Raw genomic sequence first — 55,420 nt, forward strand, 5'->3', positions numbered from 1 at the left:
CTCCGAGAGGCGGATGAGGCGGGAGCGTGCATGGACAGACCTTTCTGTTCGTGCGGAAATCTGACGTCTGATGTCTGATTTCAAGTCACTCTAGCGAGGCGTCATCCGCTGGACAAGAGCCGATTCCGGCTGAGCTGGAGACGGTCGCCCGACCGCGGACACGCACGGTGTCCCGTCGACGAAGCGTCGCCGACGGCACACCGCCCGTCCTCCGCTCAGCCTGCGGCGCGCACCACCTCGAGGTTCCGCGTGACCGTGCGCAGCGCATCGGCGGCGGTGATGTCGTCGGGACGCCGGGCCGTCTTCAACCCCAACCACTCGACGTCACCGGCAGCGGCGAGCGCGGCCGCCACATGCGCGTCATCGAGGAGCGAACCGGACTCGGGGTGGGTCGAGGCGATCGGCAGATGCGCGTCTGCCCACGGGGGACCGTAGGGGCTCTGCGCGGCGGCGGCGCCCGAGAATGTCAGACCGACGAGGAGCCCGGAAGCCGCGGCCTCGGCGATCTGCGCGGTCACGGCATCCGCATCGCGCAGCTCGATCGCGGAGCGGCCCCAGTTGAGCCACAGCCCGATCGGCACTCCCGCCGCGCGGATCGCGGCGATCTCATCGTCGAGCGTGAGGAATCCCTTCTCGGGGGCCCGGCCGGGATGGAAGGCGTCACAGTGCTCCACGACCAGGTGCGCACCCGACCAGTCGAGCGCGGCGATCTCGCGGAGGGATCTCACGAGCGGCTCCACGGCTCCGGTCGCGCGGGGTGCCGTGTGCAGCGTCACCACGGCGACGGATGCGGCGCTCTCGCGCTCGATGCGGGCGACGTCGACGGCGACGCGGCGCAGGTCGGCGACGGCCGCCGTCCGACCCTCTTCATCGGTCGACGCGAGGCCGTACCGAGGGTCGGCGCCCACGCGCCCCATGACGAATGGGATGGCGGTCACCGCGAGCGGCACGGCCGGAACGTTCGCGAGGAACCAGGCCTCATCGTGCGGATGGAGCCCGCCCATCCACGGCACTTCGAGTCCGGCGACCCCGGGGAGCGCACACAGCGCGGGCAGCAGTTCCCCTTCCAGCTCGGGGAACCAGCGCGTGTGCGCCGGGGAGGCGGGATAGGCGCTGACGAGGATTGGAGCGGTCATGAGCGGGCTCCCGCGACTGCTCCAGCGAACCACGTCGTGATCGTCGACGGGTGCGTGATGGCGGTGCCGACGCACACCGCGAACGCACCGGCGCGGATCGCAGCCGCGGCCTGCGCCGGAGTGTGGATGCGCCCCTCCGCGACGATCGGGCGCCGGCAGTCCGCGGTGATCAGCTCGATGAGCTCCCGGTCGGGGCTGGGAGTCTTCGGGCGCTCGCCTGTGTACCCCGACAGCGTGGTGCCGAGGATGTCGGCACCGGCGGCCTCGGCGGCGATGGCATCGTCGAGCGAGCCGCAGTCGGCCATGATCAGCGCATCGGTGTGCGCACGAAGACCCTCGATCGTCTCCGCGAGCGTCAGCCCATCCGGCCGTGGGCGCCGCGTCCCGTCGAGCGCGACGATGTCCGCCCCCGCATCGGCCACGGCCTTCGCGTGACCGAGGGTCGGAGTGATGAACACCTCGGCGTCACCGTCCTTCCACAGCCCCACGACCGGCACGGGGAGGTCGGCCGTCGCGCGGATGTCGTCGATCCCCTGCACGCGGACGCCCGCCGCTCCTCCGACCAGGGCGGCCGCGGCGACCTGCGCCATCGTGCGCGGGTCGCGCATGGCCTCACCCGGGTAGGCCTGGCACGAGACGATCAGACCGCCCCTCAGCCGCTCGAGAGTGTCGGTGAATCTCATGGCTTCCTCCAAGCTGATGCCGCTGCTCCGCGCAGCGGGGCGTCGTCGCCGAGCGTGCCCGGCAGGATGGGTGTGCTCTGGAGCGCGTCGATCGCCTCGGCGCGGAAGGCCGCACGCATCGGAAGCCACCAGCCGTCGCCGATGTTCGGAACGCCGCCGGTGATCACGATGCGCTCGGGATCGAGCAGCGTCGCCGCGCCGGCGAGGGCCCGCCCCACGGCGGCGGCCGACTCGTCGAGGGCGCGTCGGGCGATGGGGTCTCCGGCGACCGCCGTCGCCGCGACCCCCCGCGCATCGACGATGCCGGAGTCTCCCCCGAGAGACAGGAAGTGCCGGTGCAGCCCGATGCCGGACCCGATGGCCTCGAGGTGGCCGAAGCGCCCGCACGGGCAGCGCAGGTGCGCGGCCCCCGGCACCGGCAGATGGGCGATCTCACCCGCGACATGATGTGCCCCACGCACCGCCCTGCCGTCGAGGATGACCCCGGCGCCCACCCCGGTACCGACCGCGACGACGAGTGCACTCGCCGAGCCGTACGCAGCGCCGTGCCGGTATTCCCCCGCCGCGTGCGCGTCGACGTCGTTCTGCACCTCCACGAGGGCATCCGGGATCAGGTGCGCGCCGAGACCCGTGCGCACGAGCGCGGCCAACGGCGTGCCGGGCCAGTCGGCGAAGGTGTCGGTGGCGGAGACGATCGTGCCGCTTCGAGCGTTGACGACTCCCGCCGTGCCGATGCCGACGCCCGACAGACGCTGCCCGGTATCGGCGAGCAGGCGCTCGGCGAGCGCGACGACGGTGGCCACGACGGCCGACGGGCCCTCCGCCGCGGGAGTCGCCGACACCTCGGTGCGCAGCAGCGTGTCGTCGCGGTCGGCGAGCGCTGCGGCCGTCTTGGTGCCGCCGATGTCGACGGCGAGGACGACCTCACGCATCAGGCCACGGCGACCGGGAGCAGGTGCAGCTCGTCGAGGATGTCACGGATCCCGGCGACCGCGTCGGCATCGAGCGCCTGCACGGTGTTCGCCATCGTGGCATGGTCGATGATGCCGCGCGCGTGCATCGCCGCCTTGAATGCTCCGACTCCGGTCGCATCGCCCGACAGCCCCTTCGGCTGGAACACGATGTCGAACAGGCGGTTGATCCGCTCCTGCTCGGCCCGAGCCGTCACCCAGTCCCCGCTCTTCGCGGCGTCCCAGAGGCGGACGTATCCCGCGGCCTCCACGTTCGCGAGCCCGGGCACCACACCGTCGGCACCGGCGAGCGCCATGGCGTCGACGACGACCTCGTGGCCGGTGAGAAGCTGCAGCGGACGACCCGCCGCATCATTGGCCGCGATCAGGCGGCGGAACGAGACGTCGTCGCCCGACGAGTCCTTCACGCCGTGGATGACGCCCTCGGCGCCGAGTTGCACGAGCAGGTCGATGCCGAGCTTGGAGTGCACGCGAACCGGCACGTCGTAGGCCCACAGCGGCGCCTCGATGGCCGCCGCGATCGTGCGGAAGTGGTCGGCGACCTCGGCGGCGGAGTTCAGGGTGTAGAGCGGAGCCGTCGTGACGATCGCCTGCGCGCCGGCATCGACCAGACGGCGGGCGGTCTCGATGATGCGTGGCGCCGTGAGCTCGATCGCACCGGCGATGACCGGCACCCGACCGGCGTTCGCGCTGACGATCGTGCGGAGCAGCTCGACACGCTGGTCGTCGGTGAAGTACGCGGTCTCGCCGGTGGAGCCGAGGGCGAACAGCCCCGACACGCCCTCGGCGACCAGACGGTCGACCAGGCGGGAAAGCGAGGGGTGATCGATCGACCCGTCCTCCAGCAGCGGGGTGGCGACGGGCGGGACGACGCCCGCGAAGACGGGGGCGGAGGCGGAGGAGGCAGCAGACATGTGTGTTCCGGTCGTTTCAGTGGTGGGGTTCGAGCAGCGAGGGCGCAGCGCCCAGCAGCGTTCTGGTGTAGTCGTCGGAGGGCGCCTCGAACACGCGGGCCGCATCGCCGAATTCGACGACTCGTCCCTTGTTCATCACGGCGATCTCGTCGGAGAGGTAGCGGACGGTCTGGATGTCGTGGGAGATGAAGACCATGCCGAGCCCGAGCTGATCCTTCAGGTCGGTCAGCAGGTTGAGGATCTGCGCGCGCACCGACACGTCGAGCGCCGAGGTGGGCTCGTCGGCGACGATCACCTGCGGGTCGAGCACGAGTGCCCTGGCGATCGCCACGCGCTGGCGCTGACCACCCGAGAGCTGGCTGGGCAGGGCGTCGAGGGCCGATGCCGGCAGTCCGACGAGACCGATCAGGTCGCGCACCTTGCGACTCCGGGTCGACGGGTTGCCGAGGCGGTGCACCTGCAGCGGGTCGAGCAGCGCGTCGCGCACCGTCATCCGCGCGTTCAGGGCGGTCGCCGGATCTTGGAACACGACGGAGAGGATGCGGCCGAGCCGCTTGCGTACGGCGGGCGTGAACGATCGCACCGGCTCGCCCCCGAACACGACCTGCCCACTGGTGGGCTTCTCGAGGCCGATGAGCACTTTGGCCGATGTCGACTTGCCCGAGCCGGACTCGCCGACGATGCCGAGCGTCTGCCCACGCTTCACGGTGAGCGAGACGCCTGCGAGCGCATCGACGTACTCGGGCCGGAAGAGAGAGGAGGCACGCGTCTTGTAGCGGACGCGCACGTCCTTCAGCTCGATGACGGGTTCGCTCATCGTCCTGCTCCGATCGCCTCGACGGGCGCATCGTCGGGATGCGCGGAGTAGTAGTGCTCGGTGCCTTCGATGTGTCGCCGCACCGGGGGAACACCCGCGTACCGCACGGGGTCGCTGGAGCGCGGTGCGAAGCGGTCGCCTGCCGGGAAGTCCCGTGGCGACGGCACGACTCCCGAGACCTGATGCAGCCGATCGGATCCGGCCTCGATCGAGAGCACGGCCCCGAGGAGTCCCTGCGTGTACTCGTGCACGGGCTGGGTGAGCACCTCTCGGGTCGTGCCCTGCTCCACCACCTGCCCCGCGTACATCACCGTGATGCGGTGGGTGAGCTCGGCGACCAGCGCGAGATCGTGGGAGACGAACAGAAGCGCGAAACCGAGCTCCTTCTGAAGACGCATGAGCAGCTCCACGACCTGCGCCTGCACCGTGACGTCGAGTGCCGTGGTCGGCTCGTCGGCGATCACCAGTCGAGGGTCGCGAGTCAGAGCCATCGCGATGAGCACGCGCTGCCGCTGCCCACCCGAGAGCTCGTGCGGATACGAGGCGAGCGTGCGATCGGGGTCGAGTCCCACCAGCTCCAGCAGCTCTCTGGCCGAGCGTGTGCCGCCGCGCGAGGTGAGCTGCTTCATCTGGGAGCGGATGAGCATCGCCGGGTTGAGGGAGCTCAACGCATCCTGGTAGACCATCGCGATGTCGTGGCCGCGCAGCGCATTGCGCTCCTTCGGGGGCATCTGCAGCAGGTCGTCTCCGTCGAAGAGGATGCGCCCGCGGATGTCGGCCTTCGGGTCGAGCAGGCCCATGATCGCGAGCGAGGTGATCGACTTGCCGCAGCCCGACTCCCCCACCAGTGACATGGTCTCGCCGGGACGCACCGTGAAGCTGACGTGATCGACCACGTCGACATCACCGTGCCGCGGGAACGAGATGCACAGGTCCTGCACGTCGAGCAGCGGCTTCTCGTCGCCCGTGTACACGAGACGGTCGCTCCGAGAGAGCTCGCGCGCACGCAGCTCGGCGAGCCGCTCGGCGAGGGGGACGGCTTCGGCGCGCGGCACCAGGGTGTCGGGCACCCCGCTCGGCACCGAGAGGTTCACCGCCGTGTCGACGGTGGGGATCGCATGGGTGTCGTCCGGGATCGCGGCGACCTCGAGCTCGTGCGTGGACTCCTCGGTGTTGGCGGCGTCGGCGGTGATCTTGCGCGCTCGCGGCGACACCATCGCGTCGGTCATCCCCTCGGAGAGGATGTTGAGGCATAGCACGGTGAGCATGATGAGGATGCCGGGGAAGAAGGTCGCCCACCACGCACCGCTCATGAGCAGGTTGCGGCCGGCGGCGATGACGTTGCCCCAGGACGGCTCGGGGTCGGGGACCCCGGCCTGCAGGAACGAGAGCGAGGCCTCGAACACGATCGCGTCGGCGACGAGCACGGTCGCGAACACCAGCACGGGGGCCATCGCGTTGCGCGCCACATGCCGGACGATGATGCGCGGGGTTCCCGCACCCATCACGCGCACGGCGGAGACGTAGTCCTCCCCGTACTGGTCGAGGATGTTGGCGCGGACGATTCGGGTGAGCTGCGGCACGTAGAGGAACGCGATCGTGAGTACGAGCACGGGGAGCGACTTGCCGAACACCGCCACGAAGACGGCGGCGAGCGCGATGCCGGGGAACGACATCACGACGTCCATGATGCGCATGAGCGTCTCGGAGATCCACTTCGGGGCGGTGGCCGCGATGGTCCCGAGCACGCAGGCCGCCAACAGGGCGACGAGCGTCGCGCCGATGCCGATCACCAGCGAATAGCGGGCGCCGTAGACGAGGCGCGAGAAGATGTCGCGGCCCTGACGGTCGGTGCCGAACCAGTGCTCCGCGCTCGGCGGCTGCACCGGCGTTCCGGAGGCCAGCGGGTCGAACGGGGCGATGAGCGGCGCGAAGATCGCGGCCAGGCCGATGATCGCCAGCACGCCGATGCAGATGATCGATCCGAGAGAGAGCGGACCCCAGCGGAGGCCGGGGACGGAGAGCCGTTCCGTGAGTTTGCGTCGCATGTCACACCGCCCGGATTCGAGGATTGATGAGCACGTACAGGAGGTCGACGATGATGTTGATCACGACGAAGGCGAGCGCCACGGCGAGCGTCACGCCCTGCACGAGGTTGGGTTCGTTGTTGGTGACGCCGTTGAGGATGAGCGTTCCCATGCCGGGGATGGCGAAGATGATCTCGATCACGACCGCGCCGCCGAGCAGGTAGCCGATGCGGAGTCCGAGCACGGTGACCGGGGTGATCAGGGCGTTGCGCAGAACGTTGCGGCCCACGACGATCACCCGTGGAATGCCGGCGCCGAGAGCGGTGCGCACATAGTCGCGGTCGAGTTCCTCGACCATCGAGGTGCGCACGACGCGGGACAGCTGACCGATCACCGGCACGGCGAGCGCGATGGCGGGGAGGGTCATGCGGGCGAGCCACCCGGAGGGATCGGTCCAGAAGTCGGGGAGCGGCCCCGAGGCGGGGAGCAGGTTCAGCCCGAGGGTGAAGACCTGGATGAGCAGGATGGCGAGCCAGAACGACGGTGTGGAGAGCGCGGCGACGCCGAAGATGCGGATCACCTGGTCGGGCCAGCGGTCGCGGTACACCGCGGCGAGGACGCCGATCACGAAGGCCACGATCACGGCGAGGATGAGTCCGAGGAAGGTGAGCGCCAGGGTGACGGGGAAGGCGCGGGCGACCTCGTCGATCACCGGGAGGCTGCGCGCGGAGTAGGTGCCGAGATCACCCTGCACCAGTCCGAAGAGGAAGTTCACATAGCGGACGAACAGCGGAAGGTTGAGACCGTGGTCCTCGCGGTAGGCCTCGAGGGCCTCGGGTGACGCCGTCTCGCCGAGCGCGGTGCGCGCCGGGTCTACGGGAGAGAACGACATCACGAAGAACACGAGGAACGTGATGCCGAGGATCATCAGCGGCAGCTGCAACAGTCGCCGGCCGATGAGGCGGAGCGTGTGGGACACGTGCCGCTCCTTCCGGGTGGGAGGGGGCGGGGGTGCACTCTTCGGGTGAGTGCACCCCCGTCGGGGTTCGGTCGGGTGCTACTTCGCAGCCACGCCGACGTCGAGGAACGACAGTCCGGTGGTGGGAACGGGCTGGAAGCCCACCAGCTCCTGACCGCTCCACGCGGTCGGCAGCTTGCGGTGGAACAGCGGGTAGAGCACGGCCTGGTCGGAGAGGAGGTCGAACGCCTCATCCCAGGTCTTCTGCTGCTCCTCGCCCTCCTGCTGGACGGCGGTGTCGAGGAGCGTGCGCAGCTCGGCATACTCGGGGGAGTCGGCCCAGTTCGTGCGCGTCTGGGTCCAGACGTTCTCGCCGTACCACCAGTTCATGAGCAGGTCGGGGTCGACGCCGAAGACCGAGGGGTCCCCGGGGGCGACGGCGACCGTGTAGTCACCGGAGTCGACCTTCTCGTACATCGAGGCGGACTGCCCGATATCGAGCGTGGTGTCGATGCCGATCGCGTCGAGCGACTCCTTGATCAGCGGAGCGACCTCCTTGACCCATCCGGTGTCGGTGGTGAGCAGCGTGATCGACAGGTCGGAGACGCCGGCGTCCGCGAGCAGCTCCTTCGCCTTCTCGGGGTCGTAGGTGTAGACCGTGGATGCCTCGTGGTAGTTCGGGTACGTCTCGGGCAGGAACGACGTCGCCGGCGTGGCGTTGCCGAGCATGCCGGTGCCGATGATCTTGTCCATGTCGAGGGCGTAGTGCAGGGCCTGGCGCACACGGACGTCGTCGAACGGCGCCGCCTTGGTGTTGAACATCATGAACAGCAGACCGAACGACTGCACGCTCTCGACATCGGCAGCGGAGGCGAGGGTGTCGACGTCGATGTACGGCACGTCCTCGATCGCCTGCACGGTGCCGGTCGACATCGCGGTGACACGGGCAGATGCGTCGGCGAGGAGGTTCCAGTTCATGCCGGCGGCGAGCGCCGGGCGCGGTCCGTTGTAGTCGTCGTAGCGCTCGAAGACGAGCTTGTCCTCGGGGACCGCCGAGACCAGAGAGTACGGGCCGGAGCCGACCGGGTTGGCGGCGAAGCCCTCGGGGTCGGCCTCGACGACCGTCTTCGGCACGATCTTGACGACGCCGAGGCGGTCGTTGATCAGCGAGAACGGGTAGTCCGTGGTGATCCGCACCGTGTCGTCGTCGACGGCGGTGACCGTGTCGATGAAGTCGACGAACGACAGGAAGAGCGAGTTGTTGTTCGGGTCGAGCACCCGGTCGTAGCTGAAGACGACGTCGTCTGCCGTGACCGGGTCGCCGTTCTGGAAGGTCGCGCCGTCGCGGAGGTCGAGCTCGTAGGTCGTGTCGTCGATCTTCGTCGGCAGGTCGGCCGCGAGCGCGGGGGCCGCCTTCTGGGTGACGGGATCGAGGTCGACCAGTCCCTCGAAGATGTGCCAGTTCGCCGAGACCGTGACGGCGCCGGACGCGACCATCGGGTCGAAGCTGCCGTTCAGCGTGTACGAGATGCCCGCCTCGATGATGCCGTCGGGGTCGATCTCGCTCGCGGCCGCGCTCTCGTCGGGGGTGCTGGTGCTGCCCGCGCCGCAGCCGGCGAGGGCGATGGACGCGGCGACTGTGCCGGCGACCGCCATCGCGAATCGACCCGCGCGGCGGCGGGTGATGTGTCGGTTCATGTGTGCTCCAGGGTGGTGGGGGGACATCTTGAGGACATCTGATGTCTGATGTACTCTAAACACAGGTTCGATCAGATCACAAGAGTGAGATGATCGGAACGTTTCTGCCAGGCACGAGAGGGAGCCCCATGAAGTCCACCACGAGTAGGGCGTCACGCATGCGGCGCTCGACCACGGCGGATCAGATCAAGCAGCTCATCCTGACCCGCGGACTCACGCCGGGCGACCCGCTGCCGACCGAGACCGAGCTCTGTGACGAGCTCGACGTCTCGCGATCCTCCGTGCGCGAGGCGATCCGAACCCTCTCGACCCTCGACATCGTCGATGTGCGACACGGCCATGGCACGTACGTGGGGCCGATGTCGCTGGATCCGATGGTCGAAGCCCTCGTGTTCCGCGGTGTGCTGTCTCCCGAGGGATCCCTGCAGGCGCTGCGCGAAGTCGTGGAGGTGCGCCTGGCACTGGATCTGTCGATGGCCGAGCGCGTGGTCGAAGCCGCCCAGGAGGATCCCGACCCCGAGCTCGATGCCCTCGTGGCCGACATGGTCGACAAGGCCGAGCGCGGCGAGCACTTCCTCGAGGAGGACCGGGCGTTTCACACACGCCTCTTCGGCGCGATCGGCAACCGCCTGGTCGGCCAGCTGGTCGGCGCCTTCTGGGATGTGCACACGGCTGTGCTGCCCCAGCTGGGAATCCCGCAGCCCGATGACATCCACAAGACGGCGAAGGCGCACGGCGACATGCTCGAGGCGGCGCGCTCCGGCGATGTCGAGCGCTACCGGCGAGCTGTTGTCGAGCACTACAAGCCGCTGCAGCGCGTGCTCGCGAGCGCGGCGGAGGATTCACGAGGCTGAGCCCTGCTGCCGGGAGGAGCCCCTCCGACTCGATAGAGTTACCTCCGCACCGCACACCTTTCGAGGGGAACCGCCCATGTCCGTTGGACTGCTCGCCGTCGTCGACGACATCCTGAGCGCCGCGATGAAGGCCTCGGCCAAGGCGGCGGGTGTCGTGATCGACGACGCCGCGGTCACCCCGCAGTATGTGCAGGGCATCACGCCCGCACGCGAGCTGCCCGTCGTCGGCAAGATCGCGCTCGGTTCGCTGGCGAACAAGTTCCTGATCATCATCCCGGCGGCGCTCCTGCTCACCGCATTCGCGCCGTGGGTGCTGCCGTATCTGCTGATCCTCGGCGGGGCGTACCTCTGCTTCGAGGGAGCGGAGAAGGTGCTGGAGTGGTTCGGCGTGCAGCACGGCCATGCCGATGAGGGTGCGCGTGACGAGAAGAAGCTCGTCCTGGGTGCCGTGCGCACCGACCTGATCCTCTCGACCGAGATCATGCTCATCTCGCTGGCGAGCCTCGAGAAGGGTCTCGACATCTGGGCGACGCTGGCGATCCTCGCCGTGATCGCCCTCCTGATGACGGGCGTCGTCTACGGCGCTGTCGCGCTGCTCGTGAAGATCGACGACATCGGCCTGAAGATGGCGAAGAATTCGGTGCAGCGCGTGCGTCACACCGGCACCAGGATCGTGCGCTCGATGCCCGCGGTGTTCCGCTTCATCAGCATCCTCGGCACCGTAGCGATGCTCTGGGTCGGAGGTCACCTCGTGCTCGTGAATCTGGGCGAGGTCGGCTGGCACTTCCCGGTCGACGTGCTGCACGGCGTGGAGCACGCGCTCCACAACCTCGGCCCGGTCGTCGTCTGGGTGGTGGACACCATCATCTCCGCGATCGCCGGTCTCATTCTGGGGCTGCTCATCGTCGGGATCGTGCTCGGCATCGCACGGCTGTTCGGCAAGACCCCCAGCTTCCACGAGGGCGAGGAATCCCCCGCCGACGTCCACGTCTGAGCCCGGGCCCCAGCCCGAGCCCCAGCCCGAGCCGTCGCTATCCGCCGCGCGGGGGATGCGGCCCGTCGTCCGCTCCGGTTTGATCGGAGCATGAGCACCGATCACGCCACGCAGTTGCGTCGGACCCGGCGCTTGATCTCCGCCATCGCCATCGTGGGGATCGGTACGGCCGCGGTCTGGTTCGTCTTCGCCGCCATCGGCGAGTCCGGTGGCCAGCTCACTGCTGCCAGCGCCACTGCCGCGGGGCTGGGCGCGGCCTGGTCAGCAGGGTTCGCCGCCATCACCTCCCGACTGAAATCCATCGAGACCGCCTCGACCTCGTCGGGTTGAGTCCACCGGCGAGCGCGACGAAGGTGTCTGCCCGAGGAGACGGCGCACTCACGCCGCGATGTCGTACCGGGCTCTGCCGCCGAGCCTCGGCCTGCGTTCGGGGTCGACGTTCGCCGGCGGGATGAGCCACACCCGTGCCGCGAACCCGCGCCCTTCGATCCTGATTTCCCAGTCGTTGTCGTGGATGCGGTGATGACAGCTCTCGCAGAGCAGCACGCCGTTGTCGAGGTCGGTCGGTCCGGCATCCCGCTGCCACCAGCGCAGGTGATGCGCCCTGGTCAGCTGCGGGGGCAACCCGCACATCACGCAACCGCCGTCGCGTTCCACGAGCGCGAGTCTCTGGGCGCGGGTGAACAGCCGCTTCTCGCGCCCCCAGTCGAGGATCTCGCCTCCGCCGCCGAGCACGACGGGGATGATGCCCCCACCGGCCGCCATCCGACGACACGCGGTGATGCTGACCGGCTCATCGAGGCCGTCGACCGTCGCGAATCCGGTGCCGGCGGTCAGGTCGTCGAGCCCCACCCGCACGACGACGGTCGCCCCGGGCACCGGCAGCCCACCGTTGTCGCATCCGCTCGCGTGCGCGCAGATCTCGGCGAGGGCATCAGCCTGGATCATCGCGACCGTGCGTCGGTCGGCATCGAGCGCGTCGGGGTCGAGCACGTGCGCCCGCGCCTGAAACGTCGCGGTGACATACGCCTGGATCGCCGCCTTCACGGGAGCGCCGGACGCGATGTCGGTCTGCAGCGTCAGATGCAGCGACCCGTCGCGCTCGAACATCGTCAGGGAGCGCCGCGACCGGGCCTCTTCTTCGCGCGGAGCCACGCCGTCGGGGTCGAGCCAGGCCTCGGCGTGCACGACGAGCTTGCGCACATCATCGAGCGACAGCCCTGCCGCACGCTCGACGAGCAGCCGCTCAGCCTCGACGATCCGATCGACGCCGACCTTGAGCCGTGCCCGGTCGAGCAGGGTCACGATCAGCGCCGCGGATGCCGCACTGAGCGCGCCGGAGCCGATCGCCCGCTGCACCTCCGGATACCTCGGCGGCAGCGGCTCGCCGATCAGGTTCGCCCGAGGCGCTGTCGCCTCCCCCACCTTCACCAGCCGCACCGCGTCGCCCGTCGATCCGCCGGTCGTGGCCGCGATCATGGTCGCGGGGCTACGGAAGCCCTGCTGCTTCGCCAGACCCGCAGCTCCCAGTTCAGGGCGCGATTCCCGCGCGATGCTCGCCGCGAGCTCGGCGTGGATGCCGTCGAGCCGACGCTGCACCAGCCCCATCGCCTGGTGCGCCTCGAGCAGCTGCGCTCGGGTCAACTCACTCGCGTTCGCCGCATCGCCCCAGACACGCTCGAGGCACTCCACAGCCTCGAGCACGGGGTTCAGATGCGGGTTCGCCATGCCTCCAGATTAGAACATATATTCGACACCCTGGAGGGGGTGTGGATAACTCCGGCATCGTCATTGCCGTAGTCTCATCGCCATGTCCGCATCCCCGAAGCTGCGCAGCACGAAGCGCGATGCCGACCGCTGGTTCCGCGAGCAGGGCCTTCCGACCTTCGTGCCGCTGCGCCGCTGGTTCACCGACCTCCCCCGCCGCGTCGCACCGCTGATCGCCTGGGTCGCCGTGGCCGCGTACCTCTTCCAGGACGGGATCGAGGTCGTCTTCGACTTCGCTCTCGACGACGACTCCACGGAATGGGAGATCCTGCTCGTCCTCCTCGCCGTGGTGATCTTCGTGCTCGCGATCGGCCTCGCGTGGGCCGCCTACTACCTCGTGCGCGCCCTGCTGCGTCGCCTCCCGGTGGGCATCGGCACAGCGGTCGCACTCGTCCTGATCGCCGCCTGCCTCGCCTTCACGATCGTCTACGGTTACAGCGCCCAGCCGGATGCGACAGTCGGTCCGGTCCTCCGCACGATCCTGGTGCTCGGCATCTGCATCCTGGTGACCGGCATGGGCGGCGGCGCGATGATCTCCCGGGCCTCGCGCCTCGCGGTGCGCAACGCCTCGGCGATCGGTCACATGGCTTCGATCGCGCTGCCGGTGATCCTGATGCTCGTGGTGTTCTCCTTCTTCTCGGCCGAGGTCTGGCAGATGGCATCCGCACTGTCGTGGGGATCGATCGCGCTGCTCGGCCTCGTCGTCGCGGCGCTCGCGGGCATCGTCGTGCTGCGGGTCAGCGCGTCCGAGATCGACGACGACGCCCAGGCACCCACCGCGGAGCAGCGAACCGCGTTGCTCATCGGCACCCCTGCCGAAGGGCGCCCGGCGACGCCGAGTCCTCCGGGACGGCTGCGTGCGCCGCAGCGCATCAACATCCTGCTCGCCATGACGGTCGCGCAGCTCGTGCAAGCCCTGTTCTTCGCCGGGCTCCTCGCCGCGCTGCTGATCGTGATCGGGGGCATCGCCGTCCCCACGGGCGTCGTCGGCATCTGGCTCGGTCCCGGCAGCACCGCACAGCCACTCGCGGTCCAGCCCCTGGAGTTCTTCGGGGCGAAGCTTCCCCTCACCGTGAACCTGCTGAAGGCCGCCACCCTGCTCTCGGTGATCGCAGCCCTGCCGTTCGTGTTCTCCGCCGTGAGTGAGGCCCGCTACCGGGAGCGCTTCTTCGACCCGATCATGGCCGACATGCGGCGGGCGATCCTCGTGCGCGAGGCTGTGAGCGCGGCGCCCGCGCACGGAGCGGCGTAACTGTTCGGTTGCGGTGCGCTCGACGCCCGTTCCTCCTGCTAGCGTCGGCGGTGCGCACCCGAAGCGCCCCGCAGGATGCGCACCCGAAGCGCAGAAGAAGAGAGACCGCCCGCCGATGACAGCCGTGCGCATCAGGGATGCCGAGACCGCCGATCTCGCGACCATCACAGAGATCCACAACCATGCCGTGCTGCATACCACCGCGATCTGGAACGAGCAGGCGGTTGACCTCGCCGACCGTGTCGCCTGGCTCGCCGATCGCACCGCCCGCGGCTGCCCGGTGATCGTCGCGTTCGACGATTCCGGCGTGCTGGGCTACGCCTCGTACGCGCAGTGGCGACCGCACAGCGGCTATCGGCTCACGGTGGAGCACTCGGTCTACGTCCTCGGCGGCCAGCACGGACGCGGCATCGGCACGGCGCTGATGGCAGCGCTCGTCGATCGCGCGCGGGACGCCGGGATGCACGTGATGATCGCCGGCATCGAGAGCGGGAACGCCGCCTCCATCGCCCTGCACGAACGCCTGGGGTTCGTCGAGGTCGGGCGCATGCCGCAGGTCGGGGCCAAGTTCGGGCGCTGGCTCGACCTGAGCATGCTGCAGCTGGTGCTCGACGACCGCGCCGAACCCGACGCGGGATCCTGACGATGAACCTGCTGCAGTGGTTCGTCGACGCCTTCAACTCGTCCTGGATGCTTCCGGGCGGGCAGACGCTCCTCGTCCGCGAGGTGGTGGGCAACGCGTTCGGTCTCGCCAGCGCGCTCGGCGGCATGCGACGCAAAGTGTGGGCGTGGCCGGTCGGCATCGTGGGCAACCTGCTGCTGCTCACGGTCTTCCTGGGCTCGGCGCTGAGCCCCGATCCGTCACTGCCGCACCTGCTCGGCCAGGCCGGGCGGCAGGTCATGTTCATCGCGGTCGCCATCTACGGATGGGTGCGCTGGCGCAATCTCGACGGCGGACGTGTGGTCCCCCGCTGGGCGCCGACGGGTGCTCGCATCGGCATGGTGCTGGTGATGATCGTCGGCACCGTAGCCCTGACCCCGCTGTTCCGCCTGCTGGGATCGTGGGAGCCGGTCTGGGCCGACGCCTGGACTTTCGTCGGGTCGCTGCTCGCCACGTACGGCATGGCCAAGGGCTGGACCGAATTCTGGCTGATCTGGATCGCCGTCGACGTGGTCGGTGTGCCCCTGTTGTTCAGCTCCGGCTACTACGCGACCGGCTTCATGTACGTCTTCTACGGGGTCTTCACCGCGATCGGGTTCGTGATCTGGTGGCGGGCGCAGCGCACCGCCGCGCATCCGATCGTGATCCTCCCGCCCGACCCGAGTCCTCGACGGCCGGAAGAGGAGGAGCTCGCCTGAGCTCCGCCTCCCCCGGCATCCCCCCTCTTCCTCGCCATCGCCCCTCCTCGACACGAGGCAGACCGACGCTCAGCGCGCCTCCTCGGCCGCCGACTCGGCGGTCGGCTCGGCGGCCGGCTCGGCGGCCGGCTCCGTGATCGACGTGCTGGCCGACTTCCTGGCCGACTTGCTGGTCGACTTCGTGGTCAGCGCCATGGCGTCGGCGGCACGGGCCGTGAGTCGTTCGAGCGGCCCCTTGCCGAGCGTGCGCGTCCAGATGAGCGCACCGGCCATCATCAGCAGCGACAGGGCGATCCAGGGAAGCACCGGGTTCGACAGCCAGGTCGCAGCCCCTGCGACGATGAGGATCGCCTGCACGACGTAGCCGGTCAGCGGCACCGCACCGTAGGCGGCCAGCGGGAGCACCACCCACCTCGCGTAGCGGGTCAGAATCAGGCACAGCCCGAGGACCGCGACCGCGAATCCCCCGGATGCCAGCACCTCGAGCACGCCGCCGGAATGCGCGGAGACGCTCGCGATCGCCTCGAGCATCCTCGCCGCGGGATCTTGCGACGCCACCCGCTCGACGTAGGACTGCCCCTCGTCGCCCCCGCCGGTGCCGCCGAACAGGGAGGCCTTCTCCGGGGTGAAGCAGACGACGATGCCGTCTCCCTTCTCGCACGTGAGACCGGAGAGATCGACGTCTTCGCCGGGGCTCTTGCTGAGCGGGCTCGAAGACGAGCTCACCGACGAATTCACCGACGAATTCGACATACCGGCGTCCAGCTGCGCCGGAGCCAGCAGGGCGCCCAGAGCGTACCCGCCGATGGCGACCACTCCCCCGCAGACGAGCATGGCGACCGCCGTCTTCACCCGGGTCAGGTCGAGGCGTCCGATCACGAGACCCGCGCAGAGCAGGGCCGCCCAGACCGTGATCGGATAGGTGCCGAACAGCACCAGGGACAGACCGGGTCCGGACTGATCGGGAGACAGCACCCCGATCAGGGCGAGCAGCGGCGGCCCGAGGATGGCCAGCGCACCCCCCGCGATCAGCAGAACCCTGGTGCGCAGGTGCACCGTGAACGCCGCCAGGATGTAGAGCACCCCGTAGAGAGTGAGGATCACGGCGATCCCGGAGCCGAGCAGTTCCACCACGAGCCCGATCACGAAGATCGCCGCTCCTCGGCCGACCAGGCGCAAGCGGATCGTGCGCAGCTCATCCGGCGTCGCGTTCCGCGCGCCGCCCGTCATCAGGGCCAGCGAGACTCCGGCCAGCAGGGCGAACAGGATCGACGAGCGCCCGTTGACGATGTCGAGCCACGTCGACGGATCGGACAGCGTGAAACCGGGCCCGCTCGCGACCAGAAGATGCGCGCCGAACATGCCGACCAAGGCCAGCCCGCGCGCGACATCCACCCCCACGATGCGTCGTCTGCTCGCGCGGACGCCGCCCCGGTCGTCCGGTCGGTCGCCCGATCCGACCTCGGAGCCGTCGGCCGTCGGCAGAGCGGGAGACGGAATGATGTGGGGTGTGCTCACGTGCTGACCTCTCGAAGAATCGCGGAGAGATCAAGCTCAGCACGAGCCCGCAGACACGCACATCCCCCTTCGGTCCCCCTCGGATCCGTCGAGCGGCGGAATGTCAGCGGTGTCCGTGCCGCACGTTGTCAGTGCTGCACGCGCGCCAAGAACTCGGCGGTGGCGGCCTGCTGCGGGGCATCGAACACCTGAGACGGCGGGCCCTGTTCGACGACGACGCCGTGCTCGAGGAACACGATGCGGTCGGCGACCTCGCGGGCGAACGACATCTCGTGCGTCGCCATCACGATCGTGGCACCCTGGTGCTTCAGCTCGCGCACCAGGTCGAGCACCTCGCCCACGAGTTGCGGGTCGAGCGCGCTGGTGATCTCGTCGAGCAGCAGCACCTCGGGCTGTGTGAGCACCGCGCGCACGATCGCCACGCGCTGCTGCTGTCCGCCGGAGAGCCGATCGGGGTACTCGTCGGCTTTGGTGCCGAGCCCGAGCGTGTCGAGAAGCGCGCGTGCCTTGGTGCGCGCCTCCGTCTTGCGCATGCCGTGCACGCGGACCGCCGCGAGCGTGACGTTGTCGAGCACGGTGAGGTGCGGGAAAAGGTTGAAGTGCTGGAACACGACCCCGATCCGCGCGCGCACGGCGTCAGCATCCACCCGCGGGTCGGTGATGTCTTCGCCGGAGAGGAAGATCTGTCCGTCGTCGATGCCCTCGATGAGGTTCATGGTCTTGAGGAGGGTCGACTTGCCTGAGCCCGAGGCGCCGATCAGCACGACGACCTCATGCGTGCCGACCGAGAGGTCGATGCCGCGCAGCACGTCGTGGTCGCCGAAGCGCTTGCGCACGCCCCTGGCTTCGATCACGGGCACGCTCATACGACTCCTCCGGCCTGCTCGCGCTTGTTCAGACGCGCCGTGACGACATCGGTCAGGCGGATCATCGGCCAGCTCAGCACGATGAACATGAGACCGGCGACGACGTAGGGCGTGAAGTTGTAGGTCTCGGCGACCATCAATTGCGCCGCGCGCACCGCGTCGACCGCCCCGAGCACCGAGATCAGCCCGACGTCCTTCTGCATGGACACGAAATCGTTCATCAGTGCGGGGACGACCTTGCGCACGCCCTGCGGGATCACGACGATCCGGAGGGTCTGGCCGTGGGTGAGCCCGAGCGAGCGCGCCGCGATGCGCTGCGACGGATGCACCGCCTCCATGCCGGCGCGGAGCACCTCGGCCACGTACGCGGAGTAGGTGAGGACCAGCGCGATCGTGCCCCAGAACATCGGAGGCATGCGGGGGAAGATCCCCAGCGCGGGGATGCCGAAGCCGACGAGGTACAGCACGATCAGTAGGGGGATGCCGCGGAAGAAGTCGGTGTAGGCCGCGGCGAGCGCGCGCAGCGGGAAGAACACCGGGCCGCGCAGCGAGCGCATCGTGGCCAGGAGCGTGCCGAGGAGCGCGACGCACACCACGGCGACGACGAGCACCAGCAGGTTGACGAGCAGCCCCTGGAAGATCGGTCCGATGCTGTCGAGCGCGACCTGCGGGTCGAAGAACGTGTGGCTGACGATCGCCCAGCCGGGGGTGTTGACCACGACGACGATCAGCACGACCGCGAGCGCGACGCTGCTGCCGAGCGCGATCAGGACGGATCGGGTCGTCGCCCGACGCCGCAGAGCGCGGCGTGACAGCTCGAGCTCGCTCGGCTGCCACTCCGCGTCGACGGAGGTCGAGGTCATTTCAGGACGGGCACGTCGACCGCGTCGCTGAGCCACTTCTGCTGCAGCTCGTCGAGCGTGCCGTTGTCGCGCAGGGCGTCGACGGCCTTCGTGACATCGGCGGTGAGCGCGGAGCCCTTGGGCAGCACGATGCCGAAGTCGTCTCCGCCGTTCGCGTCGGCGAACTGTCCGGTCACCACGCCGTCGTCGAGCTGAGCGCCGACCACGTAGAACGCGCCGGGGAGGTCGGTGATCATGGCGTCGATCTGGCCGCCCTTGAGCGCGAGCACGACGTCGTCGACCGAGTTGAAGACGTTGAGATTGGCCTCGCCGAGCTGAGCCTTGGCCACCGTGTAGCTGGTGGTGCCACTGGCGACGCCGACCTTGGTGGCCGTGAGCTCGTCGATGGTGGTCGCCGATGCCGCGGGCGAGTCACCGACCGCGACGACGGCCTGCGTGGTCGTGTAGTACGGCGACGAGAAGTCGACGGCCTTCTTGCGGTCATCCGTGATGGAGAACTGCTGCAGGTTGATGTCCCAGTCCTTCGGGCCCGGTGCGATGGCACCGTCGAAGGTGGTGCGCACCCAGACGATGTCGTCGGCCGTATAGCCGAGCTGCTCGGCGACGGCGTTCGCGACCGCACCCTCGAAGCCCTCGCCGTTGGAGGGGTCGTCGTCGACGAACCACGGCTCGTAGTTGGGCTCACCCGTGGCGATCGTGAGCTTGCCCTCGGTCACGGTCGGAAGGCCCGAGCCGTCTCCGCTGCCGGAGTCGGCGGACGGCGAGCTGCACGCGGAGAGGGTGAGGGCGATCGCTGCGGCAGCGGCGGCGACGGCTGCTGCGCGGCGGAGGGAGGGAGCGAAGGGCACGGTGACTCCAGGGCGAGGAAGGGTATGGAGAAGACGGCGAGGCAGGACGGGTCTGCTTCTGCAGAGACGGGTCTGCCTCTACAGAGTAGGCGATGCGGCGAGTCGCCAATCGGCGAAGTCGAAACCTGGCGACACGAAGCACGACACCAAGACCTCGTCTTCGCCGAGGGGCCGTGCCGCCTGCCACACCCCGGCCGGCACCAGCGCCTGCGCCGCCTCGCCCGCGCCGAGCACCACGGTGGTCGCTTCGCCCGGTTCCGCACCGTCTCCGCCGAGGCTGAGCTCGAGCCGGCCCGGTCCGTGCCACAGCCACAGCTCGTCGCTGGTCACGACATGCCATTCGCTCTTCTCCGACGGCAGCAGGAGGTAGTGGATGCACGTCGCCGCCGGCCTCGGACCGTTCGGCGTCTCGACGGGCAGCGGGCTCGTCCAGGTGCGGCGGAACCAGCCGCCCTCGGGGTGCGGGGCGAGGTCGAGCCGCTCGGCGGTCGTCGGGCGCTGTGTCATGCGACACCTCCGGATTCGGGTACGGGGGTCATTCCGGTCGCACGTCCTGTCGGCTTCCGGTGCCGTGGACGGCAGGAAGTGCGACCGGAACGTTCACGGGGCGACCGCGGCACGGTCGAAGGAATCGATCGCGAAGCGGACCTCGCCGGACACGACCGTTGCAGCGGTGCGACCGGCACCGTGCTCGACGAGTTCGGCGACGGCATCGGGGCCTGCAGGGACGTCGAAGAACGTGAGGTCGGCGAGGGCTCCGACGGCGAGGTAGCCGGTGCGCTCAGGGCCGACGTCGATCCCCATGGCGTGCGCTCCGCCGAGGGTCGCGGCACCGAGCAGGCGTGCATGCAGGTCGCGGTCGGTGTAGCCCTGCGAGCGGGCGATGCGGGCGAGCTCCGCCACGTCGGCCAGCACGTCGAGCGAGGGACTGGATGACAGTGAGTCGGTGCCGACGGCGATCGGGCTGCCTTCGCGCAGGTACGCGGCGATGGGCGGCTCCTCGAGTCCGATGACGGCGTTCGATCTGGGGCACAGGGCCACGGTCGTGCGACGCTCCCTCAGGATGGCGCGGTCTCTGGCGCTCATGTAGACCCCGTGCGCGATGTGGCAGTCGGGGCCGAGGACCCCGAGCTGATCGACGAACTCGGTGGCGCTGGTGCCGAATCCGGCCTTGCGCAGCTCCTGGAAGCTGGCGAGCCCGGCGGTGTGCCAGGCCTGCGGATGCTCGTGCGCGAACTCGCTCTCGAACGCGGCCTCACCGAGGTGGATGTGGATGCGCCCGCCGCGCTCGCGCACGATGTCGGGGATCTCCAGGAGCGGCTCGATGTCGAGCGAGTAGGGCGCGTGCGGCGACAAGCCGGTCCCCGGCGGGGTCGGCAGCGCATCGAGGGCCTGCTCGACCTGTGCACGTCCGGTGCGGGCCCAGTCGGCGTTGGTCCAGCTCATCACCTCCCAGTAGGTGATGCCGTGCAGCCGCGCGTCGTGCAGGGCACTCGCCGCCGCGCGGTCGGTGACCACATCGGCCACCGCCGTCGTGCCGGAGCGCAGCGCCTGTGCCGCGCCGTCCGCCGCATCCGCCGCCCAGTCGCGTCCGCCCTCGTAGACCGGGTCGAACGCGCGCACCCAGTCGTCGAAGCCGTCGTACTGTCCGCGGCCGACCGTGGCCATGCCGGTGTACTGCAGGTGGGTGTGCGCGTTCACGAGCCCCGGCGTCAACACCCCGGGCCAGTGCACCTCGTCCGCATCGAGCCCGCGCTCGGACAACGACCGCAGCACCCACTCGCGTTCGCCGACGTGCATGATGCGTCCGTCGCGCACGGCGACCGCGCCGTCGACGATCGGCGGAGCGGTGATCGGCACCACGAGTCCTGCGGAGTAGACGATGACGGCGGTCATGCGGATGCTCCCCGGAATCGCGGAGAGCGCCACTCGCGTTGCGCCTCGACCTGGGCCTGGCTGCGCGCGTCGATGCGCTCGCCCCGCGCCGCGAGCGCGGCGGTGCCGACCGTGGTGTCGACCTCGGGCGGGAGCGGGTGCACCCCGGCGGGCAGGTCGTGCGAGAGCAGGTGCTCGACGGCGAAGAGCTGCACCGAGAACGACAGGTCCATGATCTCGATCGGGTTGCCTTCGCCTGCCGAGAGGTTCACGCATCCCCCGCGGGCGATCACGAGCGCGCCGTCACCTGCGCGCTCGACGTGGGGAGAGACTTCGCCGTTCGGCCCGGTGCACGGGCGCAGTGTCGAGGGGTCGAGGTCGATCTCCTGTGGAACACCACCCGCGACCGCGACGATCGCGGCTGTGCGCAGCACCTCGGCGTCGACCGTATGCGGCGCCCCGGTGGCGGAGACGACGAGTGCTCCAGGAGAGAGATCGTGCAGCCGTCCGATGCGATACCCGTCGTGTGCGGCCCGCAGCGCGCGGACGGGATCGGTCTCGGTGATGCCGACCTGCACGCCGAGCGCGCGCAGGTGCGCGGCGACGCCCTCACCGACCGGGCCGTAGCCGATCACGACCGCGGGGTGTTCTCGGATGTCGATGCCCGCAGCATCCAGTGCGTCGGCGATCGCGAACACGCACGACTGGCCGGTGCCGTAGCGGTTGTCGAACGAGGTCTTGGTCAGGGCGTCGTTCACCGCGATGACCGGAATCCCGAGCACGCTCTCGCGCTCCATCAGCCGCAGGGGCGCGAGCCCGCTCGTGGTCTCCTCCGCCGCACCGCGCAACTCAGCAGTGAGACCCTCTTCATGGGCGAGACGGATCAGGTGCGAGCCGTCGTCGAGCAGCAGGTCGAGGCCACGGCGAAGGAACGACACAGCGGCGGCGCGCTCGGCGGCACCGGAGAGCGAGGGGTCGCCGTCGACGGGGATGCCCCGGGTCCGCAGCACCTCGGCGACCTCGACGTCGATCTCATCGGGGTGGGCATAGGCGGCGACCGCGGCACCGGCATCCCGCAGCAGCAGGGCGAGTTGAGCGGTCTTCGGCTCGAGCACCATCGCGATGCCGATCCGCACGCCGTTCACCGTTCCGGCCTCGCGCAGGCGCCGGGCGAGAGCGGTCGCGACCGGCATATGGCGTCCGGCCGCATCGACGCGGTCCTCGGCCGTGTTCCGCACCGGCAGGGCCTCACCGTCGAGCAGGATCTCGGGCGTCTCCCCCGGCGCGAACACGACCCCCGCATCGCCGAGGTGCGCGCCAAGTGCGGGAAGCAGGGAGCGCAGCGCATCGGCCACGCCATCCGTCCCGACCACCGAGAAGTCCCGGCCCGACACGAGCAGGTTGGTCTCGCGGGCGAAGCGGCGCACCAGACGCTGGGCTGTCGCGGTCTCGTCGGTCACCAGTCAAGGGTAGAGCCCGCGGACAGGCGCATCGCACGTCAACGCATCGGATCCCGGGGCGGGATCCACCTGATGGGTAGAAACTGTTCTGTACAGGCACGAAGGTGCTAGTATCGGGTCATCACGATCAGCCCGCTCGCCTCACGGCTCGGGCTGATTTTCTTTTGGGGAGACGCGTGGTCGAGTACACCAAGCCCTGGATGTCGATACGGCAGCAGGTTGCACAGCTCCAGGGCAGAGGCCTGATCGTTGATGACGAGGCGGCCGCCGAGCAGTTGCTCGAAGAGGTCGGCTACTACCGCCTCACGGGGTATCTTTACCCGTCTCGCCAGTCCGAGAGATTGACGGATGACCGCGGCCGCGCGTTGACTCGCGTCTTGAGCGCCTATCGGCCAAACACACATCTTGAGCATGCCGCAGCCCTGATCGCATTCGATCGCGCACTGCGTCTGCACGTCTTGGAAGCCGTTGAACGCATCGAAGTGTCCCTTCGCACCCAAGTCGGCTACATCCTTGGCCAGACTTCCGCCTTCGCGCATCTCGACGAGCGAGTATTCACTCCGGCATTCACCGCATCGTCTGTCGATCCAGGAACTGGTGCTTTGACGAGCAGACATGCCGAGTGGATGCGCCGTGTGGATGAACGGCGCGCCAGTTCGAAAGAAGCCTTCGTCGAGCACTTTCGACGAAAGTACGACGACCAGATGCCAATCTGGGCACTAACCGAGATCCTTGAGCTCGGTCATCTTGCCAGGCTCTATCGAGGTCTACAGAACGATCTCGCCACCCGGATCGCCCATCACTACGCAGTTCCCAGCAAGACCATCCTCGCAAGCTGGATCGCGAGCACCAACTACGTGCGCAACGTCGCCGCACACCAGGCGCGGTTGTTCAACAGGAAGCTCGTGGACGCTCCTACGCGGCCGAAGAACGACGCGGTTCCGGTACTTGCACATCTGCGCGACGACGGGGCACCAAAACAGGACTTCGGTCTTTACAATTCGTTGGCCGTCATCGCGTATCTGCTCCGGAGCATCGATGGTTCCGGAGATTGGACGCGACGTCTCAAGGAACTCGTGGCCACGTTCCCGAGCGTCCCCCACCTGGGGATCGACAGCATGGGTTTCCCAAACGGGTGGACTCAGCTGGAGCTTTGGAACACCAACCGTTCGAACTAGATTCTTCGACCGACCGCACCCGGAATGTGTCCGTGCGTGTCGGCGACCCTGGATTCGCCCGCACCGTTCGCCTTTCATGGGGGCATGACCCGTCAGATCCGCTTCAACGCCTTCGACATGAACTGCGTCGCCCACCAGTCGTCCGGCCTGTGGCGGCACCCCGACGATCGCTCCCGCCAGTACAACACCATCGGGTACTGGACGGATCTGGCGAAGCTGCTGGAGAGCGCGACCTTCGACGGCATCTTCATCGCCGACGTGCTCGGCACCTACGACGTCTACGGCGGCACGAACGAGGCCGCGATCCGCAACGGCGCCCAGGTGCCGGTGAACGACCCGATCCTGCTGGTGAGCGCGATGGCCGCTGTCACCGAGAACCTGGGCTTCGGCATCACGGCCGGCACCGCGTTCGAGCACCCGTACCCGTTCGCCCGTCGCCTCAGCACGCTCGACCACCTCACGCAGGGCCGTGTCGGCTGGAACGTCGTGACCGGCTATCTGCCCAGCGCCGCGCGCAACATGGGCCAGGAGGATCAGCTCGCGCACGACGACCGCTACGACCATGCGGACGAGTACGTCGAGGTGCTCTACAAGCTCTGGGAGGGCTCGTGGGAAGACGACGCCGTGGTCGAGGACCGCGAGCGCGGCATCTTCACCGACCCCGGCAAGGTGCACCCGATCGGACATGAGGGCACGCACTTCAGCGTTCCCGGCATCCACATCTCGGAGCCGTCGCCACAGCGCACGCCGGTGATCTACCAGGCCGGTGCGAGCCCGCGCGGCGTGAAGTTCGCGGCCGAGAACGCCGAGGCCATCTTCGTCGCCGCCCCCTCGAAGGAGGTGCTCGCCGGCACGGTGAAGCGCATCCGCGACGCCCTCGAGGCCGCCGGTCGCGACCGCTACGACGCCCGCATCTACACACTGCTCACCGTGATCACCGCAGCGACCGGCGAAGAGGCGACCGCGAAGCACGCCGGGTACCTCTCCTACGCGAGCCCCGAGGGCGCGCTCACGTTCATGTCGGGATGGATGGGCGTCGACCTGTCGCAGTACGCCGAGGACGAGCCGGTCGGGAACGTCGAATCGAACGCGATCCAGTCCGTGCTGCAGCACCTCAAGGAAGAGGCCGACCTCGGCCGCGAGTGGACCGTCGGCGACTTCGGACGCCACAACGCGATCGGCGGCCTCGGCCCCACGATCGTCGGGTCCGGCGTCGAGATCGCCGATGAGCTGCAGTCCTGGGTCGAGGCGACCGACATCGACGGCTTCAACCTCGCCTACGCGGTCACCCCCGGCACCTGGCAGGACATCATCGAGCACGTGATCCCGGTGCTCCGCGAGCGCGGCGTCTACCCCGAGGAGTACGCGCCCGGAACGCTGCGCAACAAGCTCCACGGCCGTGGCGACCGCGTGCAGGACACGCACCGCGCCGCGAAGTACCGGGTCGGGGCGTTCGCTAGGGCCTAGCTACTTTCGAATCGCGCAATTGGTCGCTTCCGAGGCGAATTTGCGACCATTTGCGCGACTCGAAGGCCGGGGGTCAGTCGTCGCTGCGGGCGAAGAGGCCCCGGATCACGAGGTAGACCACGACGGCGACGACCGCGACGATCATGAGCTTGAAGAAGAAGGCGAGCACCGAGAACAGCGCGGTCACGATCCACCACGCGATCACGACGGCGAGGATGACGCCGAGGATGGTCCAGATGTTCTTGGTCATGCCTCCAGCCTACGGAGTCGAGGCTGTGGGCACCTCGTCGAGCGACCGGTAGACCGGGAGCCCGAGCTGCTGGGCGATCTCGACGTCCTTGTCGGCACCGGACGACTCCCCCGGCAGACGCAGCACGGCGTCGCAGTGCTGCAGCAGTCGGCGGGCCGTCTCGTACATGATGTCGCCTTCCGCCGCGGCCTCCGGATCGACGGTTCGCAGAACCGGAAGCGCGACCCATTCTCCGATCATCGGCACGTGACCGAGGCGGAAGATCGGACCGGATGCCTCCTCGAGACGGGCCAAGTTCTGGGAGATGAGGGCAGGGTCGCCGCCGGTGCCGGAGCGGTAGGGGCCGGCGATCAGGATCAGGAGTGGTCTTGTCATGGGGATGACTGTAGTCTGAATCATGCACAATCGTGCAACTTCGTGAGGAAACATATGCTTGCCGCTCAGCGCAAAGATCACCTGCTCGACCTTCTCGACCGCGACGGACGGGTCGTGGCCAAAGCCGTCGCCGACGAGCTCGGGGTGTCGGAAGACGCGATCCGGCGCGACCTCAGAGAGCTCGCCGAAGAGGGGAAGCTCCTGCGCGTGTACGGCGGCGCCCTCCCGATCCCCGCGGCCGACCGTCCGGTGCAGGAGCGGCATGACCTCGCCACCGAGAGCAAGGAGCGGGTCGCGCGACAGGCCGTCGCGAGCATCCGCTCCGGGTCGACGATCGTGCTGGATGCCGGGACCACCACTCTGGCGATGGCTCGGCTGCTGCCCTCCGGCGCCGGCATCACGGTGATCACGCCGAGCCCCGCCGTAGCCCTCGCCGTCGCCGGGCACTCCGATGCCCGCGTGATCATGGTCGGCGGGGAACTCACCCGGCACTCGATGGTGACCGGCGGAGGACTCGCGCTGGAGGCGATCCAGCACCTCGCAGCCGACGTGTTCTTCGTCGGGGTGACGGGCGTCGACCCCGTGCACGGCCTCACCACCGGTGAGCTCGACTATGCCGTGACGAAACGGGCGCTCGCCTCGCGGTGCACCGAGACGGTCGTGCTGGCCAGCGAGGAGAAGATCGGCGCGGCCTCGCGCTACCCCGTCCTGCCGTTCGATGCCGTCACCGCGATCATCACCGACCCACTCGACGAGAATCCCCTGATCGCGGAGGTCACGGCGCTGTTCGACGGCCGGGGGTGAGGGGCGCACCCGCCTCTGCCAGACGATCGGCAAGCAGGTCGTGCAGATGGCCTGCCGCTCCGAGAAGGGCGACGCTGCGGCGGGTGAGGTCGGCCAGCCGCTCGGTGAGGAGGCGCTGCACCTCCGCGGTCCGTCGGTGCACGCGCACTTCGTCGAGGATCCGCGAGATGGCCGGGATGCCGTAGCCCCCGGAGCGGAGGGCGGCGGCGACCCGCGCCTCGGTGATCGCGACCGCGCCGTACGAGCGGGTCGATGCCGCGCCCCGCAGCGGATGCACGAGCCCCTCGCGCTCCCAGTGGCGCAGGGCCGAAACGCGAATGCCGAGTGCCTGGGCGAGTTCGCCGATCGTCATCGCGTCGGTGTCGGCGAACATGTCGTCGGCCTCCGCCACCGCGACCTCGAGGCCACGCAGCGCCTCTCGCACCCGGGAGCGCTCGCGGGAGAGATCCGCGTGCAGCTCGTCGATCCGCTCGGCGGCCCCTTCGACCGAGCCGTCGATCAGTACGGGCATCAACCGGCGAGCAGGTACCGGTCCGAGCGCGGCCGCCATCGCGCGATAAGCCCGGAGCGCCGTGGCATGTCGCAGCCGATACCGGCGATAGCCGTTCGCACCGCGCTCGGCGGAAGGGATGACGCCGAGCCTCTCGAGGTCGCGCACCTGCTGCGTCGAGTATCCGACGAGCCGTCCGAGCTGCATCGTCGTGAATGTCGTGACTTGAGGGTTCTGCATCCTCTCCCCTGTCTTTTCGGCGCTCAAGTCCACATAAGCACTTCCGCTTCACCATTGAAGGATGGAAATGCAGGAGATCATCGAGACGGTCCGCGGGTTCGAGGGCGTCCTCGTCGTCGAGCCCGAAGCAGGCAGCGACTTCCCGGAGCTGTCGTGGGGAGACGCCTACCTCTACTACGCCCCCGACGGGCGGATGCCGGAGCGCACCCAGCCGTACGGGACGATCATCACGAAGGACTACCCCGACGACACCTCGTCGGCGTTGGATGCTCCCGACCGCTTCCGGGTGAACATACACGTCGGCCGCGAGCGGGCGGAAGAGCTCGTCCCCTCGGATCCCCCGCCGACGGAGACCGATGTCTTCCAGCGGCATCCGCTCTACGGCACCTCCGGCTGGGTGTGCGTGGTCGACCCTGCGGAGCGCACAGCGGGCGCCGTGCTCGCGCTGCTCCGCGACGCCCACGATGCTGCGCGGCAGCGTGCAGAGCGGCGGGGGCGGTGAGCGTGACGACTCCCCAGGGTATGAGCGAGGCGGACCGCCGAATCGTCGCGATGTGGGCGGCCGACTGCGCGGAGCGGGTGCTGCCCCTGTTCGAGACCGAAGCACCCACCGACGACCGTGCGCGCGACGCCATCGCCAGGGCGCGGGCATTCGCGCGGGGCGAGCTCACGGCCGCGGGAGAGATCCGTCGACGCTTCGTCGCGGGGCGCGCCGCCCACAGCGCCGCGACTCCCGCCGGTGTCGCCGCTGCCCGCTCTGCAGCCCAGGCCGCGGGTGTCGCGCACATGGGCGCCCACGCGCTCGGTGCCGCCGCCTACGCCGCGAAGGCAGTGGAGCTCGCGCGCCCGGATGACGCACTCGCCCGCGCCGATGAGGTGCACCGGCAGCTCGCCGCGATGTCGCCGGAGGTCGGGGCCGCGCTTCGATGCCTGCCGCCCCTGGGCACCGACACCGCCGGCCCGCTCGGCCCCGGGCTCCTCGCCTCCGGGGTGCTCGGCGAGGTGATCCGCGAGATCCAGGCCGCCCTCGTCGGCTGAGGCGTTCGACCCGCTTCAGCCCCGATTCAGCGTCGACCGGCCACACTGGAGGAATGCGGATCCTGGTGGTGGACGACGAGGTGCGCCTCGCCGAGGGCGTGCGTCGTGGCCTCGAGGCCGAGGGCTTCGCCGTCGACGTGGCGCACAACGGCGTCGACGGGCTCTGGCGTGCGCGCGAGACGCGGTACGACGCGATCGTGCTCGACCTGATGATGCCGGGTATGAGCGGCTGGAAGGTGTGCGAGGCGCTCAGGGCCGAAGAGAACTGGACGCCCGTGCTGATGCTCACCGCGAAGGACGGCGAGTGGGACCAGGTCGAGGCCCTCGAGACCGGGGCCGACGACTACGTCACCAAGCCGTTCTCGTTCGCGATCCTCGTCGCACGCCTGCGCGCCCTCGTGCGCCGCGGGGCCGTCGCACGTCCGGCCATCCTGGAGGCGGGCGATCTGCGGCTCGATCCCGCCGCCCACCGTGTCTGGCGCGGCGAGACTCCCGTGGCCCTGACTGCACGCGAGTTCTCGGTACTCGAGTACCTGATGCGTCATCGCGGCCAGGTGCTGTCGAAGCGCGCCCTCATCGACGGCGTCTGGGACGACGACTTCGACGGCGACCCCAACATCGTCGAGGTGTACGTCGGGCACCTGCGCCGCAAGCTCGACAAGCCGTTCGGACGCGAGGCGATCGAGACCATCCGCGGTGCGGGCTACCGGCTGGCGGCCGACGGTGGCTAGACGCGGCTGGCGCTCGGTGCGCGGAAGGACCACGTTGGGCGCGACCATCGTCGTCGCCGTCGCCCTCCTCATCGGCGCCCTGTCGTTCTACGGGGTTCTCAGCACCAGCATCCACGGCAGCACCGAGCGCGCAGCCGAGCAGCGTCTCGACGAACTCAGCGAACGCGCCGGAGGGCCGGGCGGCAAGGGCGTCGACGCTCTCGACGACGAGATCCTGCAGATCATCGGGTCGGACGGATCGGTCCGCGCCGCCAGCGAAGACGCGAGGGAGAAGCTCGGGTCGACGCCTCTCCCGGTCGATGACGATCCGCAGACGACCACCATCGACGGCGAGACCTTCCTCGTCGTCTCGGAAGACCTCGAGGGCGATCAGACGCTCGTGCTGGCGGTCTCGATGGACGACGACGCCGAGACCCTGGCGACGGTCGCGACGCTGCTGGCCATCGCCGTGCCTCTCCTTCTGCTGCTCGTGGCCGTGACCACCTGGCTCGTCGTGGGCCGCGCACTCCGCCCGGTCGAGCGCATCCGCGAAGAGGTCGACGGCATCACCGCCGAGCGCCTCCACCAGCGCGTGCCGGTGCCGGAGACCGCGGACGAGATCGCCGCACTCGCGACGACCATGAACGGCATGCTCGATCGACTCGATGCCGCTGCCACCGCGCAACGGCGCTTCGTGTCGGATGCCTCGCACGAGCTGCGCTCTCCTCTCGCGACGATCCGCCAGCACGCCGAGCTCGCCCAAGCCCACCCCGAAGTGACCAGCATCGGCGAGCTCGCCGAGGTCGTCTCGGAAGAGGGGCTCCGGCTGCAGGGCATCGTCGAGTCGCTGCTGCTGCTCGCCCGCCTCGACGAGGGAGCGGGCACTCACGACGAAGCGATCGACCTCGACGACATCGCCCTCGGCGAGGTGCGCCGGCTCCGCGCGGCGGGGGTCGACGTCGACGGCACGGGAATCCACGCGGCGCGCGTGCACGGCGACCCCCGGCTGCTCGGTCAGCTGGTGCGCAACCTCGCCGACAACGCCGTGCGCCACAGCCGTGAGCGCATCACGATCGGTGTGACACCGTCGGACGGACACGTGTTCGTCACGGTCGAAGACGACGGCGCCGGAGTGCCGGCCGAGGAGCGGGAGAGGATCTTCGAGCGCTTCGTCCGCCTCGACGAGGCCCGCAGCCGCGACGCCGGAGGCAGCGGATTGGGCCTCGCGATCGCCCGCGGCATCGCCACCCGCAGCCGTGGAACCCTCACGGTCGACGACTCCCGCTGGGGCGGCGCACGCTTCGTCCTCACCCTCCCCCTCGGCCCCTGACCGGCCGGAGCTGCGGTTCCTGAAGAGGTGTTCAGGACGCTTCAGGAAGGCTTCAGCGCCTACGGGAGACCATCGAGACATGGACGACAAGACACCCACCCCCGACCAGACGCCCGAGTCCGCACCCGAGAGCACCCCGGATGCGCAGACGGTTCCGGTGAGCCCGACCCCGGATGCGGCAGCTCCGACGCCCGGCACCGGGCAGCACCCGACGTTCCCCGCCGCCGAGCCGGTCGCCGCTCCCGCAGCATCCGCGCCGAAGCCCGGCAGCAAGCGCGCACTGCTCATCGGCGGCGGCATCGCGGCAGCGGTGATCCTCACGGGCGGAGGCATCGCGGTCGGCGCGGCGATCGGCGACGAATTCGGCGACGACGACCGACCCTCGATGTCCGATGGCGCCCACCACGACGACGCGGATGACCATGGCCAGCCCGGCGACGACCGCGACGACGCCCCCTCGAACGGCCGCGGTCCTGTGACGGGCATCGGCACCGCATCCGCCGACGAGCTCATCACGATCGCAGATGCCGCACGCGGAGCAGCCGACGGAGAGGTCACCTCGATCGACGCGAAGCGCGACGGCACCTGGGAGGTGCAGCTGACGACGGCTGCGGGAGACGAGACCGAGGTCCGCGTCGACGAGGGCCGCACGGCATCCGTCATCTCGACCGACGTGGCCGACGGCGACGACACCGGCCCCACGCTCACCCTCGACGACGAGACGATCCGCGCTCTCGTCTCCGCGGCACTCGCCGAAGCCGAAGGCATGATCACCGACCTCGACGTCGACGGTGACGACGTGAGCCCCTACGACGCGTCGGTCCTCACGTCGGACAGCCGCTCGATCGACATCGATTTCGGCGCCGACTTCGCTGTCGTCGGCACCGACATCGACTGAGCCGGTCCACCGAGCAGCAACCCCCGCGTCCTGTCGGGCGGACCCGAGCCCCCGACACGACGATGCCGCCGCCCCACCCGGTCGGCGGCATCGTCGGATCCGACCGGCCTCGAAGCCGATTAGCATTCAAGGATGACGAACTCCGATCCGATCGACGACATCTCCATCGGCGGTGAGGTGATCCGCCTCGGGCAGTTCCTCAAGTTCGCCGGGCTCCTCGACTCGGGCGGCGACGCCAAAGAGGTCATCATCGACGGGTACGTGAGCGTGAACGGCGACGTCGATCGCCGACGCGGACGCCAGCTGCGCGACGGCGACCTGGTGTCGTTCGAGGGCCGCACGGTCCGCGTCCGCCCCTGACGCCGTCGGCCTCCGCAGCCACTCCCCGCCGCCACTCACGCAGGCGTCACAGCCACTCGAGCACCTGCTCGATCAGGATGCCGACGCCGATGACGGTCATGGCGATGCCGGCGATCCGCGTGACCACCGAGCTCGCGCGGGGTCGGGTGCGCAGCAGTCGACGGGCGAGCAGACCCACCGTCGTGTAGACGATCGCGATGTTGAGCAGGTGCAGTCCGCCGAGGGCGAGCATCTGCGTGGTCGACGGCCAGCCGTTCGGGCTCGTGAACTGCGGCAGCAGGGCGAGCAGCAGCAGGAGTCCCTTCGGGTTGATGCCGCTCACACCGGATCCGCGCAGGAACTGTCCCCACCCCCCGGTGGCGATCGGCTCGCCGCTCTCCGCGAGAGGAGCCGGACGACTGGCCAGAGTCGTCGCGCCGAGGAAGATCAGGTAGAGCGCGCCGACCACGGTGAGGGTCGTGAGGGTGACCGGATATGCGGTGACCAGCGCACCGAGACCGAGCGCGACGGCGACGATCACGACGGTGTATCCGGCGATCATGCCGAGGATGGACGGTGCGATCGATCGGGCGCGCAGGCCGGCGGAGATCGCATACGCCCAGTCCGCGCCGGGGGTCAGCGCGAGCATCACGGCGACCACCCAGAACTGCATGACCAGAGCGATATCCATCGGTCCTCCTCAATCCGAGGAAGAGACTACGAAGGATCACGCGAAAGGTGCTTCGATTCTTCGGGTGATCGCGCCCTTCACCTGCAAGAATTGTCGCCATGGACGCACTTGACCGGGAGATCCTCTCGCTGCTGCAGGATGACGGCCGGATGAGCGCGACCCACCTCGCATCTCAGGTCGGGTTGAGCCTGTCCGCCTGCCACCGCCGACTCAAGGAGCTGGAGCAGTCCGGCGCGATCGAGCGGTACCGGGCGGTGGTCGCCCCGGCGTCCGTGGGCCTGACGTTCGAGGCCATCGTGTTCGTGACGATCGGACGCACCGACAAGGACACGATCGTCGCGTTCGAGGAGGCCGTCGTGGCGATCCCGGCAGTCGTCGAGGCGCAGCGCCTGTTCGGCGACCCCGACTACATGCTGCGCATCCTCACCCGCGACATGAGTGCCTACCAGGAGCTCTACGACAACACCCTCGGCACTCTGCCCGGCGTGCAGCGGCTCACCTCGACCATGGTGATGAAGCGCCTCGGCGCGGATCGCGCGGTGCCGATCCCCTGAGGCGGGTGCGGTCAGCCCCGGTTCATGAGGTGGATGCCTTCGTGACACGACGCACGACGTACTCGACGACGTCTTCCTGCGGGATCGCGCGTGGGCGGAAGCGCACGCCGGTCGGCGCCCGCGGAACCATGCGATCGACGCGGAAGATGCGCCAGTCTTCTCGGTCGAGGTCCCACGCGAGCAGGTACCAGACCGACCCCCAGCTCACCAGCCGCTGCGGTTCGGTGTGCCGCGGCTCTTCGGCACCCCCGGGCTTGGTGTAGCCGAAGCGGAGCCGTTCGTGGCCGCGGATCGCAGAGGCGACCGTGCTGAGCGCGGCGAGATCGAGCGGGGGTTCGGCTCCGGGGACCACGCTCGTCGCCTCGCGGATCGCGTCGACGCGGCGGCGGAGGCGCGAGGGCATCACCTGCTCCAGCTTCGCGAGGGCGGTGAGCGAGGTCTCCTCGACACCGAGCCGCCAGGCTGCGGCCACCCCCAGCCCGACCGCGACGGCGACCGCCTCATCATCGTCGAGCAGCAGCGGAGGCATCGCCGTCCCCGCGGCCAGACGGTACCCGCCCGCCACTCCGGGGCGTGCGTCCACGGGGTAGCCGAGCGAGCGGAGCTTGCCGATGTCGGCGCGCACCGTTCTCGTGCTCACGCCCAGTCGGTCGGCGAGTGCAGAACTCGTCCAGTCGCGTCTGAGCTGAAGCAACGACAGCAGTTCCAGCAGACGGGCCGAGGTCTCGAGCATGTCTGATCCTCTCAGCTAATGCGGAAGCTCGTCTTCCACATTAGCTGAGAGCGTGAATGACATGACCCAGAACACCTCCCTCACCCCTTTCCGCATCGACATCCCGCAGGACGCCATCGATGACCTTCACGATCGTCTGACCCGTACACGGTGGCCGCTGGCCGTGCCCGGTCGAGACGACAGCGCCGACTTCCGACGGGGTGTTCCGCTCCCCTACCTGAAGGAGCTCGCCGAGTACTGGCGCGAGGGCTTCGACTGGCGCGCGCAGGAGGCTGCCCTCAACACGCATGAGCAGTTCACGACGGTCGTCGACGGCCAGACGTTTCATGTGCTCCATGTGCGGTCGGCGAACCCGGGGGCCACGCCTCTGCTTCTCAGCGACAGCTGGCCCGCGTCGTTCATCGAGTACCAGCGACTGATCCCATTGCTGACCGACGAGTTCCACGTGATCATCCCGTCACTGCCCGGCCTCGGCTTCTCGAACCCGCTGTCCGGGACCGGGTGGGATCTCGCGCGGACTGCGGAGGCCTATGCCGAGATCATGATGCGTCTCGGCTACGACCGGTTCGCGACGCACGGTACCGACGTCGGCACGGGCATCACCGGACGACTTGCCGGGATGCACCCCGAACGCGTCATCGGCACCCACTTCGGCAGCGACCGCGTGTGGCTCGGGCTGGTCGGCACCATGTTCCCCGCCCCCGATGGCCTGTCCGAGGAGGAGCTCGCCCAGCTCGAGGCCGCACACGCCGCGAGTGCTGCGGAACGCGGCTACATCGGCATGCACAACCATCGACCGGACACGATCGGCCCGGCACTCACCGACTCGCCCGTCGGCCAGCTCGCGTGGATCGTCGAGAAGTTCAAGCGCAGGATCGATGGCGGTCACCGGGCGCCGGACGTCGATCGCGACCAACTCCTGGCGAACGTCAGCCTGTACTGGTTCACCCGCAGTGGCGCTTCCGTCGCGCAGTTCTTCTACGAGTCGGAGCACGCCGAGCTCGACGTCGTCATGCCCTCCGGGGTGCCCGCCGGTTGGGCCGTCTTCGACACCCATCCGCTGATCCGGCGCACCATGGATCCGGCCGGTGCGATCAGCCACTGGAGCGAGTTCACCGAGGGCGGGCACTTCCCGGCGATGGAGGAGCCGGAGCTTCTCGCCGAGGACATCCGGAAGTTCTTCCGCAGTCTCGCCTGATCGACACCGCACGTCCGCACGCGTCGATCAGATCGCGACCGCGCTGATCGATGCGTGCGGGCGCCGCCCGTCCTGCACCCGCGCCTCGCTGTCGATCACGGCGAAGCCCGCGCGCTCGAGCAGCGCCGTCATCCCCGTCACCGACCAGAAGTGCGCCGTGGTGACGGCGTGGGGGAAGGCCTCGCCGTCCGGCCCGTCGAAAAAGCCGATCAGCAGGCGCCCGCCCTCGCGGAGCGCGCGTCGAGCGGCGGTGAGCAGGAGAGGCAGTTCATCCGGACTCGCATGGATCAGCGAGTACCACGCCAGCACGCCACCGAGCGAGCCTGCCGGCACGTCGGCGTCGGTCAGCGACGCCACCCGATACGGAACCTGGGGGAACCGTGCGGACGCATCGGCGATGAACTCCGGCACGAGGTCGATGCCCTCGGCGTGGACTCCTCGATCGACGAGGAAGGCGGTCCAGTGCCCGGGGCCGCATCCGGCATCGAGAACGCGACCGTCGACGCCATCCGCCCAGCGTCCGATGCGCTCCCGGTCGACGTCGTCCATCTGCCCGATGTCGCCGAGCAGCTCGGTGTACTCGACGGCACGCGCGGCATATCCGTCTCGGATGCGCGCATCGCTCCCGGAGTCGTCCGACATGAAACCCTCACCGTCCGCTCGCGATCACCGACCTCCACGGTATCCGGCAACTGTCGCGGGGCTGGATGTAACAACTGTTACAGTTCTGAATGTGACGAATACGGATGGCTGGCTCGTTCTCCTGGTTCAGGTGCCGGCGGCACCTTCGAGACACCGCGTCGCCGTCTGGCGGGAACTGCGCCAATTCGGCGCGGTGCCTGCGGGACAGGGCACCTGGGTCGCCCCAGAAGTGCCGGCGTGCGTCGCGGGCGTCGAGCGGGCCCGGGCGCTCGCGCAGCGCGGCGACGGCGACATCCTCGTACTCCGCACCCAGGCCGACGGCGGCGACACGGCCGCCCTCAGAGCGCTGTTCGACGCCGCGCGCGCCGATGACTGGTCGGAGTTCATCGCCGACTGCGAGAAGTATCGGGCCGAGATCGCTCGCGAGATCGCGAAGAAGAAGTTCACCCTGGCAGAGCTCGAAGAGGAGGAGCAGAGCCTCGACCGCTTGCAGCGCTGGCATCGGGCGATCCGCAGCCGCGATGTGTTCGATTCCGCATCATCGAAGGGCGCGGACCGCGAGCTCGCGGCCTGCGTCGCCGACCTCGCCCGCTTCGCGGACCTCGTCTATCAAGCGGTCCACGCGTGAGTGATCCGGCGGCCTCGGCACGGACGAGAGTTTCGATCGCCCCGCTCTACGCCGCCGGCTTCGTCACCGCCTTCGGCGCCCACAGCATCGCAGCGGGCATCGGCGCGACCGGGGAGAGCATCGGCCTCGATCTCCTCCGGATGGGCGCCCTCCTGGCGATCTACGACCTCGCCGAGGTGTTCCTCAAGCCGGTGTTCGGCTCGCTCGCCGACCGCATCGGCGCCAAGCCGGTGATCGTCTTCGGCCTTCTCGCGTTCGGCATCGTGTCGCTCATCGGGCTGTGGTCGTCGAACACCATCGCCCTCGCAGTCGCACGACTCGGGCAGGGTGCAGCCGCCTCGGCGTTCTCACCCGCCTCCTCCGCGACGGTCGCACGGCTCGCAGCCCCGGGCGCGAAGGGACGATACTTCGGCAGATACGGATCCTGGAAGGGACTCGGCTACACGCTGGGTCCGCTCATCGGCGCCGCGCTGATCTTCACGGGCGGCTTCGCGCTGCTCTTCGCCTTCCTGAGCGCGGTCGCCATCCTGACCGCGCTCTGGGTGGCGATCGCCCTCCCCCGCGTCGACCCGCTTCCTCGACCCCGCTATACGGTCGCCGACCTCGTCCGCCAGACGACGGAGCGCGGCTTCCTCATCCCGACGCTGGTCCTCGCCGCCTCCAGCGGCGCGCTCGGTGCGGCCATCGGTTTCCTTCCCGCCATGGCGAGTAGCGAGGAGGCGCCCTTGTTCGCGAGCATCGCGCTCGCGTCCGTTCTGGCGCTGAGTTCGACGCTCACTCAACCGTGGGCGGGAAGACTGCGTGACAGCGGCCGTGTCAGCGATCGTGCCGCGATGGCGCTGGGTCTCGCGATCATCACCGCCGGCATCCTCGTCGCCGCCCTCCTGCCCACGCTGCCGGGCCTCTACGTCGCCGCCGGACTGCTCGGCATCGGGATCGGACTCGCCACACCCTTCTCATTCGCGCACCTCGCCGACGCGACACCGCCCGAGCGAATGGGCCGCACGATGGGTACCGCTGAGCTCGGCCGTGAACTCGGAGACGCCGGAGGGCCCTTGCTCGTCGGCGGCGTCGCCGTGGTGGCGACGCTGCCGATCGGGCTCACTGCGCTCGCGATCGTCGTCGCGCTGACCGGATCGGCCACTCGGATGCTGCCGCGCATTCCGGCCGAGAGCACGAAGGCCACCGGTCCGAACGCGTGATGCACCCCTCGACGCGAGGACACGGCGACCGATACGGTCTGGTCATGACCACGACCGACGCACCGGCACGCTCACCTCGTTGGCACGTTCTCGGCTCGCTGCCCTTCGCCGCGGCCGCTCTCGTCCTCGTGAACGCGCTCTACATCTTCCTCGTCGCCCTCGGCAACATCACCGACTACGGCACCAACTTCGACTTCGTGCAGCATGTGCTGGCAATGGACACCACGAACTTCGGCCAGGAGGCCGGCAAGGGACTCGACCCCGACGTGATGTGGCGGGCGATCGACAACCCCGTGCTGTGGAACCTCGCGTACATCGGGGTGATCATCTGGGAGTCACTGAGCGCGATCGTGCTGATCGTGGCCCTCGTCTTCTTCATCCGCGGATTCCTCGGCCACGGCTTCCACGCCGCGCGCGTCTGGTCGTCGATCGGCCTGGTCATGATCATCCTGCTCTTCGTCGGCGGGTTCATCTCGGTGGGCGGCGAGTGGTTCCAGATGTGGCGCTCCACGTCGTGGAACGGGCTCGACCCCGCCTTCCGCAACTCGGTGATCGCCGGCATTGGCCTGGTGCTGCTGCATCTCCCGTCGCCGCGGTGGGATGACACCACGCCTCGCCGCGACGCCACATCGTGATCGCGGGAAGCCGCTGGGTCGTCACCGGTGCTGCCGGGACCATCGGATCCGCACTCCGCATCGCGCTCGCGGAAGAGGGCGTCGAGCTGGTGTCCACCGACATCCGCCCGGCGAGCCCCATCGGCCCCGGGGACTCCGTCGTGACGGCGGATCTCGGTGACCTCGAATCCCTGGTGGAGCTGTTCGCGGGCGCCGACGGCGTGATCCATCTGGGCGGGATCGCCGACGAGGCAGACTTCCACGACCTCGCCGAGGTCAACATCGTCGGCACCTACCACGTGCTCGAAGCCGCCCGTCGGGCCGGTGTAACCCGAGTCGTCTACGCCAGTAGCAACCGGCTGACGGGCATGTACTCCGCCGGCGAGCATGTCACCCCCGACATGCCTCCGCGGCCCGACGGCTTCTACGGGGTGTCGAAGGTCGCGGGCGAAGCGCTGTGCCGACTGTATGCCGACAAGTTCGGCATCAGCACCGTCTCGGTGCGGATCGGTACCTATGAGCAACGCCCGGGTTCCGCACGCGAGCAGCGCACCTGGCTCAGTCCCGCCGACGCGGTGCGGGCCTTCGTGGCCGCCATGACCACCACCGAGCACACCGCCGTGTTCTATGCGGTGTCGGCGAACACGAACCGCTGGTGGGACCTCGACGCCGGAGCAGCGGTCGGGTACGTCCCACAGGACGATGCCGCGGACCGGGTGCCGGAAGAGTCGATCGACGCGAGCATCGCGCAGGGTGGAATATACGCGACCCCGGAGTACTCGACCGACCGGATGCGTCGATAGGCGTCTTTCGCGGGTGTTCCGACTCGTCAGCGAGGTTCCGCCTTCGGGCACTCCGATGCCGTCGGCAGCTGCGCGGTGAGGAGGTAAGCCGTGGCGATGTCGGTCGGGCAGGTGAAACTGTTCACCAGTCCGTGGAAGCTCCCCGGCATCGTGATGAGCACGCCTCCGGTTCGCTCGGCGACAGCGCGCGCACCGTCGATCGGGGTACGAAGGTCGTCGATGCCGTTGATGAGCAGCGGCTTCGGAGCCTCTTCTGGAAAGTCGAGCGCACCGATCGGGTCAGCCCCCGGCCAGCCGTAACAGTACGCTCGCGAGCCGAGAACCTCTGCCTGCTGCTCCGACGTCAAACCGTCCGCCTCATCGAACGGGGTCGCCGGCCAAACAAAGTCGGTGCAGTTGTAGGCCAGATCCTGCGCGTACGGTGCACCGTCGCCATACATTTCGGAGACCTTCGTGTACGCATCAACGAAACCATCAGCGAGCTTCGGGTCGCGATCGGTTCCGGAGCTCGCTGCCGCATCCGATACGTCGAGCATGTTCTCCAGCGTCTGTTCGGGACCCGTGGTCTCGGGATCGACAGTGCCATCGAGGATCATCGTTCGCACCCGATCCGGGTGCGAAGCAAGGTAGGCCTGTCCGAGGAGCGTGCCGTACGAGAGCGCCAGCATGTTGATCTGGTCCACTTCCAGCGCCTCACGGACGGCATCGAGATCGCGAACACCTGCGTTGATGCCGGCAGTGAGCACGCGCCCGTCCGTCTCCTGCTCGCACTTCTTCAGCTCCGCTCGCGCCGTCGGCTCGAAGGATGCCCACTCCTTGTCGATGTCCGCTTCGGAGAACGAGGGCGAGTCGGCGATGTCGCAGGTGATCGGGGTGCTGCGCCCGAAACCCCGGCGGTCGTACCCGACGATGTCGAAGTTGTCGCGGACCTCGGCGTCCGCCGTCGCGGCGAACCCGGCCTGCGACGCGATGCCCGACACCAACGGGCCGCCCGGATCGACGAACAGCACGCCCTTCGAGGCGCTGTCGGCGTTGCGGGCCGGGGTGACTGCCACGGCAATCGCGACCTTGGTATCGTCGTCGCCAGTCGCCGACCCGACCTGCACCGACCCGCATCGACGATCCGGCTGCCCAGGAAGCGCGCAGGCCTCCCACTCCCCCACCGGGAACCCCTCGGCCCCCTTCGCCGGGTCCACGGCCTCCACTGACGCGTCCACAGGCTCCGACCCCGGGATGCTGCACCCGGCGAGCGCTATCGTTGCGACGACGAGCGCCGCCGCTCCCGACCAGATCTTCGGTCCGCGCGAGAATCTCCGCATGTCATACCCCCAGTTCACACGAGGGAGTTCCCCGCACGTCCCATCCTGTCGCGGACGACCGCCGGGCACATCCCTCGCTGGGATGAGTCCGGCCCCCTCCGACGCCGGGGTGCTCTGACCCCACTCCGCCTTCGCTCTCAGGCGCGGGAGTCGGTGTGCAGGCGCAGGTATCGCCCGGTCAGGCTCTCGGGGATCCGGGTGAGCCCTTCGGGGGTGGTCGCCGCCACGATCTGCCCTCCGTCCGCACCGCCGCCGGGACCGAGATCGATCACGTGATCGGCGTTGGCGATCACGTCGAGGTCGTGCTCGATGACGATCACGGTCGCGCCGGCATCGAGCAGGCGTTGGAGCACGGCGAGGAGTACGCGCACATCCGCGGGGTGCAGGCCCACGCTGGGCTCGTCGAAGATGAACAGGGTGCCGTGCAGCTCACGTTCCAGGTCCGCGACGAGTTTCAGTCTCTGCGCCTCGCCGCCGGACAGGGCAGGGGTCGCCTCCCCCAGCGTGAGGTACCCCAGTCCGATCTCCTCCAGTGTGCGCAGTCGGGCTTCGACCTTCCGGATGCGTGCGAACCGCGAGCGGGCCTCTTCGACGGTCAGCGCGAGGGCTTGGGGCAGGGTGACGCCCTCGAGGCTGACCTCATCCGCCCGAGGGCTGTACCGCGTGCCGCCGCAGGTGGGACACGCGATGTCGACGTCGGGAAGGAACTGCACGTCGAGGAACACCTGCCCCACCCCTTCGCAGGAGGGACACCGGAGTTCACCCGTGTTGTACGAGAAGCTCGATGCGGTGAGTCCGAGTGCCTTGGCGGCATCGGTGTGCGCGTAAGCGCGGCGCAGGTCGTCGAGGACGCCGGTGTAGGTCGCGACCGTCGAGCGTACGTTTCGTCCGATCGGCGCCGCGTCGACGACGACCGTGCGCTCGATGCCGCCCGGGTCGAGGTGGGCGACGTGCGCCGGACGGCTCATCCCGGTGTGCTGCGCTTCCAACGCGGCGGCGAGGCTTTCGAGGACCAGGGTGGTCTTGCCCGAACCAGACACCCCGGTCACCGCGGTCAGCCTGCGGAGCGGGAAGTCGACGGAGAGCCCGTGCAGTGTGAAGTGCGGTGTGGTCCGTAGAGAGATGCGCCCCTCTGCGAACATCTGCTCGGCATCGGTCAGGGTGCGGACGACGGCGGGTTCGCGTCCGCTGAGGAAGCCGCCGATGCGGGACGACGGGTTCCCCTCCATCGCGGCGACATCGCCCGTCGCGACGATCTGTCCGCCGTGGGTCCCGGCATCGGGTCCCACCTCGATCAGCCAGTCGGCATGTCGGAGCACGTCCACGTCGTGGTCGACGAGGACCACCGAGTTGCCGGTCTCCACGAGCCGCCTGACCACCCGGAGCAGCGACTCGATGTTGGCCGGGTGCAGGCCGATGGACGGCTCATCGAGCACATAGAGGATTCCGGTCGCACTGCTGCGCAGCGCTCTGCCCAGCTGAACCCGCTGCAGCTCCCCGGTCGAGAGCGTGCGTGACGATCTGTCGAGCGAGACGTATCCGAGCCCGAGTCCGAGCAACCGGTCCCCCATCGATGTGAAGGCCTCGACGATGCGCTCGGCCATCTCCCGCAACTCTGCCGGCGCCGTGGACGGCAGGCCGCGGACGAACTCGGTGACCTGCTCCAGGCTCCACGCCGAGACGACGTCGAGGCTCTCCCCGGCCACGGTCGTGGCCCGCGCCTGCGCGTTGAGTCGTGAGCCGCCGCAGGCAGGGCACCTCGCCACGTGCACGAAGCGGTCGAGTCGCGCGAGCCCCTTCTCGCTCTGAGCCTTGCGCAGCGCATCGTCGATCACCTGGACGGCGTTGCGATACTTCGCGTTGAGCTCGAACACGTTGCCGTTCTTGCTCGTCACGACGACCGGTCGCGTCGTCTCCTCGCCGTCGAGCACCATGTGCCGCTCGTCATCGGTCAGGTCGCGGAACGGGATGTCGGTGCGCACGCCGAGAGCCGCGACCACCTGCGGCAGGAGGCTCGCACCGAACGACCCCCAGGCCGCGACTGCTCCCTGGTCGATCGACAGCGATTCGTCGGGAACGAGCGCCCGCCGGTCGACCTGACGCGTCTCGCCCGTCCCCTCGCAGGTCTCGCATGCACCCTCCTCGTTGAACGAGAACGCCTCGGCACCCGGCGCGGCGAACCGCACCCCGCAGGTCGGGCACGTGGTGTGACCGGTCGAGGCGATGCTCAGCGACGGCGGCACGCTGTGCCCGTTCGGACACCGATGCGCGCCGAGACGGGAGAAGAGCAGCCGCAGCGAGTTCAGCAGCTCCGTCGCCGTCCCGAAGGTGCTGCGCACACCGGGAACCGCCGGGCGCTGGTGCAGAGCGATCGCCGCGGGAACCCCCTCGACGATGTCGACGTCCGCGCGTGCGGCCTGTGACAGCCGCCGACGCGTGTACGCCGAGAGCGCCTCCAGGTAGCGACGCGACCCCTCGGCGTAGAGCACCCCGAGGGCGAGCGAAGACTTGCCCGACCCCGAGACGCCCGTCACTCCGACCAGGGAGTGCAGCGGCACATCCACATCCACGTTCTTCAGGTTGTGGACGCGGGCCCCACGGACGACGACTTCCTTGCCCCATTCCATCCCCTCACCGTAGAGGAGAGGGCTGCACGACATAGCCTTCAGGGGTGGAACACGAATCGCGATGGAACGTGAGAGTCGCCCGGCCGGCCGCTCCGCTGTTGGACGAACAGACCATCGAGCGGCACCGGCTGCCAGACGGTGCCCCGCTACCGCCGTCGTACGTCTCGTTCGTGCGCGCATTCGGCTGGGGGCGCCTGTTCGGGCTCTGGCTCATCTACACGCCGGTTCCTTCAGGATTCGGTGATGGCATCGTGGGCCGAGGCGGGTATCTGACCGATCGGCTGCACCAGGAATTCGACGAAGGACGAGCCGACGACGACACCTGGAAGATCGAGCCCGACGGCTCCTGGGACATCGCGCAACGGCTGGTGGTCTTCGCGATGAGCGAGAACGGCGACTATCTCGCCTGGGACACCGGCGCCCGTGACAGTGACGACGAACTGCCGATCTTCCACACCACACGCTTCGACTCGCTGACACGCGTCGGCGACGACCTGTTCGAGGCGGTCGAATGGGTCCGAGGACGCAACAGCGGACGGGACTCCGACCCCATCGACTTCACGCCACTCGTCCCGGCGGCGCTGTGAACCGCAGGTCCGCGATCCACCGGCGTGCGGATCAGGGCTGTCGGACTACAATCCCGATCCATATCCGAACCAGACGAGTGCCCCGAGCGCCCAGAGCAACACGGGCCCGGCCACCAGAAGAGCCAGGGTGCCGATGGCGAACTTCGGGCTCTCCTTTTTGACCAAAGACCAGGCAGCAAAGCCCACTCCGACGACGTACGACCCGAGGAGCAGCACGTCACCGATGGCCCCTAGACCAGAGCGGCGCAGAAGGAGAGCGAGCGCCCCCATCGCGAGCACGGCAACGAATCCCGTCCGCCCGAGAACCGGAGTCTTCTGGGGTGCAGCCTCCACGCTCGAAGCTTCCTCGGCTGCTCGCGCGCGCCGGTCGGCCGCGGCGCGGTCCGCCCGGGCTCGTCCCCACTGGTCGCTGTTCATGGACCCTCCTCAAAGTTGCCGATCTACCGCGGAGCGGCAGCTCAGGTGAAGTCGCCCCACTCCATCCCCTCACCGTAGAGGAGAGGGGATGGAATGGGTGCGGCCGGACTAGGCGAGGGTGGCGTAGTCGGTGTAGCCCTGGTGGTCGCCGCCGAACGCCTTGCTCATATCGGGGGCGTTGAACGGGCCGCCCTTGTGCAGACGGTCGGGCAGATCAGGGTTGGCGATGTAGAGCGCCCCGTAGGAGATCAGGTCGGCCGTCCCCTCCTCGACCAGGGAGAGTGCGTCCGGCCCGGTCGGCTCGCTACCGGTGAACGGGTTGAGGATGAAGGTGTTCGGCCAGGCTTCGCGCATGCGGAGCACGAGGTCGCGCTGCCCGGGGGCTTCCATGACGTGCACGTAGGCGAGGCCCAGCGGGGCGAGCTGCTCGATCAGCGAGAGATACGTGACTTCGCGGTCGTCCTCCTGGATGTCGCCGAGAACCCCACCGGGCGACAACCGGATGCCCGTGCGCTCCGCCCCGATCCGCGAGCTGACCGCGCGAGCCACCTCGACGGCGAAGCGTGTGCGTCCGGCGATCGAACCACCCCACCCGTCCTGCCGCACGTTGGCATTCGTGGCGAGGAACTGCTGCACCAGGTAGCCGTTGGCGCCGTGGATCTCGACCCCGTCGAAGCCGGCCTCGATCGCGTTCGCTGCGGCGTCGGCGAAGTCGGCGATCGTGTCCGCGATCTCCTCCTCGGTGAGCACGTGCGGGGTGACGTGCGGCTTCTTCCCGGAATGCGTGTAGATCTCTCCCGCTGCGGCGACGGCCGAGGGTCCGACCGGGATCATGCCGTCCGGGAGCAGATCAGGGTCGCCGATGCGGCCGACGTGCATCAGCTGGGCGAAGATCCTGCCGCCTTCGGCATGGACGCCGTCGGTCACCGCTCTCCATGCCGCCACCTGCTCGGCTGTGTGCAGCCCCGGAGTGTCGGGGTAGCCCTGCCCGACCACCGATGGCTGCGTCCCCTCCGTGACGATCAGACCGGCTGTCGCGCGCTGTGCGTAGTAGGTCGCGTTGAGACCGGTCGGCGTCGCGCCGGGGCCATAGGCACGACTGCGAGTCATCGGGGCCATCACGATCCGGTTGGCGAGCGGGATCCCCGCGAGATCGTAGGGTGCGAGCGCAGAATTCATAGGTTCTTCTTCCTCCGTCGTCGACGAGATGCTGTACGCATCCCGACAGTCCACGTGAGTGACTGTACATGGGGTGAACTATCCCTGGATGTACAGTATTCCCATGGCGACAGGCGAGACCACGAAGCCTCCCGTCGCCGACGCCGGGAAGCAACCCGACCTCGGCTTCATGCATCCGCTGGCCCAGCTCACCTCGCTGGTGACGACGCGGGTGATCACGCTGGCCGAGAAGAACGGACTCACCCCCACGCAGGCGCGCATCCTCGGCCTCCTGCTGAGCGGTCCGCAGCGGATGGCGACGATCGCCCAGAGCCTGGACATCGAGAAGACCGCGTTGACGGGCCTCATCGATCGCGCCGAGGCGCGAGGCCTGGTCGAACGCGCCGTCGTCCCCCACGACAGGCGGTCGACCAACGTCACGGCGACCGCAGCGGGCGAGGCCGCCGCGCGGGCGTTCTACGGCCAGCTCAACGACACGCTCGAAGAGCTGATCGCCGAGCTGCCTCCGCGCAACCGCGAGGCGTTCCGCTCATACACCGAGAAAATCGTCGGCTCGGTCTCCGGCATCTGTCCCCAGGCCTGACCGATTCGCTGAAGTCCGATCGCCCCCAGTCCATTCGAGGCACCCTCTCCGGACGACGTGCTAGCAACGAACACATAGGGCTGATGATCCACCGACTCCAGAATTCAGATGAGCAATCGTCATCCCGCAACGTCGGCGACTTCGCCGCGGATAGTCACGTGGCGCAAGTAGCGGCGGGGATTCGTGAGGATTCCGATATCCCTTTCGGGGTCGCCGTCGAGAATGAGCAGGTCGGCGAACGCACCGGGCGACAGCGTGCCGACCTGGCCCTCCATGTTGAGTAGTCGAGCCGCGGTGCTCGTAGCGCTTCGAATCACGTCGATGTTCTCCTGAACACGCGCACGGATTGTGAACTCGTCGAGCTGACGTACTTGCAACGCGCCGAGGAGATCGCTGCCGTATGCAATGTTGACTCCCGCAAGATGCGCCCGACCCAGCGCGTCAAGCGCGGCTGAGCGGACTTCGTCTAGCTTTCCGAGCGAACTCGAGGAGAGACCCGAGGCCCTCCCCACCTCGTACATGGCCTCGTACGTGACGATGGTCGGCACGAGAAACGCATCGTTCGCCACGAGCAGCCGGATCGATTCATCGTCGATGAGGTTCCCGTGTTCAATGCAACGGACACCCGCCCGGAGCGCCTGATTCACGGCACGCGGGTGGTACGCATGCGCAGTCACATAGCGGTTGTGATTCTCCGCTTCCACGACAGCGGCGCGCAATTCATCGGCCGTGTACTGCACCGCCGAGATCTCATCGGTCGGCGACGCAACACCGCCGGAAACCACAAGCTTCAAATGATGGGCGCCCTTGCGAAACTCGTCACGAGCCGCCCTCCGAACCGCGTCGACCCCGTCTGCGATCCGGCCGAAGTCGGGCTTCAGCTGACAGCACGGCAGGGAGTCGTCACTCCGCGATCGGAAGTCTCCGTGGCCACCGGTCTGCGAGAGCGCCTTCCCCCCGAACACCAACCGCGGGCCAGGGAGCAACCCCTCGTCCAGGGCGCGCGCCATCCCGTAGTCGGCACCGCCAACGTCGCGGACCGTAGTGAACCCACGTCGAAGCATGTCGCCAGCAGAACGCAACGCCCGGATCGTGGCGTAGCTCGGTGCCCAGGAAGCGACCTCCGACGCATCGGTCGAAGTCACCAAGATGTGGACGTGCGCGTCGATCAATCCAGGCATGACCGTGCCACCGCGCGCATCAATCACGCGGACGTCGCCCGAGGGCGCGGGAGGCGTCCCGACCCCGCTGTCGACGATCTTGCCGCCGTCGATCTCGATCCACGAATCTTGCCGACGCTCGCCTGTCGCAGGCTCGAGCATGTGGGCGTTGATGATCTGGACGCGCATGCATCTCCCTCGTTATCCTCGCTCCACGGGACGCATGCGGGCGACGGTGCCGCCGAACAGGCGATCTCCACGTCGTTCCCGCTGTCACACCCGCGGTCGAACGAGACCATGATTCACGCTCCAGGCATGGTTTCGGATAGGTACCAATGCCTACATCAGCGAGCTGTCCCACGTGCTCATTTCCGGGCCCGTGGAGACACCTCACAGCCCGAGCGAGAGTTGACCGTACGACAAACCGAGGTCGCGTGCGGCTGCAGCAGCGCTTCGACGGTCGGAGACCCCCAGTTTGCGGTAGATGTTGCGGGTGTGCGTCTTGACGGTGTTGTGCGAGACGAACTCCTGACGAGCGATTTCACGAAGCGTCGCGTTACGACTCAACGCGGCCAGCACGACCCTTTCACGAGGGGTGAGGTGATCCTCCTGCCCGATTGCACTGAGAAGTCGACCTTGGACGCGGGAGGCGAAGGCAGAGGGCGCGTCGACGACGGACCTGCTGGCCAATAGCTGAGCGATGGCGGGGCCGGCATCCGCGAACCGGCGAACAAGCCCCTCGGGCTCCGCGATTCGTAGCGCGGTGTCAAGCGCGATCTGTGCCTGTTCGAGTTGCCCTTGCTGAACGTGGAGGTCGGCGGCCAGCAGCCAGGCATCGATGCTTGAGGCGTGAAGCAACCACGGACCAGCACCCTCGAACGCCAGGGCGAGCACGTCCGATGCTTCGCCGTGTCGCTGGTCTTGCATCGCTGCGGTGGCGCGCAACAGGTGCATCTCGCTGGTGCCGTCAAGGACCCGATCGGTGGCGCCGATGAACTCGTCCCGCAGGTGTGGTTCACCGAGTCTCCCCAACGCGCGAACGACGAACGGAGCGATCATCGCGTGCCAATGCACGGGGACGGGCATGTCCTCTCGGGGGCTGAGGAGCTCCAGCAGTGATACTGCCGCGTCGTGCGAGTCTGTCCCCTCGCTATCACCCACCCGTGTGAGTGCGACGAGTCCTCTGATACCACGCACGATAGTGGGCGCAGAGCTGATCTCCGCCGCAGCGTGGACGAGCCGCCGCAATTGTCCCGGGCGCTCCTGCATGAGCTCGTATCTCGCCCAATACCACCAGGCGAGGTTCAATGCGGTGAACGCACCTCTCGGTTCATCCAGGTCCTGCCATCGGCGCTCGAATCGTTCGCCTCCCGCCGCAGCAGCGCGCACTCTGCCGCGAAAGAGCGCGCTCGCGTTGCGGACGATGGTGGCCTGCAGTTCCGCGACGGACGCTCGCTCGAGCCGCGCACGATCGAGCACCCGAAGTGCGTATCGGTCCGCCCGGTCCAAGTGACCAAGATGTAACTCCCCCCTCGCCGCTTGTAGGGAGACGTAGATGTCGAGTTGCGACTGCCCCATGGACTCGACCGTGGTGCGAGAGAGCACTTCATCAATGCCGCCACGCTGATTCGCGACGTGCAGGCCGAGGCCAGTCCGCCACTGATTTGTGATGACGGAAGCCACATCGTCAGGTGTTGTCAGGGCAACGGCCGCCGCGCCTGCATGACCGCGCATCACATCCGCGGTGGCGATCAGCATCTGGACGGCAGCGTCCTTCCGCGATGAGCGGGGCAGCTGGCCGAGTACTCGGCTGACATCGTCGGTGTGCCCCATCAGAATCAGCTGCACGCCACAGCGACTGAGAATCCCCCAGACGAAGTCCGGGTCCCCCGTCGCCACGGCGTGCCTGATTGCGGGCACGTAGTCCTGCTCCTCGGCAAACCACTCTGCCGCGACACGCTCAAGAGATCGAACCCGTCCCGGGTCCCGGTCCTTCAGCCGCGTCAGAAGGAAGTCTCGCAACACGGGATGGAGCTGGTAACGAATCGGGTCATACGCGTCGGCCTCCGTCAGGATGTTGAGGCGAATCAGCGCCTGGACGCTCTCCAGGGTTGGCGCCTCGCTGAAGAGCAGAGCGGCGAGGTCGAGCGTGAACGTTTCCGGAATAGAAGTCGCGAGCAAAAACTCGAGGAGCTCATCGTCGAGGCCGCCGACCACCTCTTCGAGAAGGTAGTTCACGACCACGGGCTCATCACCCCGCAAATGCACACCCAACTTGCGATGCGAATCGGCCGCGATGTGCATCATGAGAACAAGCCCAGCCGCCCATCCCCTGGTTCTCTGAAGGATGCGGTCGATCTGCTTCTCAGACAGGTGGTCACCGCGTGAACCGAAAAGAGCGCGTGCTTCGCCAGCAGTGAATGCCAGGTCTCGATCACCGAGATCCAGGGCCACTCCGGTGATGCGACGGCGGGCAAGAGGGATCACGCGGCTCCCCCGCCCAGCGAGAACGACATGAACAGGTCGCGGTAGTGCATCGATGAACGCCGTCAACACGTCGGCCGACTCGCGCGTCTCGAGGAGATGGAAGTCATCAAGGATGATCACGATTCGCCGATCAGTCGCGTCCATCACGCGCGCTAACGCCCGCGCTGACGACACACCCCACCCCGGCGGGACCGACGAGAGGCTCGCAGCCAGCCGGTCATCGTCGATCAGCTCCAGCGCCACACGAATCGACGCAAGGAACTCGAGCCCGCACCGCAGGCTGATGGACACGACGTCGGTGTCGTCGATCGCACTGATGAGGCGACTCCACTGTGAAAGGAGGTGTGTCTTCCCCGCCCCAGCCGAGGCGGTGATGAGGGTCATCCCGGCCTGCTGATCGAACACAGCTCTCATTTGTCGTAGCAGACGCGATCGCTCGACATCCCCTCTGCCTCGAGTCGGAACGAACGTCGGCATCGGGCCGGATGTGCGAAAACTCTCGATTGTCATCTCTTCTCGACTCGGTGCTGGACGCAGGAGCCTCCTCCGGACTCCCACCTTCCGCGCGCGGACTGGCGCATCGGGCCGGAGCCGTTCGCTCTTCCGCCGTTCAACGAAGGGGCCCACTCAGAAGGGGCCCACCTGAGTGGGCCCCTTCTACCATCGCAATCGTGTGAAGCTCAGGCTGCGCGACGCTTGCGCCGCGCCAGCGTGCCGAGCGCCAGCCCGCCAAGAGCCAGCAAGGAGCCGGCCGCTGCCACCCCGACCAGGTCGGCCGGTCCAGTCTCGGCGAGCGTGTCTTCGGCCGGATCGCTGTCGTTGCCGCCCGGAGTCGCGTCATCGTCCGTAGGCACCACGATCGGGGTCTCATCGCTCTCATTGCCGCCCGGAGTCGCGTCATCGTCCGTAGGCACCACGATCGGGGTCTCATCGCCCTCGTTGCCATTCGGCGCTTCCACCGTGACATCGTCGACCGGCACCCCGATGGGGGTCTCCTCGCTCTCGTTGCCGCCCGGAGCAGCCACGGTGTCGGCGAAGGCAGAGCCCCCTCCGAGGATCCCCGCAGTAGCGACTGCCGCGATGACGAGCGACTTGATGAGGTGAGACTTCACGGTGGACATTCTTGGCTCCTAAATTTCGGATGAGTAGTTCAAAGCTGGGTGGGCCTAGGGGAGAGCTGAGCAGAACTCAGCACACCTGGGGAGATGCCCCTAGGCCCGAAGGTGCTGCCTGCAGCACCACTGGGGTAGTCACAGTGTTGTCGACGCCGAGGCCGCTCGACATAAGCATCCATACCTACACCCTGGCGTGAAGTTCACCGCGATTGACCGCAGGTCCCGCACCCGACCTGCCGATCAAAGAGGGATGGCGCGGCCGGGCATGATCGCGGGTGCCGCGAGGCGCCGAGCCTCGCGACGTGACGAAAGAACCCGTACACGCCCGCACTGCCCACTCGGCCCGACGTGCGATGGCGCCCGTCGATCACCGCACCATCGCCGTGCATGAGATCGGGGCACCGCAGTCCGTGGGGTGGACGTTGCGGTGCCCCGAGTGGGGCGGCAGCGCGCATGCCCCGATGCTTCGCCTCGCCCCTGCTTCCTCAACACGACCCCCCGTGGAGGAAGACATCTGATCTTTTCTCACGACGAAGCCGCGAGGCCTACGCATCCCTACCTACACCGTCATCTCGTCTGACGCCAGCGGACTCAGACGTCCACCGCCGCTTCCGTCCGCGCTGGCGGGCTCTTGGTCGATGGTGGGGATAAGGGGGTACGGTCGGCTCAAGTCACTTCGGTCTTTCCGCATGAGATGGCCGCGATATGCGGGGACGCGGAGAGAACAGAAACCGCAATCGAGGATGGATGGGCAGGACGATGTCAGGATCAATGCATCATTGGTCGGCACCTGTGAGTGCGGAAGATCTCGATCATTGCGCCACAATTGCCCGGCGCCGAAACACTCTCTCGATAACCGGGAAACCCGGGAGTGGTCGAACTCGACTTGCCGAGGAAATCGCGACACTGCTACTGCCTACGTCGCCCGTGTGGAAGATCCGCGCTCTGCCCGAAGACGGCGGCCACCGGTTGCAGACTCTTCGATATCTCGATCTGGCCGCGGTGATCGATCCCGACGTCTCCGCCCATCAGTTGACGACGAAGCTCCGCGAGGCTCTCCCTCCGCGCCTATCTGTGATCATTCAGGACGCGGAGTTCGCCGACGCTTCCTCGCTGAGAGTTTTCGACGCCCTGTCCCGCCAGGGTAGGACCGCGGTCTACTACGTCTCGCGCTCTTCGCTGGGCATCGATATCCCCACGTTCGCAATGCCCGATGTGAGCAGTGAAGTGCTTCGAGAGGCCGTTGCACGACGACTCGGCGCGGAGCCACTCAAGAAAGATGTCCAGTGGCTTCTGTCGGCCAGCTCGGGCTCGTACCGATCGATCCGATGGCTCGTCGACACGTGGGAGCTGAATCAGAACCTGAGACTCTCACCGGGCTTTGCCGCCTTCGGTTCGACGACGGATATCACGATGTCGGCTTGGGAACTCTCGAAAGGACTCAGCGGCTCCGCAATCGGTCGATTCCTTGCGGTGCTGCGGGAGACGAAGCCGGAAGCGCTCCGGGAGCTGGTGGGTTCTGACGCGCTCGCCGACGCAGAGGACGACCTCCACGTCTTCCTCGACCCCGGCACCGGGATGGTTTCATTCATGGGTGGGGAGGCCGTCGGTATGGACATCCTTCTACGCACAGGCCCCGAACGGCTCAGGCTCATCATCGCAGCGATCAGTCGGGCGGTCGAGAACGGTCTCGTGCTTGCCCCCTCTGCAGCAGCGCGATTCTCCGCGATAGCTGCGTCATCCGAACCCGCGAGGGACGCGTTGCGGTCGGCGGCCGACTACGACATCGACGGAGGAAACGACGTGCAATCGCTACTCGAGCACATGCGGGCGGGGGATTCGATTGCTGTCAAAGAACAGCTCATGACGATCCTGTCCAGCGGCGATCTGGCGGGCATGGAGGCAGCAGGTATAGCTCTCGCCCTCGCGGAGTTCAGATACGGATCGGATAGCCCCGCGTCGATGGCATTGGACTACACCATAGCGATCGTCTCTCAGGCCGCCGAACCGAGCGGTCGGATCCTGAGGTCCTACCGAGCTCTCCTGAGGCGGCAAGGCCAGGACGCCGTTATCCTGTCGGACCCTCCCCCTCCTGAGACTCTCACCGAGTCCCGAGCTCTCCAGGTGGCTGCCGCACGCGACCTCATCGACGGAAGGCCCTCGCACGCATTCGACCTGCTCGCCAGGGCACAGCAGATCGAGGACAAGAGTGCGCTTGACGAGTTCTTCGTGCGACAGTTTCGAGTTCTCTGTCTGCTGGCAGCCTCAGACCTGAGCCAGGTGAAGGACTCGATATCCACGATCGCCCCAGGAGACACCGATCCGAATCATCAGACGTTGTTCTGGGCATTCATCGAAATCCGTGAAGGAAGTGTCGGCGTCGGCTACTCGCTGCTCCTTGACCTGCTACCCGGGCTCGAAAACAATGCGCCGACGTACTATCCCGTCATCGAAGCAGTCGCAGCCTTCTGCGCAGCCGCGCTGGGCGACGCGACGACGAGTTCGGAGCACCTGAAGCGCGCGAGGTCTCGCGTCAGCCCATCGCCGCTTGTCGAACCGTTCCGGCTGTTCGCCATCGCACTCGCGTCATCGTCGCTCGCGAAGATCGCCGTGCTTCCGGCGCTGGATGCGGAGGAAGCCTGGCTGCACGCGAAACGGGAGGCGCACCGCGCTGATCTTCACGCGCTCGAGCTACTGTGCGACGTTCCGTTGATCCGGATGAACGCCGACCGCCAACCGGAGATGCCTTCGGAGGATGTCACCTTCGAGGCATATGACGGCGTGTTGGCTCTCTACGACCGGCTCCGGCGGGCACAGCTACAACGTGATGAACGAGCGGTCGCGAAAGTGGCTCTCGATCTCAGCGCTCTGGGGTTGTCGCTCGAGTCCAAAGCCGTTGCCGCTTCCGTGCCGACATCCGACCTCCCCCGTGATCTGGCGCGTGCGATTCGCCGCCTGCAGGCGCAACCGACAGGCGTGCGGTCCCACCAGCTCCTCACCCCACGAGAACTCGAGGTGGCAAGGCTCGTCGCCTTGAGGGCAACCGACAGCGAGGTCGCCGGCAACCTCGGAATCTCGACGAAGACCGCGAGTGTGCACGTCGGCCGGATACTCATGAAGTTGGGTATCAAGAGTAGGCACGACATCGCTCAAGCACTCGATGACCTGGAAGGTTAGCGTCCGCGAGGTTCGGGGGTAAGCAGAGATACGTATCGTCCGCCGCGCCGGTGCCCGAGATGATCGAGGCTGCTCCATCCGCGGAGGGGATCCGTGTTGAGGAGCGGGCGTGGAAGGCTACCCTCCTTCCGCAGTGCCCATCGGGGGCATCGCAATCCTCCCCAGCGTTGCGATGCCCCTCTTCCACTCACCGATGAAGTCAAAGAGAGGGATGGAATATCGCCATGGCCTTCCTCGTCGCCCCCTCCCCCGTCACATTCATCTGACTAGCGACTCTGAAGGGACGATGGAAGGATGGATTCTTGCGGTACTGGTTGGTAGATGTCTTTGCAGAGCGTCCCCTTGCTGGCAACGGGCTCACGGTCTTCCCCGACTCCTCGGGGCTGAGCGCTGACCTCATGCAGTCTCTAGCCCAAGAGTTGAGACAGTTCGAAACATCCTTTCTCCAGCCGACGGCGGAGCCGGAGCTCTTCGAGACACGCGTCTTCACGATGGAAGAGGAGCTTCCATTTGCCGGTCACCCCGTCCTCGGCGCGGCGGCGCTTCTCCACCACCTCGACGGAAGCCGAAGCTCAAAACGGTGGCGACTCAGGTTGAACGCGCATGACGTGCCCGTCACCACGCGTCGCGCCGGTGACGGGATCGAAGCGGTGATGGATCAGGGGCCAGCGGTGCTCACTTCCGAGCTCAGCGCGGGCACTGCTCAGTGGTTTGCCGACGCCTTCGCTAGCGAGCGAGACGAGCGATACCCTGCGCAGGTCATCAGCACCGGGTTGCCTTATCTAATACTTCCCGTCACCTCGAAGGGGCTCGCGCGGGCTCGACAACGCGGCGGTCTCGAACCGCGGCTCTCGGAGGTGGGCGCCGCATTCGTCTACCTCCTGGATGTGGACGCGCGAGAAGGACGTACCTGGGATACCGACGGAGTGGTCGAGGACATCGCTACCGGCAGCGCTGCCGGCCCCGTCGCCTCATACCTCCACAACCAGCAGCTCACCCGTCACGGCGAAACGGTATACATTCATCAAGGTCGCTTCACGGGGAGGTCAAGTCGCATGATGACGAAGATCTCCACCGATGGTCGTGTTGAAGTCGGCGGAACGGTGCACGTCATCGCGGTCGCGGACCTTCTCCCGCTTCGTTCGTGACGACCGGTGGCCGGCAGCGTCTCACCCGATTCGGGTAGCGGTGCCGGCGACGCCTATGCCGCCACGGTCGGGAATCGTCGCGTGCAATTCGCTCGGGCGCCCAACGTGCCGCCCCTGGCGAATGTGGATCGTCTGCCCAGAGAAGCCGTGCGCCCGGAGATAGGCACCGGTTGCAGCGGCAGCTGAGCCTGTCGCCGGGTCTTCAGTGATGCGCCCCACCGGAAACAGATTCCTCGCCTCGAATGCCAACGGGCCGATGGCGTTCAGCACAGTGACCGTGCCCGTCCACCCCCGCTCTCGCATGATGGTGGCCACATCGGCAGGAGAGAAGCGGAACTGATGAAACAGCTCGCGGTCCGCAAGGACGACGATCGGATGCCAATTGCCGGCGAAAGACTCCTGCACCGGAAAGCGTGAATCCACATCTGATTCGTCGAGGCCCAACAGTTCGAGCAGACGATCCCGAACTTCTCGGTCAAGAACACGAAGTTCAGGCTCCACACTGATGAACGACACCGACACCTTTCCCAAACCGTGAGCCTCAGTAGGGAGGGGCGACGAGGACCCTTCACTGCAG

Annotated in this window: 56 protein-coding genes (1 of these 56 only partly in view); 25 read left to right on the plus strand and 31 right to left on the minus strand. The window is 68.1% G+C overall.

Annotated features, from left to right (window positions below; translation table 11 throughout):
• From ACFVWL_RS05955 to ACFVWL_RS05995, 9 genes are all read right to left on the minus strand, one after another.
• Positions 1-32 carry the 5' portion of an exo-alpha-sialidase gene (locus ACFVWL_RS05955; protein WP_387179766.1) on the minus strand. The gene continues 1,930 nt to the left of window position 1, outside the view, so the window shows 32 of its 1,962 coding nt (coding positions 1-32); it begins with the start codon at positions 30-32; its stop codon lies off the left edge, out of view.
• Between the two features lie 183 nt (positions 33-215).
• Positions 216-1,136: a DUF4862 family protein gene (locus tag ACFVWL_RS05960; RefSeq protein ID WP_387179768.1), complete on the minus strand. Its 921-nt coding sequence runs from the start codon at positions 1,134-1,136 to the stop codon at positions 216-218.
• A complete protein-coding gene (locus tag ACFVWL_RS05965) occupies positions 1,133-1,819 on the minus strand; it encodes an N-acetylmannosamine-6-phosphate 2-epimerase (RefSeq protein WP_387179771.1) in 687 nt (228 codons plus the stop codon). The genes ACFVWL_RS05960 and ACFVWL_RS05965 overlap by 4 nt, the downstream gene beginning before the upstream one ends.
• Complete coding sequence (locus ACFVWL_RS05970) at positions 1,816-2,751, minus strand: ROK family protein (protein WP_387179774.1); 936 nt, start codon at positions 2,749-2,751, stop codon at positions 1,816-1,818. The genes ACFVWL_RS05965 and ACFVWL_RS05970 overlap by 4 nt, the downstream gene beginning before the upstream one ends.
• Positions 2,751-3,704: a dihydrodipicolinate synthase family protein gene (locus ACFVWL_RS05975; RefSeq protein WP_387179777.1), complete on the minus strand. Its 954-nt coding sequence runs from the start codon at positions 3,702-3,704 to the stop codon at positions 2,751-2,753. The genes ACFVWL_RS05970 and ACFVWL_RS05975 overlap by 1 nt, the downstream gene beginning before the upstream one ends.
• Positions 3,705-3,720: 16 nt before the next feature.
• Complete coding sequence (locus ACFVWL_RS05980; protein WP_387179780.1) at positions 3,721-4,521, minus strand: ABC transporter ATP-binding protein; 801 nt, start codon at positions 4,519-4,521, stop codon at positions 3,721-3,723.
• Positions 4,518-6,569, minus strand: coding sequence for a dipeptide/oligopeptide/nickel ABC transporter permease/ATP-binding protein (locus tag ACFVWL_RS05985; RefSeq protein WP_387179783.1), 2,052 nt, complete (start codon positions 6,567-6,569; stop codon positions 4,518-4,520). Before ACFVWL_RS05985 ends, ACFVWL_RS05980 begins: the two co-directional genes overlap by 4 nt.
• A 1-nt stretch (position 6,570) precedes the next feature.
• Positions 6,571-7,527: an ABC transporter permease gene (locus ACFVWL_RS05990; protein WP_387179786.1), complete on the minus strand. Its 957-nt coding sequence runs from the start codon at positions 7,525-7,527 to the stop codon at positions 6,571-6,573.
• 78 nt (positions 7,528-7,605) lie between these two features.
• Positions 7,606-9,204, minus strand: coding sequence for an ABC transporter substrate-binding protein (locus ACFVWL_RS05995; RefSeq protein WP_387179788.1), 1,599 nt, complete (start codon positions 9,202-9,204; stop codon positions 7,606-7,608).
• A gap of 128 nt (positions 9,205-9,332) precedes the next feature.
• On the opposite strand from ACFVWL_RS05995, the gene ACFVWL_RS06000 reads away from it, so the two are divergent.
• The 3 genes from ACFVWL_RS06000 (at position 9,333) to ACFVWL_RS06010 (ending at position 11,382) form a co-directional block, all read left to right on the plus strand.
• Entirely contained in the window at positions 9,333-10,058 is a 726-nt protein-coding gene (locus ACFVWL_RS06000; protein ID WP_387179791.1) for a FadR/GntR family transcriptional regulator, read from the plus strand.
• Positions 10,059-10,134: 76 nt separating this feature from the next.
• Positions 10,135-11,052, plus strand: coding sequence for a DUF808 domain-containing protein (locus ACFVWL_RS06005; RefSeq protein ID WP_387179794.1), 918 nt, complete (start codon positions 10,135-10,137; stop codon positions 11,050-11,052).
• A 90-nt stretch (positions 11,053-11,142) separates the two neighbouring features.
• A complete protein-coding gene (locus tag ACFVWL_RS06010; RefSeq protein ID WP_387179797.1) occupies positions 11,143-11,382 on the plus strand; it encodes a hypothetical protein in 240 nt (79 codons plus the stop codon).
• 48 nt (positions 11,383-11,430) lie between these two features.
• Here the strand turns inward: ACFVWL_RS06010 and ACFVWL_RS06015 are convergent, their stop codons facing one another.
• Positions 11,431-12,780: a DUF222 domain-containing protein gene (locus ACFVWL_RS06015; RefSeq protein ID WP_387179801.1), complete on the minus strand. Its 1,350-nt coding sequence runs from the start codon at positions 12,778-12,780 to the stop codon at positions 11,431-11,433.
• Between the two features lie 82 nt (positions 12,781-12,862).
• On the opposite strand from ACFVWL_RS06015, the gene ACFVWL_RS06020 reads away from it, so the two are divergent.
• From ACFVWL_RS06020 to pnuC, 3 genes are all read left to right on the plus strand, one after another.
• Positions 12,863-14,071 (plus strand): hypothetical protein, encoded by a 1,209-nt coding sequence (locus ACFVWL_RS06020; RefSeq protein ID WP_387179804.1) that lies wholly within the window; start codon positions 12,863-12,865, stop codon positions 14,069-14,071.
• A gap of 115 nt (positions 14,072-14,186) precedes the next feature.
• Positions 14,187-14,714: a GNAT family N-acetyltransferase gene (locus tag ACFVWL_RS06025; protein WP_387179807.1), complete on the plus strand. Its 528-nt coding sequence runs from the start codon at positions 14,187-14,189 to the stop codon at positions 14,712-14,714.
• A 2-nt stretch (positions 14,715-14,716) separates the two neighbouring features.
• On the plus strand, positions 14,717-15,430 hold the full coding sequence (pnuC, locus tag ACFVWL_RS06030; protein ID WP_387179809.1) for a nicotinamide riboside transporter PnuC: 714 nt from the start codon (positions 14,717-14,719) through the stop codon (positions 15,428-15,430).
• A gap of 69 nt (positions 15,431-15,499) precedes the next feature.
• Here pnuC and ACFVWL_RS06035 read toward each other — a convergent pair whose 3' ends face one another.
• From ACFVWL_RS06035 to ACFVWL_RS06065, 7 genes are all read right to left on the minus strand, one after another.
• Positions 15,500-16,948 carry a heparan-alpha-glucosaminide N-acetyltransferase domain-containing protein gene (locus tag ACFVWL_RS06035; RefSeq protein WP_387179812.1) on the minus strand — a complete coding sequence of 483 codons (1,449 nt, stop codon included), beginning with the start codon at positions 16,946-16,948 and terminating at the stop codon, positions 15,500-15,502.
• Positions 16,949-17,076: 128 nt separating this feature from the next.
• The gene (locus tag ACFVWL_RS06040; protein WP_387179814.1) at positions 17,077-17,814 is read right to left on the minus strand and encodes an amino acid ABC transporter ATP-binding protein; all 738 of its coding nucleotides are present in this window, start codon (positions 17,812-17,814) and stop codon (positions 17,077-17,079) included.
• Positions 17,811-18,677: an amino acid ABC transporter permease gene (locus ACFVWL_RS06045; protein WP_387179817.1), complete on the minus strand. Its 867-nt coding sequence runs from the start codon at positions 18,675-18,677 to the stop codon at positions 17,811-17,813. Before ACFVWL_RS06045 ends, ACFVWL_RS06040 begins: the two co-directional genes overlap by 4 nt.
• Complete coding sequence (locus ACFVWL_RS06050; RefSeq protein WP_387179820.1) at positions 18,674-19,525, minus strand: ABC transporter substrate-binding protein; 852 nt, start codon at positions 19,523-19,525, stop codon at positions 18,674-18,676. Before ACFVWL_RS06050 ends, ACFVWL_RS06045 begins: the two co-directional genes overlap by 4 nt.
• Before the next feature lie 78 nt (positions 19,526-19,603).
• Positions 19,604-20,032 carry a cupin domain-containing protein gene (locus ACFVWL_RS06055; RefSeq protein ID WP_387179823.1) on the minus strand — a complete coding sequence of 143 codons (429 nt, stop codon included), beginning with the start codon at positions 20,030-20,032 and terminating at the stop codon, positions 19,604-19,606.
• A gap of 93 nt (positions 20,033-20,125) precedes the next feature.
• The gene (locus ACFVWL_RS06060) at positions 20,126-21,421 is read right to left on the minus strand and encodes an amidohydrolase family protein (RefSeq protein ID WP_387179826.1); all 1,296 of its coding nucleotides are present in this window, start codon (positions 21,419-21,421) and stop codon (positions 20,126-20,128) included.
• Positions 21,418-22,860 carry an adenosylhomocysteinase gene (locus ACFVWL_RS06065; RefSeq protein ID WP_387179829.1) on the minus strand — a complete coding sequence of 481 codons (1,443 nt, stop codon included), beginning with the start codon at positions 22,858-22,860 and terminating at the stop codon, positions 21,418-21,420. Before ACFVWL_RS06065 ends, ACFVWL_RS06060 begins: the two co-directional genes overlap by 4 nt.
• A gap of 176 nt (positions 22,861-23,036) precedes the next feature.
• On the opposite strand from ACFVWL_RS06065, the gene ACFVWL_RS06070 reads away from it, so the two are divergent.
• Together ACFVWL_RS06070 and ACFVWL_RS06075 are read left to right on the plus strand one after the other, a co-directional pair.
• Positions 23,037-24,038, plus strand: coding sequence for an Abi family protein (locus ACFVWL_RS06070; RefSeq protein ID WP_387179832.1), 1,002 nt, complete (start codon positions 23,037-23,039; stop codon positions 24,036-24,038).
• A gap of 84 nt (positions 24,039-24,122) precedes the next feature.
• Positions 24,123-25,505, plus strand: a complete 1,383-nt coding sequence (locus ACFVWL_RS06075; RefSeq protein WP_387179834.1) for an LLM class flavin-dependent oxidoreductase — start codon at positions 24,123-24,125, stop codon at positions 25,503-25,505.
• A gap of 73 nt (positions 25,506-25,578) precedes the next feature.
• Here the strand turns inward: ACFVWL_RS06075 and ACFVWL_RS06080 are convergent, their stop codons facing one another.
• Together ACFVWL_RS06080 and ACFVWL_RS06085 are read right to left on the minus strand one after the other, a co-directional pair.
• Entirely contained in the window at positions 25,579-25,755 is a 177-nt protein-coding gene (locus ACFVWL_RS06080) for a hypothetical protein (RefSeq protein ID WP_387179836.1), read from the minus strand.
• 9 nt (positions 25,756-25,764) lie between these two features.
• A complete protein-coding gene (locus tag ACFVWL_RS06085; protein ID WP_387179838.1) occupies positions 25,765-26,130 on the minus strand; it encodes a DUF4406 domain-containing protein in 366 nt (121 codons plus the stop codon).
• A gap of 54 nt (positions 26,131-26,184) precedes the next feature.
• Between ACFVWL_RS06085 and ACFVWL_RS06090 the strand changes: the two genes are divergently transcribed.
• Positions 26,185-26,934 (plus strand): DeoR/GlpR family DNA-binding transcription regulator, encoded by a 750-nt coding sequence (locus ACFVWL_RS06090; RefSeq protein ID WP_387179840.1) that lies wholly within the window; start codon positions 26,185-26,187, stop codon positions 26,932-26,934.
• On the opposite strand, the gene ACFVWL_RS06095 is transcribed toward ACFVWL_RS06090, so the two are convergent.
• Complete coding sequence (locus ACFVWL_RS06095; protein WP_387179843.1) at positions 26,906-27,664, minus strand: MerR family transcriptional regulator; 759 nt, start codon at positions 27,662-27,664, stop codon at positions 26,906-26,908. The genes ACFVWL_RS06090 and ACFVWL_RS06095 overlap by 29 nt on opposite strands.
• 67 nt (positions 27,665-27,731) lie before the next feature.
• On the opposite strand from ACFVWL_RS06095, the gene ACFVWL_RS06100 reads away from it, so the two are divergent.
• The 6 genes from ACFVWL_RS06100 to ACFVWL_RS06125 all read left to right on the plus strand — a co-directional run bounded on the left by ACFVWL_RS06100 (position 27,732) and on the right by ACFVWL_RS06125 (position 32,000).
• The gene (locus ACFVWL_RS06100; RefSeq protein WP_387179846.1) at positions 27,732-28,166 is read left to right on the plus strand and encodes a DUF6194 family protein; all 435 of its coding nucleotides are present in this window, start codon (positions 27,732-27,734) and stop codon (positions 28,164-28,166) included.
• Positions 28,167-28,168: 2 nt separating this feature from the next.
• Positions 28,169-28,702, plus strand: coding sequence for a putative immunity protein (locus ACFVWL_RS06105; protein ID WP_387179849.1), 534 nt, complete (start codon positions 28,169-28,171; stop codon positions 28,700-28,702).
• Positions 28,703-28,755: 53 nt separating this feature from the next.
• Positions 28,756-29,433, plus strand: a complete 678-nt coding sequence (locus ACFVWL_RS06110) for a response regulator transcription factor (RefSeq protein ID WP_387179852.1) — start codon at positions 28,756-28,758, stop codon at positions 29,431-29,433.
• Positions 29,434-29,467: 34 nt separating this feature from the next.
• Complete coding sequence (locus tag ACFVWL_RS06115; protein ID WP_387179856.1) at positions 29,468-30,742, plus strand: sensor histidine kinase; 1,275 nt, start codon at positions 29,468-29,470, stop codon at positions 30,740-30,742.
• A gap of 79 nt (positions 30,743-30,821) precedes the next feature.
• Positions 30,822-31,640: a hypothetical protein gene (locus ACFVWL_RS06120; RefSeq protein ID WP_387179859.1), complete on the plus strand. Its 819-nt coding sequence runs from the start codon at positions 30,822-30,824 to the stop codon at positions 31,638-31,640.
• Positions 31,641-31,772: 132 nt separating this feature from the next.
• A complete protein-coding gene (locus tag ACFVWL_RS06125; RefSeq protein ID WP_387179863.1) occupies positions 31,773-32,000 on the plus strand; it encodes an RNA-binding S4 domain-containing protein in 228 nt (75 codons plus the stop codon).
• Positions 32,001-32,046: 46 nt separating this feature from the next.
• Here ACFVWL_RS06125 and ACFVWL_RS06130 read toward each other — a convergent pair whose 3' ends face one another.
• The gene (locus ACFVWL_RS06130; RefSeq protein WP_387179866.1) at positions 32,047-32,670 is read right to left on the minus strand and encodes a LysE family translocator; all 624 of its coding nucleotides are present in this window, start codon (positions 32,668-32,670) and stop codon (positions 32,047-32,049) included.
• A gap of 98 nt (positions 32,671-32,768) precedes the next feature.
• On the opposite strand from ACFVWL_RS06130, the gene ACFVWL_RS06135 reads away from it, so the two are divergent.
• On the plus strand, positions 32,769-33,224 hold the full coding sequence (locus tag ACFVWL_RS06135) for an Lrp/AsnC family transcriptional regulator (RefSeq protein ID WP_387179869.1): 456 nt from the start codon (positions 32,769-32,771) through the stop codon (positions 33,222-33,224).
• 22 nt (positions 33,225-33,246) lie between these two features.
• On the opposite strand, the gene ACFVWL_RS06140 is transcribed toward ACFVWL_RS06135, so the two are convergent.
• Positions 33,247-33,957: a helix-turn-helix transcriptional regulator gene (locus tag ACFVWL_RS06140; protein ID WP_387179872.1), complete on the minus strand. Its 711-nt coding sequence runs from the start codon at positions 33,955-33,957 to the stop codon at positions 33,247-33,249.
• Positions 33,958-34,018: 61 nt separating this feature from the next.
• Between ACFVWL_RS06140 and ACFVWL_RS06145 the strand changes: the two genes are divergently transcribed.
• Positions 34,019-35,155 (plus strand): epoxide hydrolase family protein, encoded by a 1,137-nt coding sequence (locus ACFVWL_RS06145; protein WP_387179875.1) that lies wholly within the window; start codon positions 34,019-34,021, stop codon positions 35,153-35,155.
• Between the two features lie 27 nt (positions 35,156-35,182).
• Here ACFVWL_RS06145 and ACFVWL_RS06150 read toward each other — a convergent pair whose 3' ends face one another.
• Complete coding sequence (locus tag ACFVWL_RS06150; protein WP_387179878.1) at positions 35,183-35,797, minus strand: class I SAM-dependent methyltransferase; 615 nt, start codon at positions 35,795-35,797, stop codon at positions 35,183-35,185.
• A gap of 91 nt (positions 35,798-35,888) precedes the next feature.
• Between ACFVWL_RS06150 and ACFVWL_RS06155 the strand changes: the two genes are divergently transcribed.
• Genes ACFVWL_RS06155 through ACFVWL_RS06170 form a run of 4 tightly spaced genes read left to right on the plus strand, consistent with a single transcriptional unit; the run spans position 35,889 to position 39,044 of the window.
• Complete coding sequence (locus ACFVWL_RS06155; RefSeq protein ID WP_387179881.1) at positions 35,889-36,425, plus strand: Chromate resistance protein ChrB; 537 nt, start codon at positions 35,889-35,891, stop codon at positions 36,423-36,425.
• On the plus strand, positions 36,422-37,627 hold the full coding sequence (locus ACFVWL_RS06160; RefSeq protein ID WP_387179884.1) for an MFS transporter: 1,206 nt from the start codon (positions 36,422-36,424) through the stop codon (positions 37,625-37,627). The genes ACFVWL_RS06155 and ACFVWL_RS06160 overlap by 4 nt, the downstream gene beginning before the upstream one ends.
• Before the next feature lie 44 nt (positions 37,628-37,671).
• Positions 37,672-38,262, plus strand: coding sequence for a DUF2165 domain-containing protein (locus ACFVWL_RS06165; RefSeq protein ID WP_387179886.1), 591 nt, complete (start codon positions 37,672-37,674; stop codon positions 38,260-38,262).
• Entirely contained in the window at positions 38,259-39,044 is a 786-nt protein-coding gene (locus ACFVWL_RS06170; RefSeq protein ID WP_387179888.1) for an NAD-dependent epimerase/dehydratase family protein, read from the plus strand. Before ACFVWL_RS06165 ends, ACFVWL_RS06170 begins: the two co-directional genes overlap by 4 nt.
• A 26-nt stretch (positions 39,045-39,070) precedes the next feature.
• On the opposite strand, the gene ACFVWL_RS06175 is transcribed toward ACFVWL_RS06170, so the two are convergent.
• Positions 39,071-40,363: an alpha/beta fold hydrolase gene (locus tag ACFVWL_RS06175; protein WP_146113860.1), complete on the minus strand. Its 1,293-nt coding sequence runs from the start codon at positions 40,361-40,363 to the stop codon at positions 39,071-39,073.
• Between the two features lie 137 nt (positions 40,364-40,500).
• Complete coding sequence (locus ACFVWL_RS06180; protein ID WP_387179890.1) at positions 40,501-42,990, minus strand: excinuclease ABC subunit UvrA; 2,490 nt, start codon at positions 42,988-42,990, stop codon at positions 40,501-40,503.
• Positions 42,991-43,034: 44 nt separating this feature from the next.
• On the opposite strand from ACFVWL_RS06180, the gene ACFVWL_RS06185 reads away from it, so the two are divergent.
• Positions 43,035-43,577 (plus strand): SMI1/KNR4 family protein, encoded by a 543-nt coding sequence (locus ACFVWL_RS06185; protein ID WP_387179893.1) that lies wholly within the window; start codon positions 43,035-43,037, stop codon positions 43,575-43,577.
• A gap of 45 nt (positions 43,578-43,622) precedes the next feature.
• Here ACFVWL_RS06185 and ACFVWL_RS06190 read toward each other — a convergent pair whose 3' ends face one another.
• Both ACFVWL_RS06190 and ACFVWL_RS06195 read right to left on the minus strand, forming a co-directional pair.
• On the minus strand, positions 43,623-43,994 hold the full coding sequence (locus ACFVWL_RS06190; protein WP_387179896.1) for a hypothetical protein: 372 nt from the start codon (positions 43,992-43,994) through the stop codon (positions 43,623-43,625).
• A 108-nt stretch (positions 43,995-44,102) separates the two neighbouring features.
• Positions 44,103-45,173: an alkene reductase gene (locus tag ACFVWL_RS06195; RefSeq protein WP_105526160.1), complete on the minus strand. Its 1,071-nt coding sequence runs from the start codon at positions 45,171-45,173 to the stop codon at positions 44,103-44,105.
• Between the two features lie 103 nt (positions 45,174-45,276).
• On the opposite strand from ACFVWL_RS06195, the gene ACFVWL_RS06200 reads away from it, so the two are divergent.
• Positions 45,277-45,756, plus strand: a complete 480-nt coding sequence (locus ACFVWL_RS06200) for a MarR family winged helix-turn-helix transcriptional regulator (RefSeq protein ID WP_387179899.1) — start codon at positions 45,277-45,279, stop codon at positions 45,754-45,756.
• A gap of 119 nt (positions 45,757-45,875) precedes the next feature.
• Here the strand turns inward: ACFVWL_RS06200 and ACFVWL_RS06205 are convergent, their stop codons facing one another.
• The 3 genes from ACFVWL_RS06205 to ACFVWL_RS06215 all read right to left on the minus strand — a co-directional run bounded on the left by ACFVWL_RS06205 (position 45,876) and on the right by ACFVWL_RS06215 (position 50,524).
• Positions 45,876-47,105: an amidohydrolase family protein gene (locus ACFVWL_RS06205; RefSeq protein WP_387179902.1), complete on the minus strand. Its 1,230-nt coding sequence runs from the start codon at positions 47,103-47,105 to the stop codon at positions 45,876-45,878.
• A 201-nt stretch (positions 47,106-47,306) separates the two neighbouring features.
• Positions 47,307-49,787 carry a LuxR C-terminal-related transcriptional regulator gene (locus ACFVWL_RS06210; RefSeq protein ID WP_387179905.1) on the minus strand — a complete coding sequence of 827 codons (2,481 nt, stop codon included), beginning with the start codon at positions 49,785-49,787 and terminating at the stop codon, positions 47,307-47,309.
• A 296-nt stretch (positions 49,788-50,083) separates the two neighbouring features.
• A complete protein-coding gene (locus ACFVWL_RS06215; RefSeq protein WP_387179908.1) occupies positions 50,084-50,524 on the minus strand; it encodes a hypothetical protein in 441 nt (146 codons plus the stop codon).
• Between the two features lie 921 nt (positions 50,525-51,445).
• On the opposite strand from ACFVWL_RS06215, the gene ACFVWL_RS06220 reads away from it, so the two are divergent.
• The gene (locus ACFVWL_RS06220; RefSeq protein ID WP_387179911.1) at positions 51,446-53,695 is read left to right on the plus strand and encodes a LuxR C-terminal-related transcriptional regulator; all 2,250 of its coding nucleotides are present in this window, start codon (positions 51,446-51,448) and stop codon (positions 53,693-53,695) included.
• 302 nt (positions 53,696-53,997) lie between these two features.
• Positions 53,998-54,843, plus strand: a complete 846-nt coding sequence (locus ACFVWL_RS06225; protein ID WP_387179913.1) for a PhzF family phenazine biosynthesis protein — start codon at positions 53,998-54,000, stop codon at positions 54,841-54,843.
• 21 nt (positions 54,844-54,864) lie between these two features.
• On the opposite strand, the gene ACFVWL_RS06230 is transcribed toward ACFVWL_RS06225, so the two are convergent.
• Positions 54,865-55,365 (minus strand): PhzF family phenazine biosynthesis protein, encoded by a 501-nt coding sequence (locus ACFVWL_RS06230; protein WP_387180943.1) that lies wholly within the window; start codon positions 55,363-55,365, stop codon positions 54,865-54,867.
• Between the last annotated feature and the right edge of the window lie 55 nt (positions 55,366-55,420).

Origin of the sequence: Microbacterium sp. NPDC058269 (assembly GCF_042881445.1) — a bacterium.
In the GTDB taxonomy this organism is placed as follows: domain Bacteria; phylum Actinomycetota; class Actinomycetes; order Actinomycetales; family Microbacteriaceae; genus Microbacterium.

Excerpts from the sequence above, each read along its gene's own strand:
- ACFVWL_RS06205 (WP_387179902.1), bottom strand. The coding sequence starts at position 47,105 with ATGCGCGTCCAGATCATCAACGCCCACATGCTCGAGCCTGCGACAGGC.
- ACFVWL_RS05980 (WP_387179780.1), bottom strand. The coding sequence starts at position 4,521 with ATGAGCGAACCCGTCATCGAGCTGAAGGACGTGCGCGTCCGCTACAAG.
- ACFVWL_RS05985 (WP_387179783.1), bottom strand. The coding sequence starts at position 6,569 with ATGCGACGCAAACTCACGGAACGGCTCTCCGTCCCCGGCCTCCGCTGG.
- ACFVWL_RS06045 (WP_387179817.1), bottom strand. The coding sequence starts at position 18,677 with ATGACCTCGACCTCCGTCGACGCGGAGTGGCAGCCGAGCGAGCTCGAG.
- ACFVWL_RS06085 (WP_387179838.1), bottom strand. The coding sequence starts at position 26,130 with ATGACAAGACCACTCCTGATCCTGATCGCCGGCCCCTACCGCTCCGGC.
- ACFVWL_RS06150 (WP_387179878.1), bottom strand. The coding sequence starts at position 35,797 with ATGTCGGACGACTCCGGGAGCGATGCGCGCATCCGAGACGGATATGCC.
- ACFVWL_RS06055 (WP_387179823.1), bottom strand. The coding sequence starts at position 20,032 with ATGACACAGCGCCCGACGACCGCCGAGCGGCTCGACCTCGCCCCGCAC.
- ACFVWL_RS06195 (WP_105526160.1), bottom strand. The coding sequence starts at position 45,173 with ATGAATTCTGCGCTCGCACCCTACGATCTCGCGGGGATCCCGCTCGCC.
- ACFVWL_RS06135 (WP_387179869.1), top strand. The coding sequence starts at position 32,769 with ATGGACGCACTTGACCGGGAGATCCTCTCGCTGCTGCAGGATGACGGC.
- ACFVWL_RS06180 (WP_387179890.1), bottom strand. The coding sequence starts at position 42,990 with ATGGAATGGGGCAAGGAAGTCGTCGTCCGTGGGGCCCGCGTCCACAAC.
- ACFVWL_RS06015 (WP_387179801.1), bottom strand. The coding sequence starts at position 12,780 with ATGGCGAACCCGCATCTGAACCCCGTGCTCGAGGCTGTGGAGTGCCTC.
- ACFVWL_RS06010 (WP_387179797.1), top strand. The coding sequence starts at position 11,143 with ATGAGCACCGATCACGCCACGCAGTTGCGTCGGACCCGGCGCTTGATC.
- ACFVWL_RS05970 (WP_387179774.1), bottom strand. The coding sequence starts at position 2,751 with ATGCGTGAGGTCGTCCTCGCCGTCGACATCGGCGGCACCAAGACGGCC.
- ACFVWL_RS06110 (WP_387179852.1), top strand. The coding sequence starts at position 28,756 with ATGCGGATCCTGGTGGTGGACGACGAGGTGCGCCTCGCCGAGGGCGTG.
- ACFVWL_RS06100 (WP_387179846.1), top strand. The coding sequence starts at position 27,732 with ATGCAGGAGATCATCGAGACGGTCCGCGGGTTCGAGGGCGTCCTCGTC.
- ACFVWL_RS06175 (WP_146113860.1), bottom strand. The coding sequence starts at position 40,363 with ATGCGGAGATTCTCGCGCGGACCGAAGATCTGGTCGGGAGCGGCGGCG.
- ACFVWL_RS05975 (WP_387179777.1), bottom strand. The coding sequence starts at position 3,704 with ATGTCTGCTGCCTCCTCCGCCTCCGCCCCCGTCTTCGCGGGCGTCGTC.
- ACFVWL_RS06210 (WP_387179905.1), bottom strand. The coding sequence starts at position 49,787 with ATGACCCTCATCACCGCCTCGGCTGGGGCGGGGAAGACACACCTCCTT.
- ACFVWL_RS05995 (WP_387179788.1), bottom strand. The coding sequence starts at position 9,204 with ATGAACCGACACATCACCCGCCGCCGCGCGGGTCGATTCGCGATGGCG.
- ACFVWL_RS06060 (WP_387179826.1), bottom strand. The coding sequence starts at position 21,421 with ATGACCGCCGTCATCGTCTACTCCGCAGGACTCGTGGTGCCGATCACC.
- ACFVWL_RS06120 (WP_387179859.1), top strand. The coding sequence starts at position 30,822 with ATGGACGACAAGACACCCACCCCCGACCAGACGCCCGAGTCCGCACCC.
- ACFVWL_RS06095 (WP_387179843.1), bottom strand. The coding sequence starts at position 27,664 with ATGCAGAACCCTCAAGTCACGACATTCACGACGATGCAGCTCGGACGG.
- ACFVWL_RS05960 (WP_387179768.1), bottom strand. The coding sequence starts at position 1,136 with ATGACCGCTCCAATCCTCGTCAGCGCCTATCCCGCCTCCCCGGCGCAC.
- ACFVWL_RS06040 (WP_387179814.1), bottom strand. The coding sequence starts at position 17,814 with ATGAGCGTGCCCGTGATCGAAGCCAGGGGCGTGCGCAAGCGCTTCGGC.
- ACFVWL_RS06020 (WP_387179804.1), top strand. The coding sequence starts at position 12,863 with ATGTCCGCATCCCCGAAGCTGCGCAGCACGAAGCGCGATGCCGACCGC.
- ACFVWL_RS06190 (WP_387179896.1), bottom strand. The coding sequence starts at position 43,994 with ATGAACAGCGACCAGTGGGGACGAGCCCGGGCGGACCGCGCCGCGGCC.
- ACFVWL_RS05965 (WP_387179771.1), bottom strand. The coding sequence starts at position 1,819 with ATGAGATTCACCGACACTCTCGAGCGGCTGAGGGGCGGTCTGATCGTC.
- pnuC (WP_387179809.1), top strand. The coding sequence starts at position 14,717 with ATGAACCTGCTGCAGTGGTTCGTCGACGCCTTCAACTCGTCCTGGATG.
- ACFVWL_RS06145 (WP_387179875.1), top strand. The coding sequence starts at position 34,019 with ATGACCCAGAACACCTCCCTCACCCCTTTCCGCATCGACATCCCGCAG.
- ACFVWL_RS06090 (WP_387179840.1), top strand. The coding sequence starts at position 26,185 with ATGCTTGCCGCTCAGCGCAAAGATCACCTGCTCGACCTTCTCGACCGC.
- ACFVWL_RS06080 (WP_387179836.1), bottom strand. The coding sequence starts at position 25,755 with ATGACCAAGAACATCTGGACCATCCTCGGCGTCATCCTCGCCGTCGTG.
- ACFVWL_RS06005 (WP_387179794.1), top strand. The coding sequence starts at position 10,135 with ATGTCCGTTGGACTGCTCGCCGTCGTCGACGACATCCTGAGCGCCGCG.
- ACFVWL_RS06000 (WP_387179791.1), top strand. The coding sequence starts at position 9,333 with ATGAAGTCCACCACGAGTAGGGCGTCACGCATGCGGCGCTCGACCACG.
- ACFVWL_RS06125 (WP_387179863.1), top strand. The coding sequence starts at position 31,773 with ATGACGAACTCCGATCCGATCGACGACATCTCCATCGGCGGTGAGGTG.
- ACFVWL_RS06075 (WP_387179834.1), top strand. The coding sequence starts at position 24,123 with ATGACCCGTCAGATCCGCTTCAACGCCTTCGACATGAACTGCGTCGCC.
- ACFVWL_RS06215 (WP_387179908.1), bottom strand. The coding sequence starts at position 50,524 with ATGTCCACCGTGAAGTCTCACCTCATCAAGTCGCTCGTCATCGCGGCA.
- ACFVWL_RS06025 (WP_387179807.1), top strand. The coding sequence starts at position 14,187 with ATGACAGCCGTGCGCATCAGGGATGCCGAGACCGCCGATCTCGCGACC.
- ACFVWL_RS06200 (WP_387179899.1), top strand. The coding sequence starts at position 45,277 with ATGGCGACAGGCGAGACCACGAAGCCTCCCGTCGCCGACGCCGGGAAG.
- ACFVWL_RS06140 (WP_387179872.1), bottom strand. The coding sequence starts at position 33,957 with ATGCTCGAGACCTCGGCCCGTCTGCTGGAACTGCTGTCGTTGCTTCAG.
- ACFVWL_RS06165 (WP_387179886.1), top strand. The coding sequence starts at position 37,672 with ATGACCACGACCGACGCACCGGCACGCTCACCTCGTTGGCACGTTCTC.
- ACFVWL_RS06130 (WP_387179866.1), bottom strand. The coding sequence starts at position 32,670 with ATGGATATCGCTCTGGTCATGCAGTTCTGGGTGGTCGCCGTGATGCTC.